This window comes from Dyella sp. SG609 (assembly GCF_012275375.1).
In the GTDB taxonomy this organism is placed as follows: Bacteria; Pseudomonadota; Gammaproteobacteria; order Xanthomonadales; family Rhodanobacteraceae; genus Dyella_D; species Dyella_D marensis.
The window spans coordinates 115,072-171,816 of record NZ_JAAZQJ010000008.1; the positions used below are offsets into that span (position 1 = coordinate 115,072).

The following is a 56,745-nucleotide window of genomic DNA, read 5'->3' on the forward strand; positions in this document are numbered from 1 at the left end:
GTGCCCGGCGGCAGGAACAGCATGTCGCCCTGGCCGAGCAGGCTTTCGGCGCCCATCTGATCGAGGATCGTGCGCGAGTCGATCTTCGAGGACACCTGGAAGGCCACGCGGGTGGGGATGTTCGCCTTGATCAGGCCGGTGATCACATCCACCGACGGACGTTGCGTGGCCAGGATCAGATGGATGCCGGCGGCGCGCGCCTTCTGCGCCAGGCGCGCGATCAGTTCCTCGATCTTCTTGCCGGCCACCATCATCAGGTCGGCCAGCTCGTCGATCACCACCACGATCATCGGCAGCGTATCCAGCGTCTCGGGAATTTCCGGATGCGCGGGGAAGGGGTTGAGCAGCGGCTGGCCGGCGGCGCGCGCTTCGCGCACCTTGTGGTTGTAGCCGGCGAGGTTGCGCACGCGCAGGTCGGACATCACGCGGTAGCGGTTTTCCATCTCGGCCACGCACCAGGCCAGCGCATTGGCGGCGAGCTTCATGTCGGTGACCACCGGCGCGAGCAGATGCGGGATGCCTTCGTAGACCGACAGCTCCAGCATCTTCGGGTCGATCATGATCAGGCGCACCTCGTCCGGCGTGGCCTTGTACAGCATCGACAGGATCATGGCGTTGACCGCCACCGACTTGCCGGAACCGGTCGTGCCGGCCACCAGCATGTGCGGCGCGCGCGCCAGGTCCGCCACCACCGGCTCGCCGGTGATGCCCTTGCCCATGGCCAGGGTGAGCAGCGAATCGGAGCCGCGGTATTCGCGCGAATCGAGGATCTCCGACAGCGCGATCATCTGGCGCTGCTCGTTCGGCAGCTCCAGGCCCATGCAGGTTTTTCCGGGGATCGTCTCGACCACGCGGATCGAGGTACGCCCCAGGCCGCGCGCCAAGTCCTTCATCAGCGCGACGATCTGGTTGCCGCGCACGCCGACGGCGGGTTCGACTTCGAAGCGCGTGATGACGGGGCCGGCGGAGGCGCCGACCACGCTGACCGGCACCTTGAACTCGCGCAGGCGCTGTTCGATCAGTTCGCCGGTTTCGGCGAGCTGGGTTTCGCTGACAGAAGCGGAACCCGGCGGCGGCGGGGCGAGCAGGGACAGCGGCGGGACCAGCACGCTCGTGCGCGGCCGCGACGGGGTCGGCGCCGGCACAGGAGCCGCGGGGGCCGGCTCGTCGTCGTTGGCGGCGAGGCGGCGGGATGATGCCGGAGCCGTGCGGGAGACCAGCGGCGCCGGGATGAAGTCGGGCGCGTCTTCCGCGGTGTCCGCCGCTGTGGATTCGATCGGCGCGGATTCGATCGGCGCGGATTCGATCGGCGTGAATTCGACTGGCACGGATTCGATCGGCGCGGATTCGATCGGCGCGGATTCGACGATGGCGCGTTGCGCGATCGCGGGCTCAATCGTCCGCATCGCCGCGACGGCCGGGCTTTCGATTCCGAGGGGAGCGTGCGTGCGCACGCGAGCATCGATGTCCGTCCTCGCGGCTTGAACCTGCGCACGCGCAGGCGGCTCGTCCGCCGAAGCACGTTCGGCCGCGGCCGCCATCGCCGCGGCGATACGTCCGGTCGATACCCGCGGCGCCGAAACCGGCGCGACGCGAGGCTGCTTCCAGGGCTCGCGGATCACCGCTTCGGGCGTGGGCGTTTTCGTGCGCTGCGTATCCGCGCCGGAGAAAGGTGCCGCGCGCTCCATGACCGGCGAGGGTGGGCTGGCCGGCGCAACAGGCGGACGCCGCGCCGCATGCTGCGCCTGCCGCCGCGCCGCCGTTGCCGCACCGGCGCGGCGTACGGCGCCGCGCTGTCGACGCGCAGGAAAGCGGACGCCGCGCGCTGCGAGCAGCCGCTCGATCGCGCTAGCGAAGCCATCGACCTTCGAGGAAGTCCCCGCGAACAGCGCGCGCCACGACAACCCGGGATACCAGCGCAGAGCGACTGCCAGGATCGCCAGCATCAGCAGCGAAGTGACCGTCGCGCCGAAAACAGAGGCGAGGCCGCCGGCCAAGGCACGGCATACCACGCCACCAGCCGCCGGATCGTCCGTGTAATGCGCGACGACCAGGCCTTCGAGCGTGGCGCTCGACAGCAAGACCAGCAGCCCGCCCAACGCATGGCGAATCGTGCCCTCACCACCCACCGGCCGCTTGCGGCCTTTGGCAACGAGGGCGCGCAAGCCGCGCCAGAGCAGTGGAATCAACCAGAGAGTGGACAGCCCGAAGGCGCCGAACAAGAAAGTGAGCATGCCTGCGTTTCGACCGGAACAGCGCCCCGCAAACTCGGCATGTTAGCGCCAAGGCGTCATCCGCTGTACTAGAAGATGCGATAAGCGTTTGTTGTGTCGAACACCACGCCATAGGGAGAGGTCCTACTGTGGCGCCTTCCGCGGGTTGCTGGCGCGGGTCATTGATGACTGTCCGGCCAGACGGGCGCAACGGGAGCGGGCCAAGCGTCTAAAGAAGAAGGGCGACCAGCGTTCGCCCGCCGTTCGCTTTCACTTGCCGATGCAGAACGAACTGAAGATCGCCCCCAGCAGGTCGTCGCTGCTGTAGGTGCCGGTGATTTCGCCCAGTGCGTGCTGCGCGTGGCGCAGTTCTTCCGCGGCCAGCTCGCCCGCATGCACGTCGAGCAGCACGGAGGCGGTGCGGTCGAGATGTTCGGCAACCCGTTCCAGCGCGAGCACATGGCGGCGGCGGGCGCTGAAGGCGCCTTCGCCGCTGCCGGCGCCGGCGAGGCGCTTGAGGTGGTCGCGCAGCACGTCGAGGCCTTCGCCGGATTTGGCTGAAGCCCATAGCCACCAGACGCCGGCGCGTGTTTCGCTGTGCGAGGGACGGCGGTCCAGGTCGATCTTGTTCACCAGCACGATGCGTTCGACGTCGGCCTGCACGTCGGCGAACAGCTGCTGGTCCGCGTCGGCGCCGGCGGCGTCGGTGACGAGCAGGGCGACGTCGGCGCGGGTGAGCTCGTGGCGCGCGCGGCGGACGCCTTCGCGTTCCACCGGATCGTCCGTTTCGCGCAGGCCGGCGGTGTCGGCCAGTTCCAGCGCGACGCCGTCGAGGTCGAGGTTTTCGCGCAGCACGTCGCGCGTGGTGCCGGCGATGTCGGTGACGATGGCGCGGTCGCTGCCGGCCAGTGCGTTGAGCAGGCTGGATTTGCCGGCGTTGGGGCGGCCGATGATGGCCACGCGCAAGCCATCGGTGAGGCGCACGCCGCGCTGGGTTTCGCGCAGCAGCCTGCTGAGTTGCTCGCGCAGCGCGTGCAGCTGGCGGGCGATCGCGGGGTCGGCGAGGAAGTCGATTTCCTCTTCCGGGAAATCGATCGCGGCTTCGATATGCACGCGCAGCAGGATCAGCGCCTGCAGCAGCTCGTCGACGCGGCGCGAGAACACGCCTTCCATCGAACGCAGCGCCGCGCGCGCGCCGGCCTGTGAACCGGCGGCGATCAGGTCCGCGACGGCCTCGGCCTGCGCGAGATCCAGCTTGCCGTTGAGGAAAGCGCGCTCGGTGAACTCGCCGGGACGCGCCAGGCGTGCGCCGAGTTCGCAGACGCGGCGCAGCAGCGCGTCGAGCAGTACCGCGTTGCCGTGGCCCTGCAGCTCCAGCACGTGTTCGCCGGTGTAGGAGGCGGGGGCGGGGAAGTACAGCAGCAGGCCACGGTCGATCAGCTCACCGTTCGCATCGCGGAAGGCGGCAAAGTGCGCGTGGCGCGGTGCGGCGGCGCGACCCAGCAGCGTCTGTGCGATCGCCGGCACCGCCGGACCCGATATGCGCAACACACCGACGCCTGCGGCTCCGGGTGCGCTGGCGACGGCAGCGATGGTGTCGGCGGTGTGGCTCATACCCGGGAGATTATCGCCGCCGCCTAAGAAAAAGGCCGCTTGCGCGGCCTTTTCTTCATCAGGCGGTCTTGGCCTTGTGATCGGCCCGGTCCACCTGGCGGGTGATGAACCACTGCTGGGCCAGGCTGGTCGCGCCGTTGATCACCCAGTACAGCACCAGGCCGGACGGGAAGAAGGCGAACAGCACCGCGAACAGGATCGGCATCACCTTCATCATCTTGGCCTGGGCCGGATCCATGCCGGTGGTGGGCGTAAGCCACTGCGTGGCCAGCATCACCAGCACGTAGATCGCCGGCAACACGAACAGCGGATCGGGCGCGGACAGGTCGTGGATCCAGCCGAAGAACGGCGCCTGGCGCAGCTCCACGCTTTCCATCAGCACGCGGTACAGGCCCAGGAACACCGGGAAGGTGACCAGGATCGGCAGGCAGCCGGCCATGGGGTTCACCTTCTCCTTCTTGTACAGCTCCATCATGGCCTGCTGCATCTTCATCTTGTCGTCGCCATAGCGCTCCTTGAGCGCGGTGACGCGAGGCTGCAGCTTGCGCATGCGCGCACCGGAGCGGAACTGCGCGGCGGTGAGCTTCCACAGCGCGGCCTTCAGCAGCAGCACCAGCAGGATGATCGCCACGCCCCAGTTGCCGCTGATCGCGTGCAGCTGCGACAGCAACCAGTGCAGCGGCTGCGAGATGACGGTGAGCCAGCCGTAGTTGGTGGACAGCTCCAGGCCCGGCGCGATCGCGTCGAGCGTGCCCTGCAGCTTCGGACCCAGGTACAGGCGCGAAACGGCGGTGGCGCTCTGGCCCGGCGCCACGTTGAGCGACGGGCCGACGGTGCGGATCAGGTAGTACGGCTGCGCCGTATCCGGATTGACGACGCTGGTGGAGTAGCCGTTCGCTTCCTGCGCCGGCGGAATCCACGCGACCACGAAGTAGTGCTGCAGCATCGCGGCCCAGCCGCCGGTGATGGAGCGCGCGAGCGGCTTCTTCTGGAAGTCGGTGAAGGGCAGGGTTTCGAACTTGTCCTGCGGGCTGTACCAGCCGGCGCCGAAGAAGCTGTGCGCGGCAGGGTCGGTGTAGTTCTGCAGCCAGGTGCGGTTGTTGACCTGGCCCGCGCGCTGTAGCTGCTCGTAGGCGTTGCCCTGCCAGGCCACCGACGCGCCGTTGTCGATCTTCTGCTGCATCGAGACGTCGTAGCTGCCGCGCTTGAGCGTATAGCTCTTGGTGACCTTGAGGCCGGCGGCGTCCTGCCAGGTAAGGTCCACCTTCAGTTCGTTCTGGCCTTCGGCGAGCTGGTAGGCGGTCTGCGCGCTGTCGAACACCGACAGATGCGTCGGCGCGACCGGCGCGCCATTGCCCTGCGCGCTGGCCAGGCCGCTCTGCGCCACGAAGAAATGCTCGGGCTGCTCGTCGAGCAGGCGCACCGGCGCAGGGCTCGGGTCTTTCTTGGTGATCGGCACCGACGGGTAGTGCAGCAGTTCGGACCGCACCACGCTGCCGCCGCGGGTGTCGACCGTCAGGCGCAGCACGTCGGTGGTGATGGTGATCAGCTGGGCCTTGGCTTCGGTCGCGCTGCCGCCGTTGGCGGGTACTGCAGCGGCGCCGGTGCTGGAGCTGGAGCTGGCGGCGGGCACGTTGCCGCCGTTGTCGGCGGAAGGCACCGCGGCGCTGCTGGCGCTCGCCACCGGCGCGGGGACCGGCTTGGGGCTGTAGTCCTTGTCCCAGGCCATCCACAGCAGGTACGCCACGGCGAGCAGGGCAAAGGTGAGGAACGTGCGCGTTTGATTCATCGCGTGACAGATCCGGTGAGCGCCGCGGCTCCGAGCCGCGGAGAGGAAGGCGGGAAAAGGGTCAACGCGCGATTGTGCCGGCCGCGTGGCCCGGCATCAATGCGAGCCGGCCTTGGATATGGGCACGGATCGCTGCGACACCAGCTTCTTCCACAGCTGGTCGATCTCGGCCAGCAGTTCGGGGCCGGGCAGGCCGCTGGCCTGGTCGCGCGCCATCACCAGCAGGTCGACGGCCGGAAGCTGGGTGCGGATGCGCCGGAAGGATTCGCGCACTAGGCGCTTGATGCGATTGCGCTCGACGGCGCGCTTGGATACGCGCTTGGAAATGGCCAGCCCGAGGCGGGGCTCGCCGAGTCCGTTGTCCCTGTAGCGCACAGAAAAACAGCGGCCGCCGAGGCGGCCGCTGGCATGGCGCATCGCTGCAAAGTCACCGGCGCGACGGATCCGCGACTCGCGCGGCAGTCCGGCACGCATCGGTGCTGTGCCTGTGACCGCGGCGCTTACGGGATCAGGCGCTTGCGGCCCTTGGCGCGACGGGCGTTCAGGATCTTGCGACCGTCGGCCGTGGCCATGCGGGCACGAAAGCCGTGCGTGCGGGCGCGCTTGAGCTTGCTGGGCTGGAAGGTCCGCTTCGACATGGCTTCCTCCTCGTTGGTATGTGGATAAAAAGGTTGGAAATTATGCCGCGCGCTTGCGGGCCCTGTCAAACCCCCGCTGCAACGGGGGTTTGCGTATCCTGTGGATAATTGTGTGGATAGGCCCTGGCCGAGAACCGGCAAGCTGCTGTTAGACTTTCCGGTCCACCCCGCGCGCAAGCGCCCCTGCTGTGGTTGAAGAATACCCATGAGTGATCTGTGGCGGCGCTGTCTCGAGCGTCTCGAAGGCGAATTGAGCGCCGAGGACGTGCACACCTGGCTGATGCCGCTGCAGGCTCGCGACGACACCATGGGTCTGCAGCTGTTCGCGCCCAATCCCTACACCCTGGACACCGTGCGCGAGCGCTATCTGCCGCGCATCGAAGCCATGCTCGCCCAGCTGACCGGGCACGAACTTTCCGTGCGCCTGGAAGTGGGTTCGAGCGCCGCGCGCGTGCCGCAGCGTCCGGCTTCGTCCATGGCACGCCCCGCGCCGGCGCCGGCCGTGGCCGAACCCGCGCCGACGCAGCCACCCGCGCCCTTCAGCCATAACCTGGACCCGCACTACACCTTCGAAACCTTCGTCGAAGGCAAATCCAACCAGCTGGGCAAGGCCGCCGCGATGCAGGTGGCGATGAATCCGGGCCGCGCGTACAACCCGCTGCTGCTGTACGGCGGCACCGGCCTGGGTAAGACCCACTTGATGCATGCCGCCGGCAACCTGATGCGCGAGCGCAATCCGGACTTCAAGGTGCTGTACCTGCGTTCGGAGCAGTTCGTGGGCGCCATGATCGAAGCGCTGCGCACCAAGAGCATGGACGAGTTCAAGCGCCGCTTCCGCTCGGTCGACGCGCTGCTGATCGACGACATCCAGTTCTTCGCCGGCAAGGACACCACGCAGGAAGAGTTCTTCCATACCTTCAACGCGCTGTTCGAATCCAAGCAGCAGATCATCCTGACCTGCGACCGGTACCCGAAGGAAGTGGACAAGCTGGAGCCGCGCCTGAAGTCGCGCCTGGGCTGGGGCCTGTCGGTGGCGATCGAGCCGCCGGATTTCGAGACGCGCGCGGCGATTCTGCTGGCCAAGGCGCACGAGAAGGGCGTGGCGGTGACGGAGAACGTGGCGATGCTGCTGGCCAAGCGCATCCGCTCCAACGTGCGCGACCTCGAAGGCGCGCTCAACACGCTGGCCGCGCGCGCCAATTTCTACGGCAAGCCGATCACCACCGAATTCGCCGAGGAAACGCTGCGCGACCTGCTGGCCACGCACGCCCAGGCGGTGACGGTGCCCAACATCCAGAAGCAGGTGGCCGACTACTACCAGGTGCGCCTGCAGGATCTGCTGTCCAAGCGCCGCGTGCGTTCGCTGGCCAGGCCGCGGCAGTTCGCGATGGCGCTGTCCAAGGAACTGACCGAGCACAGCCTGCCGGAGATCGGCGAGGCGTTCGGCGGGCGCGATCACACCACCGTGCTGCACGCCTGCCGCACCATCAAGAAGCTGTGCGAGACCGATACGCGCATGCGCCAGGACTGGGAACAGCTGATCCGCATCCTTACCGGTTGAGGTGATGAAGCGGAGAAATCGGCACCGGTGGGGATAAGCGCTTGAAAAGGGATGGTAGAAGCTGTGGATAATAGGTGGACGTTCGAGGGCTCCCCAGTTATCCACAAGCGACCCACACGCTGCGGGCCTGTTAAAGCACACCGTCTTTTTGTTTCAAGTTTTTGATTCTTAAGTGGAAAACGCGGTTTTCAAGTTATCCACGGCACCTACAACCACCACAGAACTTCTTTTAAAAACAGAACAGCAGGTTTAGGGGAAGCGCCTACATGCAATTCAGCATCCAACGAGAAGCTCTGCTCAAGCCGCTGCAACAGGTGGTGGGCGTCGTCGAACGTCGCCAGACCCTGCCCGTGCTCGCGAACCTGCTGGTCAAGGTCGGCGACGGCAAGCTTTCGCTGACCGGCACCGATCTCGAAGTCGAGATGGTTGCCACCACGCCGGCCGACAAGCTGGTCGACGGCGAGATCACCATCCCGGCGCGCAAGCTGTTCGATATCGTGCGTGCACTGCCCGATGGCGCGCAGATCGAGTTGAAGCTCAACGGCGATCGCATCGCGCTCAACGCCGGACGCAGCCGCTTTACGCTGGCCACGCTGCCTGCCACGGAATTTCCCACCATTGACGAGATCGAGCTGGTGGAGCGGGTGAGCTTGCCGGAAGAAGTACTGCGGGATCTGATGGAGCGCACCGCGTTCGCCATGGCGAACCAGGACGTGCGCTATTACTTGAACGGCATGCTGCTGGATCTGCAGGAACACACCCTGCGCTGCGTAGCCACCGACGGCCACCGTCTGGCATTGAAGGAAACCAAGCTGGACAGCAAGGTTTCCACCCGCCGCCAGATCATCATTCCGCGCAAGGGCGTGAACGAGCTGATCGGCTTGTTCGAAACCGGCGACGGCCAGGTGGAACTGGAGTTCGGCCGCAATCATCTGCGCGTGCGCCGCGGCGACGTGGTGTTTACCTCGAAGCTGATCGACGGCCGTTTCCCGGACTACGAGGCGGTGATCCCGCTCGGTGCGGACAAGTCGGCCACGCTGGATCGCGAAGTGCTGCGCAGCGCGCTGCAGCGTGCTGCGATTCTGTCGAACGAGAAGTACCGCGGCGTAAAGCTGGAGCTTTCGTCCGGGAAGCTGCGCATCGTGGCGCACAACCCGGAGCAGGAAGAGGCTGTGGAAGAGCTGGAAGCCGAAACCGTGGTTTCGGATCTGGCCGTGGGCTTCAACGTCGGGTATCTGCTGGATGCGCTGTCGGCACTGCGCGGCGAGCGGGCACGCCTGAATCTGCGCGATGCGCAGTCCAGCTGCCTGGTGCAGGAAGACGACAGCGAAGAGGCACGGCACGTGATCATGCCGTTGCGCCTCTGATGGCAGCAGGGATGCGGGCCGGATCGGTCAGCATGCCAGCCAACAACGCCGGAGCCGTCGAAAGACGCTCCGGCGTTCTTGCTTCTGGGCTTGCGTCATGAGGTTGGAGCGTCTGCGGATTCGCGGGCTGCGTTGCCTTGCCGAAGCGGATATCGAGCTGGGCGAGGGGATTCATGTCTTTGTCGGGGCGAACGGGGCAGGCAAGACGAGCGTGCTGGAGGCGGCGTTTCTGCTTTCCCATGGCCGTTCGTTCCGTAGTGGCGGGGCAAAGGAGGTCTTGCTGCAGCGGGGCGCGTCATCGCTTTCCGTGTTTGGTGAGATTCGCCATCAGGATGGTCGGATCGGACGGGTTGGCCTTGGGCGTGAGGGCGCGCGCTGGGATGCGCGCCTGGATGGACGGAGCGCAAGCCTCGGCGAGGTCGTCAGTGAATGCGCCGTGGTGTGCTTTGAGCCTGGCTCTCATGCACTGATCGCCGGCGGTGCCGAAGAGCGTCGTCGTTATCTGGATTGGGGCGTGTTCCACGTGGAACATGAGTTTCTGTTGGCTTGGCGGCGCTATCAGCGCGCGTTGAAGCAGCGAAACAGCTTGCTGAGGTCGAACAGCCCGGTCGCGCCGGAACTCTTCCTTTCCTGGGAGGCGGAGCTTTCCCAAACCGGCGAGCGAATCCACTTTATGCGGGTTCGTTATCTGGACCAGCTACTGCCGCACCTGGAACAGACCATCGGCGGCCTGCTTCCCGAATTGGGAGCGATCGAGCTCCGCTATCGCCGTGGCTGGCCTGAAGAGCGGGACCTGGCCGAGGTCTTGGCGGATCAGCGCGATAGGGACCTCTCCCGCGGCCACACCACGCAGGGCGTACACCGCGCCGAGTGGTCTATCAGCTTTGAGCATGCCCCTATGCGGGAGCATCTCTCGCGCGGACAGGAGAAGTTGACTGCCCTAGGGTGCCTGCTTGCTCAGGCCGCCTTATTTGCCAGCCAGAAGGGCGAGTGGCCGGTCGTTTGCCTGGATGATCTTGCTTCCGAACTCGATCTCGCGCACCAGACGGCCGTGGTGGGGCAGTTGGCTGGGGTCGGTGCCCAGGTGCTGGTCACGGGAACTGAGCTTCCTGCGCCCTTACAGAGCCTCTCAGCGCATGTGTTCCACGTGGAACAAGGGAAAGTCGCCGCGCCTGCTATAATTACTTCTTAGTGTCCCTGTTCCGGTTTCCATGGCGCCGTACCGGGCAGGGCAGATGGCGCCAGGAAACGATCAAGGCATGAACTCATCCTACGATTCGAGCAACATCAAGGTACTCAAAGGTCTTGAAGCGGTGCGCAAGCGCCCCGGCATGTACATCGGCGACACCGATGACGGCACGGGCCTGCACCACATGGTGTTCGAAGTCGTCGACAACTCCATCGACGAAGCCCTGGCCGGCTACTGCGACCACGTCATCGTGACCATCCATGAGGATGGCTCGGTCAGCGTCAGCGACAACGGCCGCGGCATCCCGGTCGGCATCCATCCGGAAGAAGGGCGTTCCACCGCGGAAGTGGTGATGACCGTGCTGCACGCCGGCGGCAAGTTCGACGACAACTCGTACAAGGTGTCGGGCGGCCTGCATGGCGTGGGCGTGTCGGTGGTGAACGCGCTGAGCTCGCACCTGTGGCTGACCATCTACCGCGAAGGCCAGGAGCATCAGCAGGAATACGCCATGGGCGAGCCGCTGTATCCGGTCAAGGTAGTGGCGCCCTCGGCCAAGCACGGCACCACGGTGCGCTTCCTGCCCAGCAGGGAAACCTTCTCCGACGTCGAGTTCCATTACGAGATTCTGGCCAAGCGCCTGCGCGAACTGGCCTTCCTCAACTCCGGTGTCACCATCGACCTGAAGGACGAGCGCGGCGAAGGCCGCCACGACACCTTCGCCTACGAGGGCGGCATCCGCTCCTTCGTGCATCATCTGTCCCAGCTGAAGACCGCGCTGCATCCCAACGTGATCAGCCTGAATGCCCAGCAGGACGGCATCTCGGTGGATCTGGCGATGCAGTGGACCGACTCCTACCAGGAGACGATGTTCTGCTTCACCAACAACATTCCGCAGCGTGACGGCGGCACCCATCTCACCGGCTTCCGCGCGGCGCTGACCCGTTCGCTGCAGGGCTATATCGAGAAGGAAGGCCTGGCCAAGAACGCCAAGGTCGCGCTCTCCGGCGACGATATGCGCGAAGGCCTGATCGCCGTGCTGTCGGTGAAGGTGCCGGATCCTAAGTTCTCCTCGCAGACCAAGGACAAGCTGGTTTCCTCCGAGGTGAAGACCGCGGTGGAGCAGGCCGTCAACGAGAAGCTCGGCGAGTTCCTGCTGGAGCATCCGAACGAAGCCAAGGCCATCGCCTCCAAGGTGGTCGACGCCGCCCGTGCCCGTGAGGCCGCGCGCAAGGCTCGCGAGATGACCCGCCGCAAGGGTGCGCTGGATATCGCCGGCTTGCCGGGCAAGCTGGCCGACTGCCAGGAGAAGGATCCGGCGCTGTGCGAACTGTTCCTGGTCGAGGGTGACTCCGCAGGCGGTTCGGCCAAGCAGGGCCGCAACCGCAAGACCCAGGCCGTGCTGCCGCTGAAGGGCAAGATCCTCAACGTCGAGAAGGCGCGCTTCGACAAGATGCTGTCCTCGGCCGAGGTCGGCACCCTGATCACCGCGCTGGGCACCGGCATCGGCAAGGAGGAGTACAACCCGGACAAGCTGCGCTACCACCGCATCGTCATCATGACCGACGCGGACGTGGACGGCTCGCACATCCGCACCCTGCTGCTGACCTTCTTCTACCGCCAGATGCCCGAGCTGATCGAGCGCGGCCACGTCTATATCGGCCTTCCGCCGCTGTACAAGGTGAAGCAGGGCAAGCAGGAGCAGTACCTGAAGGACGACGCGGCCCTCAACACGTACCTGATCGCCAGCGCCGTCGACAACGCCGAGCTGACCTACAGCCCGGATGCGCCCCCCGTCACCGGCGAAGCGCTGGAAAAGCTGCTGCGCGACTATCAGGCGGCGCTGGATCAGATCGAACGCCTGGGCCATCGCTTCGACGCGAATGTGCTGACCGCCTTCCTCGAGCATGCGCCGGTGGAACCGTCGTTGTGGACGGATCCGGCGGCGATGCAGACCTGGCTCGACGGCGTGGCCAAGCGCCTGGCTTCCAGCGGCCTGGGCAAGCCGCGCTACCGCCTGGCGCTGCGTCCGGCAGTGGACGAGCAGCCGGCGGCGATCGAGGTGGTGCGCGACCAGCACGGCCTGAGCCACACCTGGCTGCTGCCGCAGCCGTTCTTCGCCGGCTCCGAGTTCCGCCCGATCCTGCACGCCAGCCAGCAGGTCGCCGGCCTGGTGCAGCAGGACGCCGTGGTCCGCCGCGGCAATGCTTCGCGCGGCGTGCTCAGCTTTGCCGACGTGCGCAGCTGGCTGCTGGACGAGGCGAAGAAGGGCCGTACCATCCAGCGCTTCAAGGGCCTGGGCGAAATGAATCCGGAGCAGCTGTGGGAAACCACGGTGAACCCGGAGACGCGCCGCATGCTGCAGGTCGGCATCGAGGACGCCTTCGTCGCCGACCAGATGTTCTCGATGCTGATGGGCGAGGCGGTGGAGCCGCGCCGTGAATTCATCGAAGCGAACGCGCTGAAGGTGGCGAACCTCGATATCTAAATTCGAGCGCTCGCCAGAGGGCCTGTCTTGCCCGTCTCCGGACGATGCATGCAGGCCCTTTTCTTTGCCCGCGTGCACTAATGCATTAGCACGCGATTACGGGCTGCGAGGCCGGATTCAAGCTCTATCGACTTTGGTCGATAACGACATGATTTGCCGCGCACGAGACAATCGGACGATTCTCTAGGGTTTGTACGCGAACGCCTACGTGACCTCTGGCGGGGTCATCTCGAATAGATTCGCGAGGGAATGTTGCAACTTATTGATTTTTAACAAACTTTGTTGCGGCGCTGCGACTTGTTTCCTAGCGCCTGCTCGGGTTACGCTCAACGATCCCCCGCGCACTCTTGTGCGTGAAACCTTACACGAGGACTGCCATGAAGCACGTTCCCCTGATCAAGATGCTCGCCGGAGCGGCGCTTGCGCTGACCCTGGCCAGCAGCCCGGTGATCGCGAAAGACAGCAATTCCAAGGACAAGAAGGAAGCGCTGTATCCGAACGCGACCCGTGCCGAGCCGAAGCTGGACCTCACCAGCGAGAAAGATCAGAAGGCACTGAACGACGGCCTCGACGCAGTCAATTCGCAGGACAAGGCGAAGGCGGAGCAGATCCTCCAGCCGATCATCGACAGCAGCAAGAGCAAGTACGCCCAGGCGCTGGCCCTGCAGGGCCTGGCCAACCTGCACTACAACGAGCAGGACGTGAAGGGTGCGATCGACCTGCTGAAGCGCGCGCTCGACATCGGCGTCATGCCGAACGACACCTACTTCCAGCTGCAGTACATGCTCGCCCAGTTCTACCTGGCCGACGAGCAGTATCAGCCGGCCATCGACACCATCGAGAAGTGGCGCGCCGACGGCAAGAAGGAAACCGCCGAGTCGTACGCGCTCGAAGGCAATGCCTACTACCGTCTTGAGAAGTACCCGCAGGCGATCGCCGCGGTGAAGAAGGCGCAGTCGCTCACCGACAAGCCGAACGACAGCTGGAACCAGATCCTGATGGCCAGCTACGCCGAGTCCGGCCAGGGCGACCAGGCCGCGCAGCTCGCGCAGCAGCAGCTCGCCGCCAACCCGAACGATTCGGCCGCGCTGAACAACGCCGTCGCCGTGCTTATGCAGTCGCAGAAGTATCCGGAAGCGATCCAGCTGATGGAGAAGTCGAAGGCCGCCGGCGCGTTCAAGAGCGAGAAGGACTACGTCAATCTCGCCAAGCTCTACCTGGTCACCGGCCAGGACAGCTCCGATCCCAAGCCGAACGCCGCCAAGGCCGTTGCCGCCCTCAACGAGGGCATGAGCAAGGGCGTGGTGACGGACAGCTACGACAACCTCAAGCTGCTCGGCGATGCCTCGTATGTCGCCGACAAGCCGGCCGATGCCATCAGCGCCTACAAGAAGGCGATGGGCAAGGCGAGCGACGGCGAAGCGGCGGTCCGCGCGGGCCAGCTGCTGATCAGCGAAGGCAAGAATGCCGAAGCGAAGACGCTGATCCAGCAGGGCATCGACAAGGGCGTGCAGCACAAGGGCACGGCCTACATGCTGCTGGCGGAAGCCTGCCGTGGACTCAAGGACAAGCAGGGAGCGATCGCAGCCATGCAGAAGGCTGCACAGGACCCCGCCACGGCCGACAAAGCGAAGGCCTGGTTGAAGACGGCAGGAGCCGGCAAGTAAGGCCAGCCACGGCGTTTTCAAGTGCAATCTGAAGGGGCGGATGGACGTCCATTTATCTGCCCCTCAGATGCTATACAAACGCCATGTGCTGGTGTACCGTTGAAACCTTCCCGTGTTCGTGTCCAGTGGCAAATGTCATCCTTCGTGGAGGCAACTTGCCGCCAAGTGTCGTGACCACGTCTCACCGATTATCCAGCTTCAGATTAGTGACAGATGGCCTCAAGTAACGAAGCAACCGGCCAAGGGCCGTTCAATTGGAGGCGTACCTGGGCGCTGGCTGTTGCCATCGCGCTGCACGCGTTCGCGTTCCTCTTGCTGGTGGCGCCGATGGCTCCGCCGAAGACGGATCAGGCGAAGAAGGAACGCATCGTCCAGGTGAACTTCATCGAGCCGCCGCCGCCGCCGCCCCCTCCGCCGCCGCCGCCGCCGGAACCGCCGAAGCAGCCGCCGCCGAAGATCATCCAGCAGGTGCAGCCGCCGCCGACCCCGCCGCCGCCGGCTCCGCCGCCGGCCGTCGAGGAAGCGTCGTCGAATCCGATCCCGGCTCCGCCGCCGGCTCCGCCTGCTCCCCCGGCTCCGCCTGCGGACATCACCGCCAGCCAGGACATCAGCTACAACAGCCGCATTCAGCCCAAGTATCCGCCGCAGGCCATTCGCCAGCGTCACGAGGGCACGGTTACCCTGATGATCCTTGTCGGTGTTGATGGTTCGCCCAAGGACATCAAGGTGGAAACGTCCAGCGGTTACCGTGAGCTGGATCAGGCTGCGATTGAAACGGCGCGCAAGTGGCGCTTCAATCCGAATATCAGGAACGGACAGAAGACCGAGGGTTACGTCCGCGTTCCGGTCAATTTCAACCTCAATCAGCTGTAACCAAAAGTTACGGTCAACCAGTTCACGCTTGACTTTCCAAGGGTAGCGTTATGTTCCAACAGACTCCTTCTCCGAACCCGGCCGCGGGCGGTACCTCCAACGCCGAAGCCATGAAGTCGATGGGCTTCGACCACCTGATCCACAACTTCGATCCGCTTGGCTGGATCGTGTTCGTGGTGCTGGTGGTGATGTCCTTCTCCTCCTGGTACTTCATCATCGCCAACGCCATCCGCAACGCCATGGTCCGTGGCCGCGCTGACAAGGTGATCAACGGTTTCTGGACCAACGGCTCGACGCAGGACGCCATCCGCGAGCTGGAAGCCCAGCCCAAGGGCGAACCCTTCTCGAAGATCGCGCTGGACGCCGCTTCCGCGGTGGCCCACCACCAGCAGGCTTCGTCGGGCGGTGGTCGCCTGGCCGAGTCGCTGAGCCGCTCCGAGTTCATCGACCGCGCCCTGCGCCAGGCCGTGGCTCGCGAGAGCCTGCGCCTCGAAGGCGGCCTGACCCTGCTCGCCACGGTCGGTTCGTCGGCGCCGTTCATCGGTCTGCTCGGTACCGTGTGGGGCATCTACCACGCGCTGATCAAGATCTCGGCTTCGGGCAACGCGTCGATGGAAGCGGTGGCCGGTCCGGTGGGTGAGGCGCTGATCATGACCGCGTTCGGTCTGTTCACCGCGATCCCGGCGGTGCTCGCCTACAACTTCTTCAACCGCTCCAACCGCCTGACCTACGCTCAGTTCGACGAGTTCGCGCACGACCTGCACGACTTCTTCGCGACCGGCGCCCGCGTCGAAGGCAAGTGAGGGATTGACCCATGGCGATGAGCTCTGGAGATAGTTCCGGCGGTCCGATGTCGGAAATCAACGTTACGCCGCTCGTCGACGTGATGTTGGTACTGCTGATCATCTTCATGATCACCGCGCCGCTGATGTCCCACCGAATCACCGTTGAATTGCCGACCGCGAATCCGAAGGTTGTCGATACGGAACCGGTCGAGCCGATGGATCTGGCCATCAAGCCCGACGGCACCATGTACCTCAACGACATCGAGGTCACGGAAGCCGAGCTGAAGGCCCAGTTTGCGGTTGCGGCGGCGAAGTCGCCGCAGCCGGAGCTGCAGATCCGTGCGGACAAGACGACGGAGTACAAGATCGTGCGTAAGGTTCTTGGCAGCGCCAAGGAGCAGGGCATGGTCCATGTCGGTTTCATCACGACCGGCAAGGAGTAAGAGTCATGGCATTCAGTAGTGGAAGCGGCAAGGGGCCGATGGCGGACATCAACGTCACGCCGCTTGTCGACGTGATGCTGGTGCTCCTGATCATCTTCATGATCACGGCTCCCATCCTGACGCACAAAGTAAAGATCGACCTTCCGCAGCCGAACCCGAACGTGGTCCAGCCGGATAATCCGCCGGATCCGATCCGCTTGAAGATCGATCAGTCGGGCGCGCTGTACTGGAACGATACGCCGGTCGACGAGCTGGGCCTGCGGGCACAGATCGCGGTGGTCGCCAGCCAGTCCAACCAGCCCGAACTGCAGATCAATGCGGACGACGGCGTGGCTTACGAGCATGTGGCCCGCGTGCTGGCCGCTGCCAAGAGCTACGGCCTCACCAAGATCGGCTTTACGGAAGGGCAGTAAATCCGGCAACGGATCGAAACAAAACTACCCTTGAAACCCCCGCTTCGGCGGGGGTTTTTTTATGCGTGGAAGATAACGAACCCACGGACGTCTGGACGTCCATCTGAAAACGAGGCGAATACGGCGCGGCGTCGGCAAGGTCGCCGCGCCGGCAACGTCAACGCAGAATCTGCAGGTAATTCCGCACCGTCGTCGACAGCCCTTCGTACAGGGCCTCGCCGATCAAGGCGTGCCCGATCGATACCTCGGCCAGGCCGGGAATGGCTGCATGGAACGCGCCCAGGTTCGCCTGGCTCAGATCGTGCCCCGCGTTCACCGCCAGTCCCGACTGCTGCGCACGCCGCGCCGTCTCCGCGCACAAGGCCAGCGATTCACGCGCATCGCCCTCGGCAAACGCATGCGCATAAGGCCCGGTATAGATCTCCACGCGCTGCATGCCGATCGCCGCGAAGCGCTCGAAGCCACTGGCGCCCGCATCGACGAACACGCTCACGCGGCAACCGATATCGCGCAGCGCCTTCACCAATGGCTGCAGCTTGTCGACGTCGGCCTGCTGCAGCGGATCGAAGCCATGGTCGGAAGTGATCTGGCTGTCGCTGTCCGGCACCAGGGTTACCTGCGTCGGCCGCACTTCGCGCGCCAGTTCGATCAGGCCCGGATACGTGCCGCGCGCCGGCGCAAACGGATTGCCCTCGATGTTGTACTCCACGCGGCCGCGCAGCATGGCGGCGAGCGCGCGCACGTCCTGCGGCTTCACATGGCGCTGGTCGGGCCGGGGATGGACGGTGATGCCGCCGCAACCGGCTTCGATGCAGGTTTGTGCGGCGCGGAGAATGTCGGGCTCGTCGCCGCCGCGCGAATTGCGCAGCACCGCGATCTTGTTGAGGTTGACGCTAAGCAGGGTCATGGACGCATCGGCTCGCAGGCAAGAACCTCCCGCGGGACCCAAGCACTCCAGCATCCCGCGCGGAGCAGGACCGGCAACACTGCGCCTATCCGGCGGCGGTGGCAAGTGTCCGCAAGACGAGCGTCCTGGGGCCGCCCCGCCACGCGATGCTGCCCACGTGTCCGCCGTCCAGCGCGAGGCGATGCAGCTGCCAATGCGCCGGCAGTTCGCCATCGAGGAAGCGCAGCGCCAGGCGCTCCTCTTCGTCGGCGATCCCTAGACGATGCAGCCCAAAGGCCAGGCCCCGCCCGGTCGCCTTGAGCACGGCTTCCTTCGCCGTCCACAGCTGCAGGAAGGCGGCGTCGCGACGGCCTGGCGCCAACGCCGCCAACGCCGCGGTTTCTTCGTGGCTGAAGTAGCGCTGGGCGATTTCCAGGGCGCGCGGCCGCGGCCGCAGGCGTTCCAGATCGACACCCGGTTCAACCCCTCGCGCCACCGCGCACAAAGCCTGATCGCCGCTATGCGACCAGTTGAAATGCAGCGCCTCGGCGTCGGCGCCGGCCAGCCGCGGCCGACCGAATTCCCCCGCCTCCAGCCGTACCTCATCCGCGGCGCGCCCGAGATAAGCGGCCAGCACCGCCTGGAACGGCGCACGCTCCTGATGATGGTCGTAAGCCATCCGCCATACGTGTATCTCGTCATCGCGCAGGTGCTCTGCTACTTTCGCTGGCACCTGGCTGTACTTCGTGTTCATCCGCACATGGTGCCGGCCGGGCACGGATCGAACAAGCGGCCACCGGCTCCTGGCCGCCCGCTTGCAGGCGCAGCGAACGCGCGTAAAGGCCTTTGACGGGAGAACTGTCCTTGATCGCCGGCTGGCTGCTGCTGCTTGCGTCGCTGCTCTATGTGGGCCTGCTGTTCGTGGTGGCTTATGCCGGCGATCGCCGGCCGCTGTATCCGCGCCAGCCGAAGCTGCGCCCGATCGTCTACAGCCTGGCCCTCGCGGTCTACTGCTCGTCGTGGACGTTCTATGGCGCCGTCGGTACGGCGGCGCGCGAAGGGCTGGGCTATCTGCCCATTTACCTGGGCCCGGCGCTGCTGTTCGTGTGCGGCTTCGGCCTGATGCGCCGGCTTGCGCTCATCGCGCGCCAGCGCAACATCACTTCGATCGCCGACTTCATCGGCGCGCGTTTCGGCAAGTCGCACGCGCTGGCCGCGACGGTAGCGTTGATCGCGGTGATCGCCATCGTTCCCTACCTGGCCCTGCAGTTCAAAGCGGTGTCGATGTCGTACGCCGCGCTCGGCGGCGGCGCCTCGCAGTTCGGGGACAGTGCCCTATGGTGCGCGATCCTGCTGGCCACCTTCGCCATCCTGTTCGGCACGCGCACCATCGACGCCACCGAACACCATCACGGCATGATGCTGGCCATCGCGCTGGAATCGCTGATCAAACTAGCCGCCTTCGCCGCGCTGGCGGTCTACGCGCTGTGGCGCGGACCGGGACTCGAAGCCACCGTCGCGCTTCCGGTACAGCAGTTCGCCGACGGCATCTCGCCCGGCTTTCTCGCGCAGACCTTGCTGGCCTTCTGCGCCATGTTCTGCCTGCCGCGCCAGTTCCAGATCGGCGTGGTGGAGTGCGAAGACCCGAACGATCTCTATCGGGCACGCTGGATGTTCCCGCTCTACATGCTGATCGTCAGCGTGGCGGTGATCCCCATCGTCGCCGCCGGCCTGCGCCTGCCGATGGTGAGCCACGGCATCGCCGACGCCTGGGTGCTGAACCTGCCGCTGGCCCACGGCGACCGCGGCATGGCGCTGCTCGCCTTTATCGGCGGCTTCTCCGCGGCCACCGGCATGGTGATCGTCTCGTCGGTCGCGCTGTCGACCATGATCAGCAACGACCTGGTGATGCCGGCGCTGCTGCGTATCCGCCGGTTGCAGCTGGAGCAGCGCAGCGACCTGTCCCAGCTCGTGCTGCTGGTGCGGCGCATCGCCATCGTCGGACTCGCCTGCATGGCGTACCTGTATTACCGCGTGGCGGCGGATGCCGCGAATCTGGCGGCGACCGGCCTGCTGGCCTTCGCCGCGGTCGCGCAGTTCGCGCCGGCGATCGTGTCGGCGCTGTATTGGCGCGGCGCCAGCCGCCGCGGCGTGGCGACCGGTCTGCTCGCCGGCTTCGGCGTGTGGATCTACACCTTGCTGATTCCGGCCACCAATCCCAATGCAAGCTGGCTGCAGCAAGGCCCGCTGGGCCTCAGCTGGCTGCAGCCGCAGGCGCTGTTTCATCTCAACGGCTGGGACCCGGTGATGCACGGCACGTTCTGGTCGCTGCTGGCCAACGTAGGCTGCCTGGTGTTTATCTCGCTGCGCTTCCGCCCCAGCCTGGAGGAGCGCCTGCACGCGGCGATGTTTATCGAACCCTATGCGGTGGACCGCGGCAGCGTCGGCGACTGGCGCGGCCGTGTAGCGGTGGCGGACCTGCGCACCATCGCCGAACGTATCGTCGGCGAACGCAGCAGCCAGCGCGCGTTCGAGGAATACGGCGAACGCCGCGGCCGTCCGCTGGCGCCGAGCGAATCGGCCGATCGCGCGCTGATCCAGTACACCGAGCGTCTGCTCGCGGCGGCGGTCGGCGCGGCCAGCGCGCGTCGCATCCTGATGGGCGCGCTGTCCGGCTCCGGCCTGGACATCGCCGAAGCCATGGCCTTGATGGACGAAGCCTCGCAGGAACTGCGCTTCAACCGCGAGCTGCTCTCCACCACCTTGGAAAACGTATCGCAGGGCATCAGCGTGGTCGACGCGGGCATGCGGCTGGTGGCATGGAACCGGCGCTACCTGGAGCTGTTCGACTATCCCGACGGCATGGTCTACGTCGGCGTGCCGGTGGCGGACCTGATCCGCTGGAACGCCGAGCACGGCGAGCTGGGCCCGGGCGAAGTCGAGGAACACGTGACCAAGCGCATCGCTTACATGCGCGCCGGCATACCGCATCTGTTCCAGCGCGTGCGCTCCGACGGCACCGTGATCGAGATGCGCGGCCGAGCGTTGCCAGGCGGCGGCTACGTCACCACCTATACGGACGTCACCGCCTACAAGCAGGCCGAGCAGGCGTTGATCGACGTCAACGAAACGCTGGAGCAGCGCGTCGGCCAGCGCACCGCGGAACTGAGCGAAGCGCTGGCCGCTACCGCGCTCGCGCGCCGCGAGGCGGAAGCGGCCAACGCTTCCAAGACCCGTTTCCTCGCCGCCGCCAGCCACGACCTGCTGCAGCCGCTGAACGCCGCGCGGCTGTTCACCTCGGCGCTGCGCCAGCATCCGGGCCTCGATCAGGATGCCGCGCAGCTCGCCGAGCGCATCGACGCCTCGTTCCGCTCCGCCGAAGATCTGCTCGATGCTTTGCTCGACACGTCGCGCCTGGATGCCGGCAGCTATCGCCCCGACGTCGGCAGCTTCGCCCTGGCCGATCTGTTCGATTCGCTGAAGGCGCAGTTCGCGGTGATCGCGGAACAGCGCGGCCTGCAGCTGCGCATCGTGCCGACGCGGCTGGCCGTGCGCAGCGATCCCCAGCTGCTGCGCCGCATCCTGCAGAACTTCATTTCCAATGCGCTGCGCTACACCCGCAGCGGCGGCGTGCTGCTCGGCGCGCGGCGCACCGGCGGCGAAGTTCGCATCGAGGTGTGGGATACGGGCCCTGGCATCGCCGAGGAACAGCGTGCGCGCATCTTCGACGAGTTCCAGCGGCTGGACCGTCCCTCGCCGTGGGGCGAGAAAGGCCTGGGACTGGGCCTGTCGATCTGCGACCGCATCGCCCACATCCTCGACCATCGCCTGGAGCTCTCCTCCCGCGTTGACCACGGCAGCCGCTTCGCCGTCGCCGTGCCGCGCGTGCATACGCTGCCGCCGCGCCGCCGCACCGTCACGCAGCCGGCCATGGCGGTCGAGCGCCTGCCGCTGACGGTACTGTGCCTGGACAACGACTCGTCCATTCTCGACGGCATGCGCGCCCTGCTCACGCGCTGGGGCGTGGACTGCCGCGTCGCGCTCGACGTGCAGCAGGCCGAACAGCAGCTGCGCGGCGGCGGCATCGACATGATTCTCGCCGACTACCATCTGGCCGAAGACATGAACGGCCTGCAGGCCCTGCAGTACCTGCGCGGCACGCTGGGCGACCTGCCGCCGGTGGCGATGATTACCGCCGACGGCAGCAGTGAACTGAAACAGCGTGCGCGACTGCTCGGCTATCCCTTGCTGCACAAGCCGGTGCGTCCGGCGGCCTTGCGCGCCTTGCTCAGCGCGCGCGTGCGCAAGGTCAGCGCGTAAAGACTAGACCTCGTCGCCGGGCAGCGCCTGCTGCATCGAACCCGGCTCCACCGCGAGCTGGCTCGCCGCCAATGCCACCTGGGTGCGGTTGTTGACCCCGAGCTTGCGCATGATCGCCGTCATATGCGCCTTCACCGTCGCTTCGGACACGCCCAGGTCGTAGGCGATCTGCTTGTTGAGCAGCCCCTCGGCGATCATGGTCAGCACGCGGAACTGCTGCGGCGTCAGCGACGCCACGCGCGTGGCGATCTCGGCTTCGTCGTCTTTCAGCGCGCTGCTGGCGTCGCCGAGCAGGGAATGCGGCAGCCACACGTCGCCGTCGAGTACGGTGCGGATGGCCTGCACGATCTGCTCGCCCGAGCTGGATTTCGGAATGTAGGCGGAAGCCCCATGCGCCAGCGCGCGCCGCGCCACCTGGGCCTCTTCATGGCCGGACACCACGATGGTCGGCAGGCCGGGAAACTGTCCGCGGATATGCGCCAGCGCGGAATAGCCGCGTGCGCCGGGCATATGCAGGTCCAGCAGCAGCAATTCCGCTTCCGGGTACTGCTCCACCAGGGCCAGCAGGCTGTGCACGCTGTCGGCGCAGTGCACGCTGGCCTCGGGCAGGGCGCCGAGCACCGCGCGCTGCAGGGCGTCGCGGAACAGCGGGTGATCGTCGGCGATCAGGACATCGGACATGGTATGGGAACAGGGAATGGAGAATAGGGAATAGGGGTAGGGTCTCGAAGGGTCTTGGCCAATTCTCTATTCCCTGTTTTCTATTCCCTTATTTGATCAGGCGTTCTTCCACCAGGCTCTTCACCACGCTGGGGTCGGCCAGGGTGGAGATGTCGCCGAGCTGGTCGGGCTGGTTCTCACCGATCTTGCGCAGGATGCGGCGCATGATCTTGCCCGAGCGCGTCTTGGGCAGGCCCGGCGCCCACTGCAGGTAGTCCGGCGTGGCGATCGGGCCGATCTCCTTGCGCACCCAGGCCACCAGCTCCTTGCGCAGCTCGTCGCTGCCCTGCTCGCCGGCCACCAGGGTGACGTAGGCGTAGATGCCCTGGCCCTTGATCTCGTGCGGGCAGCCGACCACGGCCGCCTCGGCCACCTTCGGGTGGGCCACCAGCGCGCTTTCCACTTCGGCGGTGCCGATGCGGTGGCCGCTGACGTTGATCACGTCGTCGACGCGGCCGGTGATCCAGTAGTAGCCGTCCTCGTCGCGGCGCACGCCGTCGCCGGTGAAGTAGTTGCCGGGGTAGGCGGTGAAATAGGTTTCCACGAAGCGCTGGTGGTCGCCGTACACGGTGCGCATCTGGCCCGGCCAGGAATCGGTGATCACCAGGTTGCCTTCGGTGGCGCCTTCCAGCACCGCACCGCCGGCGTCGACGATGGCCGGCTTGATGCCGAAGAACGGCTTGGTGGCGGAACCGGGCTTGGCGTCGATGGCGCCGGCCAGCGGAGTGATCAGGATGCCGCCGGTCTCGGTCTGCCACCAGGTGTCGACGATGGGGCAGCGCTCGTCGCCGACCACGCGGTAATACCACTCCCAGGCTTCCGGATTGATCGGCTCGCCGACCGAGCCGAGCAGGCGCAGCGAGGCGCGCGAAGCCTTCTTCACCGGCGCCTCGCCCTCGCGCATCAGCGCGCGGATCGCGGTGGGCGCGGTGTAGAACAGGGTGACCTTGTGCTTGTCCACCACGTTCCAGAAGCGGCTGGTGTCCGGATAGTTCGGCACGCCGTCGAACATCACGGTGGTGGCGCCGTTGGCCAGCGGCCCGTACACCACGTAGCTGTGGCCGGTGACCCAGCCCACGTCGGCGGTGCACCAGTAGACGTCGTCCTCGCGCAGGTCGAACACCAGTTCGTGCGTATAGCTGGCGAACACCAGGTAGCCGCCGGAGGTATGCAGCACGCCCTTGGGCTTGCCGGTGGAACCGGAGGTGTACAGGATGAACAGCGGGTGTTCCGCTTCCACCGGCGTCGGCGGGCAGTCGGTGGACTGGCCGTCCATCAGCACGTGGTAGTAGCGGTCGCGCGGCGACTGCATCGGCACGGCGCTGCCGGTACGGCGCACCACGATCACGGTCTCCACGCTGTTGGTGCCGGGGCGCTCCAGCGCCGCGTCGACATTCGCTTTCAGTGGAATCTTCTTACCGCCGCGCACGCCTTCGTCGGCGGTCACCACCACCTTGGCGGTGGAGTCGGCGATGCGGCCGGCCAGCGAGTCGGGCGAGAAGCCGCCGAACACCACCGAATGCACCGCGCCGATGCGCGCGCAGGCCAGCATAGCCACCGCGGCCTCGGGGATCATCGGCATGTAGATGGCGACGCGGTCGCCCTTGCTCACGCCCAGGTTCTTCAGCGTGTTGGCGAACTTGCACACTTCGGCGTGCAGCTCGCGGTAGGTGATGTGGCGCGATTCGTTCGGGTCGTCGCCCTCGAAGATGATCGCGGTCTTGTCCCCGCGCGTGGCCAGATGGCGGTCCAGGCAGTTGGCCGAGACATTGAGCTCGCCGTCCTCGTACCAGCGGATGTGCAGGTTCTTCGGATCGTAGGAGACGTTCTTGATCTTGCTGGGCTGGCGGTTCCACTCCAGGCGCCCGCCGATGCGGCCCCAGAAGCCCTCCGGATCGCGTACCGATTCTTCGTAGAGGCGCTGGTAATCCTCCTGGCTGACGCGGGCCTTGGCGGCGAACTCGGGCTTGACGGGGTACACCTTGCTCATGGAGGGCTCCTGCTGGCCGGGCGCGCGCGCCCGCGGGGATGTGGAAGGCCGCGGCAGACCCTTTGCCGCCGGCGAGTCCAGCGAGTGTAGCGAAAGGCCGGCAACGCGCACGTGACGGGCTCGGTTCGACTTTGGTCGAGGTTCGACCAATGGGGAATAGGCGGCCGCATTGCAGCATCCCCAAGCTCGCTCGAGCCATAGCCTGGGGAGGCACGACCATGGTGTTTACACGTCTAGGCGGCCATCGGGCCGCCGTTGCGCTGGCCATCGCCGCCGCGCTGGCCCTGCCGGCCGCCGCGCAGGCCGAGCCGCAAGCCAAGAGCAAGCCGAAGACCGCCACGCGCGAGCAGCAGCTGGAATCGCGCGTGTCCCAGCTCGAACAGGAGCTGGCGGAACTGAAGGACATGCTGCGCCAGCAACAGACCCAGCAGCAGCAACAGCAGCAGCAGGTGGTCCAGGCGCAGCAGCAGGCCGCCGAGGCCACCGCGGTGGCGCAGAAAGTGGCCGCCGCGCCGCCGCCGAAGGAAACCTTCAGCAGCGCGCCGGGTGTATCCGTGGCGTTGCACGGCTTCATCAGCGCCAGCGCCTTCAACCAGAGCAAGAACTTCTCGTTCGGCAACGGCCAGAACGCCGAATACCCGATTCCCAAGACCGCCGCCGCGCCCTCATCCGGTTCGCTCAGCGGCGTGGACATCCGCAACACGCGCTTCTGGCTCGACTTCAAGGGCGCCAAGTTCACCGACAACTGGACCGGCGGCGGCCGCATCGAAATGGACTTCTTCGGCGGCTTCAACGGCACCGGCCCCTACAGCGAGCAGCAGCCCGTGCCGCGCCTGCGCCAGGCCTATATGGACCTGACCAATCCGGAAACCGGCAGCACCGTGCGCATCGGCCAGCAGTGGGAGCTGCTGTTCCCGGTGGACATGGTTTCCACCTCGCTGTCGCACATCGCGTTTCCGCTGGGTTTCGGCACCGGCCTGATCGGCTGGCGCTTCCCGGGCGTGGTGTGGATGCAGGAGTTGAACCACAGCTCCACCTCCGGTCCGAAATGGCGCCTGGACCTGGGCGCGTTCGAGGGCAACTGGAACGGACCCGGCGACAACCTCAACTACCTCACCGCGGGCAATGCCGGTTTCCGTCCGCAGGTGGAGGCGCGCCTGCACGTGCAGGACAAGGACTGGCTGGCCTTCTTCGTGGCGCACTACAGCCAGGTCAACCTCAAGGGCGTGGGCGACACCGTGCTTACGCCGATCAAGGACAAGATCGACAGCCTGGTGTGGGAGCTCGGCGGCAACTGGAAACCCGGCCCGTGGAACCTCAAGGCCCTGGTGTATGCCGGCAAGGGCATCGGCCAGGTGTTCGGCGACCTCTCGCAGTTCGGCGATATCAAGGACAAGGGCGGCTATCTGCAGGTCGGCTACAACTTCACCAAGAACTGGAGCGTCAACGCGTTCTACGCGCAGAGCAATCCGGACGACAAGGACGTGATCCGCTGGGCCGGCAAGGCGCCGTTCGCCAATGCGCGCCTGCGCAACCGGCAGACCGCGCTGAGCCTGCAGTACGCCGCCGGCGCCTACGAACTGGGCGCGGAGTGGATCTACGACAAGCTCGACTACACCACCAACGGCACCGACCGCAAAAAGCTCAACGGCAACCAGGTCAGCCTGAACGCGCTCTACAAGTTCTGATCCGCACGGGCGGCGCACGGGGGTGCGCCGCCCGCCCGGCAACTACATCCGCATGGGGAGCAACATGGCTACGACCGCAACAGGCGCCGCGATGAAGGACACCGGTCACCGCAGGGTGATCCTGGCCTCCAGCCTCGGCACCGTCTTCGAGTGGTACGACTTCTATCTGTACGGCTCGCTGGCCGTGCTGATCGGCAAGCACTTCTTCTCCGGCCTCAACGAAACCAGCGCCTTCATCTTCGCGCTGCTGGCCTTCGCCGCGGGCTTCGCGGTGCGTCCGTTCGGCGCCATCGTGTTCGGGCGGCTGGGCGATCTGGTGGGGCGCAAGTACACCTTCCTGATCACCATCATCATCATGGGCCTGTCCACCTTCCTGGTCGGCGTGCTGCCCAGCTACGGCACGGTGGGCATCATCGCGCCGGTGCTGCTGATCGCGCTGCGCCTGCTGCAGGGCCTGGCGCTGGGCGGCGAGTACGGCGGCGCGGCCACCTATGTGGCCGAGCATGCGCCGAACGGCAAGCGCGGCCTGTACACCAGCTTCATCCAGATCACCGCCACGTTCGGCCTGTTCCTGTCGCTGCTGGTGATCCTGGGCACGCGCATGAGCCTGGGCGACAAGGTGTTCGAGGACTGGGGCTGGCGCATTCCGTTCCTGATCTCCTCGGTGCTGGTGGCGGTGTCGGTGTACATCCGCATGCAGCTGCAGGAATCGCCGGTGTTCCAGCAGATGAAGGCCGAGGGCAAGCATTCGAAGGCGCCGCTGACCGAAGCCTTCGGCCAGTGGAAGAACCTCAAAGTGGTGATCCTCGCCCTGCTCGGCGCCACCGCCGGCCAGGCGGTGGTGTGGTACACCGGCCAGTTCTACGCGCTGTACTTCCTCACCCAGAGCCTGAAGATCGACGGCGCCACGGCGAACCTGCTGATCGCCTGCGCGCTGATCATCGGCACGCCGTTCTTCGTGTTCTTCGGCTGGCTGTCGGACCGCATCGGCCGCAAGAGCATCGTGCTGGCGGGCTGCCTGATCGCCGCGCTCACCTACTTCCCGATCTTCAAAGGCCTCACCCACTACGGCAATCCCGCGATCGAGACCGCCGCCGCCAGTGCACCGGTCACCGTGGTGGCGGACCCGAATGCGTGCAGCTTCCAGTTCGATCCGGTCGGCAAGAGCAAATTCACCAGCTCCTGCGACGTGGCCAAGACCTCGCTGGCGAAGAAGGGCATTCCCTACCGCAACGAAGCGGCGCCCGCCGGCGCGGTCGCGCAGGTAAAGATCGGCGACCGCACCATCGACTCGTTCGAGGGCGGCAGCCTCGACGGCGCCGCGTTCGCCGCGCAGAGCAAGGCCTTCGTCGGCACCGTCGGCGAGGCGCTGAAGACGGCCGGCTATCCGGACAAGGCCGACCCCGCCAAGACCAACAACGCCATGCTGGTGATCCTGCTGGCGATCCTGGTGATCTACGTGACCATGGTCTACGGCCCGATCGCCGCCTGGCTGGTGGAGATGTTCCCCACGCGCATCCGCTACACCTCGATGAGCCTGCCGTATCACATCGGCAACGGCTGGTTCGGCGGCTTCGTGCCCACCATCGGCTTCATGCTGGTGGCGTGGAAGGGCGATATCTACTACGGGCTGTGGTACCCGATCATCGTGGCGATCGGCACGTTCTTTATCGGCCTGCTGTTCCTGAAGGAAACCAAGGACGTGGACATCGCCTGAGTCCATCCGCGGGCACCCACGAAAACGGCGGCCATCGCGGCCGCCGTTTTTTCTTGCGTCGGCGTTTTTCAGTGATTGAACGGCGACTTGCCGTCGCGCAGCCGCTGCAGGTCGTATTCGGACAGGGTGTCGCCGCGCGAATGCGCGTCGATGCGCGCCTGGGCGAAGGCCAGCGCGGTGGCGAACGCGCCCACCACGCCGAGCAGCAGCCACAGCCCCATGGCGCCGCCGCTGTGGCGGGTGAAGCTCAGGGCCAGGGAGAGCAGGGTGCCGATCAGCAGGAGCCAGCGCATGGGAACCTCGGTTCTTGCCAGAAAATGATCGCCGAAAAGATCGCCGAAAAGATCGGCGCGACGCTTGCGACGCTACGCCGACCCCGGCGCGGATCATAGTCGGCCGAAGGTCCGGGGTTTTGCCGCGCCGCGCACAATCCCCGTGCGCACGCGTCGTAAGATCGCCCCGATCCCACCACGGTGACGGCCCATGGAAGCGAAGTCCACCGATGTGCGGCGCGCAGGGTGGCTGCAGCGCCTGTTCGACGGCGCCGGCGGCAAGGTCGCCTTGCTGCTCGATCACCTCAAGCCCTTGCGGGTGTCGCTGTGCATCCTCGCCTTCGCAGTGGTGGTGGCGACCAGCGTGGACCAGGCGGCGGAGCTGTTCCTGATCGCGGTGTGGATCGACCCCAGCATCGGCCGCTACCTGGCCCTGCTGGCCAGCAGCGCGCTGGCCGGCCTGGCCGTGTGGTACGGCGCGCGCAACGCCTACCGGCTCATCTATCTGCGCTGGCCCGCGCTGCAGGACCGCCGCGGCGCCGGCATCCGCAACTGGCTGCCGCGCATCATGGGCGCGTCGATCCCGCTGCTGGTGCTGCTGGGCTACGTGCTGGCTCTGGTGCGGGTGCCGCATGGGCCCTGCGGCATGACCCAGGACTGCGAAGGACGCATGTGGCGCGCGGCCGGCCTGCTGCTGGTTTCGCTGGGACTGATCGTGTTCTTCATGACGCGCCGCCGCCTGCTCAATGCGCTGCCGAAGCTGGCGAAGGTCTGCGCGCTGCCCTCGCAGGAAGAACGCGTCGAGCGCGTCGGCATGCTGGGCCGCGCCGCGCGCCGCGTGTATGTGCTGTCGATCCTGGCCAATATCGCCGCCACCGTGCTGATCGCGTTCCGGCCCGAGCTGCTGGACGGCATCGGCCCGCTGGCGATCCTGCTGATCGCCGCGGCCTTCCTCGCCTTGAACGGCGGCTGGGCCTGCATGCTGGCCGACCGCCGCGGCTTCCCGCTGCTCACCGGACTGCTGGCGCTCAGCGCGCTGCTGCACGTGCTGCATCTGAACGACAACCACCGCGTGCGCCAATACCCCGGCATGAGCACGCATAGCCATCCCGAAACCGCACCGGCGGACCACCGCCCGAGCTTCGACGACTACGCCAACGCCTGGCTCGACCAGCGCTGCGCCAACCGCAAGTCCTGTCCGGTGGTGGTGGCCGCCGCCGAGGGCGGCGGCATCCGCGGCGCGGCGTGGACGGCGCTGGTGCTGGCGCGCCTCACCGCGATGGTGGATGCGCGGCATCCGCAGCAGGGCGAGCCGCTGCTGGCGCGCTACCTGTTCGCCGGCAGCGGCGTCTCCGGCGGCAGCCTGGGCCTGGCCACCTACACGGCCTTGCTGCGCCAGCCCGCCGGCGTCCGCCCGGACACCATGGAAACCCGTGCGCGCAGCTTGCTCGACCACGATTTCCTCGCCCCGACCCTGGCCAACATGCTGTTCGTCGATTTCACCCAGCGCTGGCTGCCGGGCGCCTGGTTCGACGACCGCTCCCGCGCGCTCACCCGCGCCTGGGAGCACGCCGGCCGCAAGCAGGGCGTGGAGGCGTTCGCCCAGCCGTTCGCCGCGCTCTACAGCACCGCCGACGGCCGTCCGGACATCGGCACGCCGGCGCTGTTCCTCAACAGCACCACCGTGGCCGAGGGGCGGCGCTTTATCCAGCATCCGTTCCGGCCGATGGCGACGCCGCAGGTGCAGCCGTGGACCGCCGCCTTCGACGGCTCCGCCTGGCTGGATCCGCGCGTGCCGCTGAGCGAAGCCGTGCTCGACAGCGCGCGCTTCACCTACGTCAGCCCGGCCGGCACGCTGGAAACCGCGCCGCCTGCCGGCGTGACCCCGCCGGTGCCGTCGCGCCTGCAGCTGGTCGATGGCGGCTATTTCGAAAACTCCGGCGCGGTGACGCTGAGCGAAGTGATGCACCGCCTGCACGAGCTGGCCAGGGCGCGCGGGCAGGAGCTGCGCTTCATCGTGCTGCACATCAGCAACGATCCGCAGATGGACGATTTCGTCGACCGCCACGACCCGGCGCATCCGCTGCCGCTGTACACCACCGCCTGCTCGGGCGTCCAGGTAGCCGGCGGCAAGGGCAGCGCACCCAGCGGCGAAGCCACGGCGCCATTGCTGGCCCTGCTCGACACGCGCACCGCCCGCGGCGAGTACGCGCGGGCGCGGCTGCTGGAAAGCCTGCATCCGAACCCGGCCGACCCGGCGCAGGGCGACATGCTGTGGCATTTCCGGCTGTGCCCCGGCGAGTATCCGATCCCGCTGGGCTGGACCATCTCCACCCCGGTCTTCGACGAAATGCAGCGCCAGCTCGAGCACAACTATCCGCTGGCGACCATGGCCGAGGCGCTCGATACCCAGCTTTCCGGCGCGCCATGAACCATGCGTCCGGCGGCTGAATCTCAGCCGCTGCGACGACTCCGGCGTAGCCTGTGCGGCATGTCCGAGCTCGCCAAACCCGCCCGCATCATCAAGGGCCGGGGTTCGTCGTCCCGCACGGTCAGCCGCTTCGACAAGCGCATCTACACCGCGGAAGACGACGGCTGGTACCAGGAGCAGGACGAAGCGCCCCGCCTGCCTACCGAAGTGCGCGAGGACATCGCGCGCAGCATCATCAGCCGCAACGATTCGCCGGACGTGGGCTTCTCGCAGTCGGTCAATCCGTACAAGGGCTGCGAGCATGGCTGCGTGTACTGCTTCGCGCGGCCCACCCACGCCTATCTGGATCTCTCGCCCGGCCTGGACTTCGAAACCAAGCTGTTCGCCAAGACCAACGCCGCCGAACTGCTGCGCAAGGAACTGGCCAAGCCCGGCTACCGCTGTTCGTCCATCGCGCTGGGCATCAATACCGACGCCTACCAGCCGATCGAACGCAAGTACCGCATCACGCGGCAGTGCCTGGAGATCTTCGCGGAGACGAGGCATCCCGTCGGCTTCATCACCAAGAACGCGCTGATCGAACGCGACATCGACCTGCTCGCCGCGATGGCGCGCGAGCGCCTGGTGAACGTGTACTTCTCGGTCACCACCCTGGACAACCGCCTGGCCTCGCGCATGGAACCGCGCGCCAGCGCGCCGCATGCCCGGCTGCGCGCGATGAAGGCCCTGCATGAGGCCGGTGTGCCGGTGGGCGTGATGGTGGCGCCGGTGATCCCGATGATCACCGACCGCGAAATGGAAGCGATCCTGGAAGCCGCCAGGGAGCATGGCGCGCAGGCCGCCGGCTTCGTGCTGCTGCGCCTGCCGCACGAGCTGAAGACGATCTGGCGCGAATGGCTGGAACTGCATTACCCGGAGCGCGCCGCGCACGTGATGAGCCTGATGCGCCAGATGCATGGCGGCAAGGATTACGACAGCGCCTTCGGCCGGCGCATGCGCGGCGAGGGGCCGTTCGCCCAGCTCATCCAGCAGCGTTTTGCCAAGGCTTATGCCCGGCTGGGCTTCGGCCGGCTGCCGCCAACGGATGCCAGCCGCTTCGTCCCGCCCCGGCCGCCGTCGCCGCAGGGCGAGCTGTTCGGCGAGCTGTTCTAGCGGGGCATGTGTCGCGCCGGGCGAGACGCGCGCGGCGCACACTGTGCGGATGGCCGCGCCTTCCGATCCCGTCCCCTCCGACCCCGTGCCCTCCGACCCCGTGCCCTCCGACCCCGTGCCGACCGATCCTTGGCTGCGCGCGCTCAAGGGCCGTGGCGCCGCGTCCAATCCGCAGGGGCGCTTCGAAACCATCCGGCGCCACGCCGAGGACGACGGCTGGCAGCACGCCCTGCTGGTCGAGGATCAGCCGCGCCCGCAGACCGTGGTGACGGAAGAACACGCGCGCAGCGTGATTACCCGCAACGATTCGCCGGACATCGGTTTCGACCGGGCGATGAATCCCTACCGTGGCTGCGAGCACGGCTGCGTGTACTGCTTCGCGCGGCCGTCGCACAGCTATCTGAATCTGTCGCCGGGGCTGGATTTCGAAACCAGGCTGCGCGCCAAGAGCAACTTCGCCGAGGTGCTGCGCGCGGAACTGGCCAAGCCCGGTTACGTGCCCAGGCCGATCAATATCGGCAGCAACACCGACGTCTATCAACCGATCGAGAAGCACCGGCGGCTGACGCGTGCCGCACTCGAGGTGCTGGCCGAATGCCGGCATCCGTTCACCATCGTCACCAAGAACGCGATGATCGAGCGCGACCTGGATCTGCTCGCCCCCATGGCGCGCGATGGGCTGGTGCAGATCTTCATCTCGATCAATTCGCTGGATAACCAGCTCGCTTCCAGACTGGAACCGCGGGCCAGCGCTCCGCACCGGCGGATCAAGGCGGTGCGCACGCTGGCCGAGGCGGGTGTTCCGGTCGGCGTGCTGGTGGCGCCGATCATTCCCGCGCTCAACGACCGCGACATGGAAGCGGTGCTGGAACAAGCCGCCGACGCAGGCGCGAACAGCGCCGGCTACACCGTGCTGCGCCTGCCGCATGAGTTGAAGACGCTGTTCCGCGAATGGCTGGCCCTGCACGCACCGCAGCGCGCCGAACACGTGATGAGCCTGGTGCAGCAGATGAACGGCGGCCGCGACTACGACAGCGACTTCGCCACGCGGATGCGCGGGCAGGGCGTGTTCGCCGATCTGTTGCGCAGGCGCTTCGAGGTGGCTTGCCGGAAACATCGTTTCGGGCGGGCGTGGGAACTGCAGCTCGATGTTTCGCGTTTCGTGCCACCACGCGCGCCATCGCGTCAGGGGCAATTGTTCTAGATCCCCGATCGAGCGATCAGGCCAGCAGGTAGCTGGCGATGTGCCCGGTTTCCTTCGGCGGCACATCCGCCTGGCGAGCGAAGTCAGTCCACTGAGCCACCGCTTGCTGTACGTCCTTCATGATGGCGCTTGCATCAGCAATCTGGAACACGTCAGCGACCTTCATGAAATCGGCGCGGTCGGCGCCGTCGAATTTCCCCGCGACGGACATGAGGTGGTGCCTGGTCCAATAGCCGTCCGGGTTATGGGCGAACGTGATGTCATAAGCGGGCGACAGCTCCCACGCGCCTTCCTCACGCAGCAGGAAGGAGTGGTTCTTGCTGTGATCGTCGCAGTTCCAGGCGAGCCAGTTGAAGACCATTCGTCGGAACGCCTGCTGCCTTGCCTCGAGGTCCAGGCCTAGGCGATTCATGGCCAGGAACAGCTGCTCGTAACTGTTTGTGTCGCGCATCTTGTAGTCGATGTGGTCGAGTCCACACAGCGTCTGCATGTGATGCTTGGAATTGCCGTCCCGATCGAAACGTTTGGTCATGAAGTGGCGGCGGCCGTTTTCATGCAGCAGGCGGCATTCGGACATGGTGATGCCGGCGGCGGTTGCCATCAGGTAGTACGCATACTCGATGCGGCCATGCGCCTGCGATTGGCCAAGCTCGGTGTCTTCACCCAGGCCGTCGAATTTGATGAGCCAGTGTTCGAAGCCGGTAGCGGTATGGAACTGGCCGCTGCGGAGTTCCCTGGTCTCGGGATTGAATGCCACCACGGCCTTGGCGCGTGCGCCGCCGGCGGAGGTGCCGACGCGAATGATGCTGGCCAGCGCTTCTTTGGAGTGGGTGTCGTCAGTCAGATCGCCGTGGAGGACATCGCGGGCTACGCGCACCAGCTCCGCCATCTGCAGCGGGCCCGAGCGGTCGCGGGTGATCCCTCGGGCTGGATGGAACTCGAGGGCGCCCATGCCGCGCCTGCCCATGTAGGCCAGGCGATCGAGGGAAGTGATCTGGTTCCTGTCGACGCCGCGCGTGGCCATATAGGCATCGATGAGGGCTGAGCCGAAGTCGTCCGGCAGGGCGTCCGCCAGCAGGCCTGGCAGGCGCTTGTAAGTGTCCTCGCGAAGATGCGGAAAGAGAAACGGCTGGCGTGCCTCCGCGAGCGGCATGGTGAGCGGCGCCAGTTCCACGCCGCGCTTTATCCATGCTGGCGCGTACTCAAAAGCGTAGGCGCCATGGCGGTGATCAGGGCTTACGGCGCCGACGAGCTTGTTCCAGATGCGTACTTCGATGGCGTCCACATGGTTGAACATGGCCATGGCTCGGGCGTCCTATTTCTTCTTGCGAGGGACACTCACGCGCTGGGCGCGCCTGCCCTGGCGCAAGGCAGCCATGGGGCTGACGGAAGGAAGCGGGGCGATGGCTTTCAGGTCGTCGGTGATGCCCATGGCCCTGAGCACTTTCACCAGCGTCGCCGTGGTCGACGATCCGCCGGTTTCCAGATGATGGATGGAGCGTGTCGAGACATTCGCCATCCTGGCGAGGTCCTCCTGGCTGTATCCCAAGCGGATGCGTTGATCGCGGAGGCGTTGACCGAGTTCGGCCAGAACCGTCTCCGTTGGTGCTTCGATGTTCGTCGACATCGTGCAGTACTCTGCTTATTAAAGGCCTCTATGCCGTTAATCAGCAGTCTAGCGCAGATTTAAGGGTATCGGCTAAGAAATTATATGCATAATAGTGCATATGAGTGCCAGAAACGCCTTTAAAACTACTTAAGATGCAAATTAAGACAAATCCTAGCTTCGGAAGGGGTTCACTCCGCACCACTGAATAGATCGCTGAATAGATTCTTCGTTCGATATATCTTTTATATCAATGGCTTGTGTGCGCGATTGCATAGATTGGTGAATAGATTCCCACACCCATCCCCACCCTCACGGCGCCGCCGGCAGATACTTCTGGAACCACAGCAAGGCCCGCTGCAGCACATCGCGCTGATGCTCCGGATCCACGAAGTGATGCCCTTCATTCGGATAGATCACCAATGAAGTGGCCACACCCTGCGCACGCAAGGCGTGCCAGAACTCCAGCGACTGCGCGGCGGGGCATTCGGCGTCGCGGTCGCCGACCACCACCAGGGTGGGGGCGGTGATCTTCTTGATGTAGTTGACCGCCGAGCTCTTCGCGTACACCGCCGGGTCGTCGTACACGGTGGCGCCGAAGTACGGCGGCATCCACTGGTCGATCAGATTCTGGCCGTAATAGCTCTGCCAGTTGCCGATGCCGGCGCCGGCCACCACCGCCTTGAAGCGCTGGGTCTGAGTGGGGGCGAACATGCTCATGAAGCCGCCGTAGCTCCAGCCGGTCAGGCCCAGGCGCCGGTCGTCCACCGGAAGGCGCTTTTCGATGGCGTCGATGCCGGCCAGGGTGTCGCTGAGGTCGCCATAGCCGAAGTCCTTGCGGTTGGCCTGCACGAAGGCCTCGCCCTGACCGTAGCTGCCGCGCGGATTGGGCAGGAACACGAAATAGCCCAGCGCGCCGAACGGGATGCCGCCGTAGCCGACGCGCGGCCAGTGCGAGATCAGCGCGCTGGCCGGACCGCCGTGGACGTTCACCACCATGGGATAGGTCCTGGCCGGGTCGTAGCCGGCCGGATAGATCAGCCAGCCCTGCATGCGGCGGCCGTCGTGCTCCCATTCCACCGACTCGGCCTTGCCCCAGGTCGGCTTGTTGTCGGCATTGATGTGCGTGACGGCAGGCGGCGGCGTCTGCCCGAGCGGGCCGGCGTGGACTTCCGGCGCGGCGTCGAACGAATGCTGCACGAAGGCGAGGCGGGCCTGGTCTTTGGACAGCGAGAGCGCCATCGCCGCGCTGCCATCGGTAATCGTGGCGGGCAGGGTGAACAGCACGCGCTCCTGCGTCGCGGCGGTAGCGGTCACCGTGTAGTCCGCCACCTGGCTCTGTCCGCCGGCGACCTGGCTGACCAGCATGTGCGCCGCGTCCTTCCACGCCAGCCACACCGGCGTGACGTGAATGCCGGGCGTGAGATTGACGGGTTCGCCGCCGCCGGCCGCCACGCTGTAGATGTCGCCGCCGGTGGCGCCCTGGTCGCTCATCAGGCCGCCGATAAAGGCGATGCGCTGGCCATCCGGCGACCAGGTGGGCAGGGCCAGCTGCAGGCCGTGCAGGCTGCCGCGCGTGGCGGCCGGGTCCACCGCCGCGCGGGCGGCGGCGCCGGGCTGCGCGTCCTGCACCAGCAGCTTGGCGATCCACCAGTTGTTGTCGCCCGGCGGCGGCGCGGCGACGAAGGCGATGCGCTGCGCATCCGGCGACCAGGAGAATTCGTACACATGGCTGCCGGCGGGCGTGAGCAGGCGCGGCGTGCCGCCTTCGGCGGCCACCATGGCGACGCGCTGCACCTCGACGCCGTCCACGCCGATCTCGCCCTCGGCCGGCTTGGCCGCTTCCAGCGCGCTGGCGCGGCGCGTGCCGTTTTCCACGTAGAGAAAGCCCAGCGCCTTGCCGTCCGGCGCCCAGCTCAGATCCTGCGCCGGGCCCTTGAGCACCGACAGTTTCTTCAGGCCCTTCGGGTCGCCGGCGTCGGCGACAAACAGATCCTTGTGCTTGTCGCTGTTGCCGCAATCGGCCAGGAACGCCAGGTGCCGCGAATCCGGCGCCCAGGCGATATCGGTCTGGCTGCAGCTGCCCGGCTGGATCGACGTGACCGCATGCGCATCGCTGCCGTCGGCCTTGGCCACTTCCACCATCGGCTTGCCCTTGCTGCGCACCACCCAGGCCAGGCGCTGGCCGTCGGGCGAGAGCTGCACCATCTGGATCGGCCGCGTCCTGCCCAGCTCGGCCAGCACGTGCTCGATGCGCGGATCGACGCCCGCCTGATCGGCGAACGCCAGCGGCGAGACCGCCAGGGCGAGGGCGGTGGGAAGCCAACGGAGCGCGTGGCGCATGGGATTCTCGGCGGGGCGGGGGGAAGCCACGCAAGCTAGCAGCCCAACCCGGCCCGGACTACCCAGCTACCGGCTCTGCCGGCGTCCCGGCGTGCTGGTTACAATCCGTGGCCCTCTCTCCGCGAACGGCACCGGCTCAGTGCGTCGCCACCACCGGCGCGGCGGGCGCCTTGCGTGCCGCTTCGAGCGTGGCGAGCTTCGCCTTGATCGCCGGCATGGCCGCCATCGCGGCGCGTTCGCCTTCCAGGATGGCCTGGTTCTTCTGCTCGAAATCGGTGGCGCCGATCTGATTGACCTTGGGCCGGATCACCACGTCGGCGCGCGCCAGCTCCTGCTCGCCGAGCTTCTGGCCCATGATGCTGATCGACTGGCCGACCACGCCGAGCATGCCCTGCGGATTGGAACCGTCGGCCTTGCTGGAGATATCCACCGCGATCACCACGTCCGCGCCGAGCTGGCGCGTGGCGTCCACCGGCACCGGGCTGACCACGCCGCCGTCCACGTAATGCTTGCCGCTGATCTCCACCGGCTCGAACACGCCGGGGATGCTGCTGGACGCGCGCACCGCCTGCCCCGTATTGCCGCGCACGAACACGGTGCGGCGGCCTTCCTCCAGCTGGGTGGAGACGGCGGCGAACGGCAGCTTGAGCTTCTCGATCGGACGGTTGCCGACCAGCTGGTTGACGTAGTCCTGCAGCTTCTGGCCCTGCACCAGGCCGCGCGAGAAGAACTGCATGTCGCGGATCTTGGCCTCGTCCAGGTTGAAGGCCTGCTCCTGCAGCTGGAACGGATCCATGCCGCTGGCGTACAGCGCACCGACCACGCTGCCGGCGCTGGTGCCGGCCACCACGTCCGGATGGATGCCATTGGCTTCCAGCATCTTGATCACGCCGATATGCGCAAAACCCTTGGCCGCACCGCCGCCCAAGGCCAGGCCGATGCGCAGCTTGGGCAGCACCACCGCGGGCGGCGGGGCTGGCGTGGGCTTGGGTTTGCCACCGATGCAGGCGGTGAGGGCGAGAGCGGACAGCAGCAGGGCGAAGCGGGCGGGGCGGCGCATGGAATCGGCAGCGAGTGGTCGGATGGCGGGCGAGTGTAAGGCCGGATCGGGGCGGCGCGCGGCGCGGCTGCGGCGCCGCCCGGGACGGCTCAGCCGCCGTATAGCTTTTCGGCGCGCTGGAACAGCACCCAGCTGGTGGCGATGTACTTGTCGCCGCCGCGCGGCCGGTTGCCGCGATGGGTATGGGTGAACGCGGCCGGCGCCAGCAGCAGGCTGCCGGTGCGCGGCGCCACCTTGCGCTGCTGGTGCAGGAACTCGGTCTCGCCTTCGGCGAAGCCGTCGTTGAGGTAGATCGTCCACAGCAGGTGGCGGTGCAGGGTCTGCGCGGTGGCATCGCGCGGAAACAGCTCGCAATGCCAGTACGGATAGCCGCCGCTGCCGGCGCGGTAGCGCTGCAGGTTGATCGAGCCGGGCACGAACACCTGCCGCGCCAAGGCGCCGAGCGCGGCGTCGTCCATGGCTGCCACGTCCGCTTCGCCCAGGCGGCGGCGCTCACCGGTGGCGGGGTCCGGCACCTGCAGCATCAGCGGCGCGATCAGCGTGTACGGATAACGCCGCAGATAGGCCACCAGGCCTTCGAGCATGGCCAGGTTCAAGGCCGTTTCCGCATCGCGCCACTGCGGCTGGCCGCTGATGGTGATGTCGTGGCTCAGCTTGAGCTCCGGATACACGCCGCCGCCGACCTGGCCCGGCACCGCGTCGCCGCTGTGCTCGAAGCGCTCGATCAGCGCGGCGCAGTGTTCCGGCGCCAGCGCGCCGTGGAAGACCTCGATGAAATCGCCCGGCATATCCCCTTCCTTGCGAGGCGGGCCGTCGCGCGACGGCCCGCTGACGTGACGCCTCAGCCTTGCGCGCCGTCGGCTTCGCGATGGTAGTGCGTGGCCAGCTCGATCTCTTTCTTCGAGCCGAGGAACACCGGCACGCGCTGGTGCAGGCCGGTGGGCTGCAGCTCCATGATGCGCTCGCGCCCGGTGGTGGCCGCGCCGCCGGCCTGCTCGACGATGAAGGCCATCGGGTTGGCCTCGTACATCAGGCGCAGCTTGCCGCCCTTGGCCTTGTTCCTGGCGTCCAGCGGATAGAAGAACACGCCGCCGCGGGTCACGATGCGGTGCACGTCGGCCACCATCGAGGCCACCCAGCGCATGTTGAAGTCCTTCGCGCGCGGGCCTTCCTTGCCGGCCAGCAGCTCGCCGACGTAGCGCTGCATCGGCGCTTCCCAATGGCGCTGGTTGGACATGTTGACGGCGAACTCCGCGGTCTCTTCCGGGATGCGGATGTCGCGGCGGCTCAGGGTAAAGCTGCCCACCTCGCGGTCCAGGGTGAACTCGTGGGTGCCGTGGCCGAAGGTCAGCACCATCAGCGTGGCCGGGCCGTAGACCACGTAGCCGGCGGCCAGCTGCTCGGTGCCGGGCTGCTGGAAGTGCTCGGCGGCGGGTTCGCTGATGCCGTCGGGGCAGCGCAGGATCGAGAAGATCGTGCCGACCGACACGTTGATGTCGATGTTCGACGAACCATCCAGCGGATCGAACAGCAGCAGGTGGTTGCCCTTGGGGTACATGTCGGGGATCGGCTGCGGGTCTTCCATCTCTTCCGAGGCGCAGGCGGCGAGCTGGCCGCCCCAGGCGTTGGCTTCGAGCAGGATCTCGTTGGAGATCACGTCCAGCTTCTTCTGCGCCTCGCCCTGCACGTTGTCGCTGCCGGCATTGCCCAGCACGCCGCCCAGGGCGCCCTTGCCGGTGGCCACCGAGATGCGCTTGCAGGCGCGGGCGACCACTTCGATCAGCAGGGACAGTTCGGCGTTGATGCGGCCGGCGCGGCGTTCCTCGATCAGGAACTGGATGAGCGAAACGGGCTTCATGGCGGGTCCGTAACGAAAGGGAACGCGCATTGTCCGGGCAGTTGCTGAACCGCGCCAGCCGGAAAACGACCCGGTGCTTTCACCGTTCCATCACCGCCGGCCGCAGCGGCCTGCTGACAACACGTTGGCAGCAGGGGGTCCCCAGACTTCGCTCCACGCATCGAGACCCCACAAGGAACAAGGCCATGCTCAACCCCGTCGTCACCAACTGGTTCGAAATCCCGGTCCGCCAGATGGACCGCGCCATCCGCTTCTACGACGCCTCGCTGGGCACCGCGCTGCGCAGCGAACTGTTCGGCGGCATGGAGCTGGCGGTGTTCCCCTACGACGCCGACCAGCACGTCACCGGCGCGCTGATGCGCCTGGACGAATGCGAGCCGTCCATGCACGGCAGCACGGTGTACCTGAGCGTGGCCGACGTGGCGCAGACCCTGGCCAAGGTGGAAGCGGCCGGCGGCGCGGTGATCGTGCCGCGCACGGAACTGCCGGAAGGCAAGGGCGCATTCGCGCAATTCCGGGACAGCGAGGGCAACCGGGTGGGCCTATGGTCCCGGCAGTGACCTGAAACCCGCTCCCCCGCCGCCGGCATGGGCCGGGCGGCGGGCGGGTGAGGCGGCGCGATGTCGTGGCGCGCCGCCTTCATTCGTCATGACCAGGAAGGTCCTCGTTATCCGCAGCCCGCCATCCCCGCGCGGCGCTCCGGCCAGGCATCGATCAGGAGGGAACTGAAATGCGTGACACCGTGTATTTCCTGGCTTTCGACGGCTATGCCGACTGGGAAGCCGCGCTCGCCCTGTGCGAGATCCGCCGTCCCGGCGACTGGCGCATCGTGACGGTGGGCTTCTCGGCCCGGCCGGTCACTTCGATGGGCGGACTGTGCGTCACGCCCGAGCTGACCCTGGACCGGATCGACCTGTCCCGCGCGGCGTTGCTGATTCTTCCCGGCGGCCACCTGTGGCAGCGCGGCGAAGGGCAGGAAGCCGTGGAGGCGGCCGAACGCGTGCACGCCGCCGGCGGCACCGTCGCGGCGATCAGCAGCGCGGTGCTGGCGCTGGCGCGGCACGGCCTGATGGCGCGCAGCCGCCACACCGGCAATCTCACCGGCTTCGTCGGCGGCTACGGGGCTGTCTATGACGGTTCCGGGAAGTACGACCCCGATGCGCTGGCCGTCAGCGACGGCGGCTTCATCACCGCCAGCAGCCTGGGCAGCGTGGAGCTGGCGCGCGAGGTGATCCGCACGCTGGATCTCTACAGCGGCAGCGACCGCGAACACTGGTACCGCCTGTTCAAGCACGCCACGCCGCCGCCCTGGTATGCGGGCGAGCGCGCGGTCACCGTCTGAGGCTTATCGCCATGCATTCTCCCGATCCGATCAACCGCGCACTGATGGCTTACCGGCCGCTGTTCCTCAGCGGCCTGTCGCTGGACGGGCAATACCGTCCGTCGCCCAAGCCGGCCAGGCGCAAACCGCAACCGGCCAGCGGCCTTGCCGCGACCTTGGCCATCGCCGCCGCCGCGTGGCATGCCATTCGAGGAAACGCCCGATGACCAGGACCTATCACGGCAGCTGCCACTGTGGCCGCGTGCGCTACGAAGCCGACATCGACTTGTCGACCGGCACCGGCAAGTGCAATTGCTCGATCTGCTGGAAACAGCGCTTCTGGGGCGTGACGGTGAAGCCGGAGGCATTCCGCCTGACGGCAGGCGAGGACGAACTGGCCAGCTACCAGTTCAACACCCACAGCTGCCAGCACCTGTTCTGCAGGCATTGCGGCGTGAAGCCGTTCGGCCGCGGCTATGTCGAGGAAATCGGCGGCGCGTTCGTCTCGGTCAATCTTGCCAGCCTCGACGACGTCGAGCCGGCTGAGCTGGCCGAAGCGCCGGTGCGCTACTTCGACGGCCGCCACAACAACTGGATGGAAACGCCGGCGGAGACCCGGCACCTGTGAGCGCAGCGGCGGCCCCCGCTGCTATGGACGCACCTGTCATGGACGCGCCGCGCCGTGACATCCGGCGCTGGCCGCCGCCGCGCGGCTCGGCGATCATGCACGGATGCGCCGCGCCGACCGCCTGTTCCTCATCATCCACGCCCTGCGCGGGCGCCGCACCGCGCTGCCGGCGCGGCATCTGGCCGACACGCTCGGCGTCTCGCTGCGCACCGTCTACCGCGACGTGGCCGACCTGCAATTGTCGGGCGTACCGATCGAAGGCGAGGCCGGCGTCGGCTACGTGCTGCGCAAGGGCTCGGACATCCCGCCGCTGATGTTCACCGCCGAAGAACTCGAATCGCTGGTGGTCGGCACGCGCTTCGTGCGCGCCTTCGCGGGCGAGAAGCTGGCCGCCGGGGCACAGGCGGCGCTGCTGAAGATCGAAGCGGTGCTGCCGCCGGAGCTGCGCGAGCGGGCGGCGCGCACGCGCATCTATGCGCCGATCTGGCGCGACGCGGGGCGTGTCGCCTTCGCCGCCATGATCGACCGCCTCAACAGCGCCATCAGCGACAGCCAGGTGCTGTGCCTGGACTACGCCGACGAAGCCGGCCGCACCAGCACGCGCGAAGTCGAGCCGCTGTGCCTGGCTTTCTGGGGCGGCAAGTGGACCCTGGGCACCTGGTGCCGCCTGCGCGAGGGCTTCCGCAACTTCCGCCCCGACCGCATCGCCGACTGCCGCACCACCGGCGAGCGCTTCGCGCCCCAGCCGGGGCGCGATCTGGATGCGTACCTCGAAGCCATGCGCGGCTATTACGAAGGCATGGGCTGATCGTAGGTTGGGGTTCGCCTGCGGCTCACCCCAACCTACGGGTCAGGGCGACTGGCGCAGCGCCTTGAGAATGCGCTGCCCCGGGCGCCCGTCGTCCACCGGCAGTCCGCGTTTGCGCTGCTCTTCCTGGATCGCCTGCCGCGTCTTGTCGCCGACCATGCCGTCGACGGTGCCGATGTCGTAGCCGCGGTTGATCAGCAGCTGCTGGATCTCGCGCCGTTCCGCGCGCGAGGTGCCGGGATCGTCGGTGGGCCAGGACGCCACCATGCCGGGCTTGCCGCGCAGGCGGTCCGACAGCAGGGCAATGGCCAGGGTGTAGTTGATCGACGCGTTGTATGCGTAGATCGCATCGAAGTTGCGCAAGGTCAGGAACGCGGGACCCTGCGCACCCGCCGGCAGCACCAGGCCCGCCGGCTCGTCGCCGCCGGGCAGGGACGAGCCATCGACCAGGCGCACGCCCTGCGCGCTCCAGTAGCCGAGCGGCCGCTTGGCCGTGCGCCCGTTGATCTTGCTGTCGAAGTTCGCCGGCAGCTTAACCTCGTAGCCCCACGGCTGGCCGGCCTGCCAGTGCGACATCTGCAGGTAATGCGCGGTGGAACCCAGCGCATCCGGCACGCTGGCGATCAGGTCGCGATGGCCGTCGCCGTCGAAATCCACCGCCACGCGCTCGAAGGTGGACGGCATGAACTGCGTATGCCCGAATGCGCCGGCCCAGGAACCCTTGAACTCGTCCGAGCCGATATCGCCGCTCTGCACGATGCGCAGCGCCGCGAAGAACTCGCCGCGGAAATACTCCTGCCGCCGACCCATGCACGACAGCGTGGCCAGCGACTGCAGCAGCGGCTTCTGGCCGAACTGCTGGCCGTAGTTGCTCTCCACGCCCCATACGGCCACCACGGTGGCGGGATCTACGCCGTAGGTCTGCTGCGCACGCGCGAGCACTTCCGACCATTGCTGCAGGCGCGCTTTGCCGTCGTCCACGCGCTCCTGGTCGACCAGGGCCGAGAGGTAATCCCACACCGGAATGACGAACTCCGGCTGGCGGTTGAGCGAGTCGATCACCGTGGTGTCGGCCACCAGGTCGCGCGTGTAGCGCTGGTAGGTGTCGGCCTGCACGCGCGCCTGCAGCGCCTTGGGCGCCAGCCCGGCGAGGCAGCGCGCGAAGTCGTCCTGGGCCTGGGCGAAGGAGATGGCGGGCAGCGCCAGCGCGAGCACCAGCGGAGCGAGGCGAATGGCGGAGCGGGATACGGGCATGGCGTGGCCGTCGGGCTGCATGGGGGACACCCAGCCTAACCCAGCCGCCGGCGCAGGAAGCTGTGGCCGGCTTGGGCTACTCTCGGCGCGCCGCGGTATGCCCCCGTCCGCCAGCCCTTGAGGAACTGTCCATGTCCGAGCCGCATGTACGCCATCCCTTGCTGAGCGTCGCGCCTGACAAGCTGCGGCCGACCCAGGTCACCGTCGGCAAGGCCGAAGTGGCGGAAAAGCGCGGCGTCTGGCGCGGCCTGGGCAAGAAGAAGCGCAAGGAGCTGATCGACGCGCACTGGTTTCCCGGCGTGCTGGGGCCGAAGAACAAGGTCTATATCGTCGACCACCATCATCTGGGCCTGGCCTTGCTCGAAGAAGGCGTGAAAAGCGTGCCGGTGATGGTGCAGCGGGATTTCTCCTGGCTGGAGCCGGACGTGTTCTGGCGCACCATGGAATTCAACCGCTGGGCGCATCCCTACGACGCGCTGGGGCAGCGCATCGCCTACGACGCGATTCCGGCCAGCCTGGACAAACTCGTCGACGATCCCTACCGCACGCTCGCGGCCCGCCTGCGCCAGGCCGGCGGCTACTCGAAGGACGCCACGCCCTACGCCGAATTCCTGTGGGCGGATTTCTACCGCCGCCGCGTGAAGCTGGCCGGCGGCAAGATCAGCAAGCGCGTGCTCGACGAAGCGCTGCTGCACGCGCATACGCATGACGCGGCCTACCTGCCCGGCTGGACGGGCGTGATCGGGTGAACACCGGCGCGGCCGCCGCCACGGCGGCGCCAGGCTTCACCGTCGACCTGCTCGCCGGGCTGGCGATCGCCGGCCTGCTGCTGCCTGAAGCCGTCGCCTATGCGGGCATCGCAGGCCTGCCGCCGCAAGCGGGCGTGATGGCGCTGTTCGCCGGCCTGGTCTGCTATGGCCTGCTGGGGAGCAGCCGCTACGCCATCGTCTCGGCCACGTCTTCGTCGGCGGCGGTGCTCGCCGCCGGCACGCTGGCGCTGGAAGGCGGCGATCCGTCGTCGCGCGCGGCCATCGTGGCGGGGCTGGTGGTGCTTACGGGCCTGTGTTTCCTGCTGGCCGGCGCGCTGCGGCTGGGCGGTCTGTCGCATCTGATCGCGCGGCCGGTGCTGCGCGGCTACACCTTCGGCCTGGCCTGCGTGATCGCGCTCAAGCAGCTGCCGGCCTTGCTCGGCGTGCCGGCGCTGCATGGCGATTTCGTGCCGGTGCTGCTGGTCGATCTGTTCGGTGACTTCGCCGGCATCAAGCCCGCGGCGCTCGGCATGGGCGCTGCCGCGCTGCTGCTGCTGTTCCTGTGCGAGCGCCTGCGCCGCGTGCCGGGCAGCCTGCTGGCGATCGCGCTGGGCATCGCCGCGTCGGGCTGGCTGGCGCGGCATGGCGTGGCCCTGGTCGGCGCGATGCAGCTGGCGCCGCAGTGGGCCTGGCCGCGCTGGCCGGCGAGCGGGCAATGGCTGCCCAGCGTGGAGCTGGCGGCGGCGCTGCTGCTGATCCTGTATGCCGAGTCGTACGGCTCGATCCGCAACTTCGCGCTGAAGCACGGCGATGCGGTGAATCTCAACCGCGACCTGGCCGTGCTCGGCGCGGCCAACGTGGTGGCGGGCCTGCTGCACGGCATGCCGGTGGGCGCGGGTTATTCGGCCACCTCGGCGAACGAAGCCGCCGGCGCGCGTTCGCGCCTGGCCGGCCTGGTCGCGGCGTGCTGCGTGCTGCTGATGGTGCTGTTCCTGCTGCCGTGGATCGAACGCATTCCGATGCCGGTGCTGGCGGCGATCGTGATCCATGCGGTAAGCAAGTCGCTGCGCCTGTCCGCGTTCAGTCCCTATCTGCGCTGGCATCGCGACCGCCTGGTGGCGCTGGCGGCGGTGCTGGCGGTGCTGTCGCTGGGCATTCTCAACGGTTTGCTGTTCGCCATCGCCTTCAGCCTGATCATGCTGCTGCGCCGCCTGGCCACGCCGCGGCTGAGCGTGCTGGGGCGGCTGGACGGCGGCCACGATTTCGTCGACGTGGCGGCGCACGCGCAGGCGCGCGAAATGCCGGGCGTGCTGATCGTGCGGCCGGAAGAGCCGCTGTTCTTCGCCAACGCCGAGGCCGTGCTCGCGCAGGTGCGCCAGCGCGTCACCGAGCGCACGCCGCTGCGCGAAGTGGTGCTGAGCCTGGAGGAATCGCCCGACCTGGACGGCACCGTGCTGGAATCGCTGGGCGATTTCGTCGCCTGGCTGGATGCGCGCGGCATCGCGCTGCGCGTGGCCCGCTTGAAGGATCATGCGCGCAGCGCGCTGCAACGCATGGCGCTGCCCCAGCTTCCTTCACAGGCGCTGGATTACTGGAGCGTGGAGGATGCCGTGCTGGCTGCCGCGCCGGAAGCAAAGGAAATCAGAGAGTGAACAATCCCCATCGCATCACCTGGCTGGCGCTGGCCGCGCTCATGCTTGCCGCGCCCGCCTGGGCGGATGACGCCGCCGCGCGTTTCCACCGCATCTATGAGCAGGAATGGGCCTGGCGCAACGGCCAGGCCGGCATCAACAACGCCGGCGAGGCGCAGCCGAGCAATGCACGGCTGGACGACGTCGACGCCGCCAGCCAGCAGCGCCGGCTCGAGGTCTGGAAGAAGACGCTGGCCGACCTCGACGCGATCGACCCGAAGCAGCTCGGCGCCGAGGACAAGGTCAACTACGCCGTGTACCGCACGCAGATCCAGAACATGCTCGCGGGCCAGCAGTACAAGCAGTGGCAGATGCCGTTCAACAGCGACTCGGCGTTCTGGAGCGACCTGGGCTACGTGCTCAACGCCGACGAATTGCGCACGCCGCAGGACTACCGCCGCTATCTGGATCGCCTGGGCCAGGTGCCGGCCTACTTCGCGCAGCAGATCGCCAACATGCGCGATGGGCTCGACCGCGGCTTCACCGTGCCGCGCGCGGTGCTGGACGGGCGCGATGCCTCGATCGTGGCGGTGTCGGACCTGAAAGACCCCACGCGCAGCAGCTTCTACCAGCCGTTCGAGCAGATGCCGGCCAGCGTCTCCGCCGAGGAGGCCGCGCGCATGCGCGAGGAAGCGAAGCAGGTGATCGCGCAGAAGGTGATCCCCGCCTACGCCACGCTGCTGAAGTTCTTCCGCGAGGAATACGTGCCGCGCGCGCGCACCACGCTCGCCGCCGAAGCCATGCCGGACGGCAAGGCCTGGTACCGCCAGCAGATCATCGAATACACCACGCTGGACCTGGACCCCGGCGCCATCCACCAGGTGGGCCTGGAGCAGGTGGCGAAGATCCATGCGCAGATGGTCAAGACCATGCAGGAGAGCGGCTTCAAGGGCAGCTTCCCGGAGTTCCTGAAGTTCCTGCGCACGGATCCGCAGTTCCACGCCAAGACGCCCGAGGAACTGCTGATGCGCAGCGCCTGGGTGGCCAAGCAGGTGGACGGCCAGCTGGGCAAGCTGTTCGGCCGGCTGCCGCGCCAGCGCTTCGCCATCGTGCCGGTGGCGCCGGATATCGCGCCGTACTACACCTCCGGCCGCGGCGGCGCGAGCACTTATCTGGTGAACACCTACGACCTGCCGTCGCGCCCGCTGTATAACGTGGCCGCGCTGACCCTGCACGAATCGGCGCCCGGCCATTCGCTGCAGCTGGCGCTGGCCTCCGAGCAGAAAGGCCAGCCGGCGTTCCGCCGCCAGGGCTATATCTCGGCCTACGGCGAGGGCTGGGGCCTGTACTCGGAATACCTCGGCAACGAGATGGGCATCTACAAGACGCCTTACGACCGCTTCGGCTATCTCACCTACCAGATGTGGCGCGCCTGCCGCCTGGTGGTGGACACCGGCATCCACCACCTGGGCTGGACCCGCCAGCAGGCGATCGACTACCTCACCGACAACACCGCGCTGTCGGCACGCGAGATCGCCAACGAAGTGGACCGCTACATCAGCTGGCCGGGGCAGGCGCTGTCCTACGAGCTGGGCTATCTGAAGATCCTGGAGCTGCGCCGCAAGGCCGAGCAGGCCTTGGGCACCCGCTTCGACATCCGCCATTTCCACGACACGGTGCTGGAGATCGGCTCGGTGCCGTTGCCGGTTTTGGAACAGCGCATCGACCGCTTTATCGACGAGGGCGGGCCGGAGCCGGCCTTCGGCTGCGATTGCGCGAAGGATGGCGGCAAGTCCTGAGCCGCGCCGCCGGACCGGCCCCTGGGCCGCCAGTGGCGTGAACTCCACATATGTAGTAGACTGCACGTCAACTTCACATGGAGAGTAGACAATGGCGGCCCACCTCCAACCCGAATTCGTCGCGGCTACCGAGCTTGGCGGCCCGGCCTTGCGCGCTTTCTTCAAGCTGGCCGAGCAGTGGGAGCTGCGCATCAGCGACCAGCGCCGGCTGCTCGGCGATCCGCCGGAATCGACTTTCTACAAATGGAAACGCCAGCAGGAAGGCAGCCTGGGCCGCGACGTGCTCGAGCGCATCAGTTATCTGCTGGGCATCTACAAGGACCTGCAGATTCTCTTTCCCGACACCAAGCAGGCCGACGCCTGGGTGCGCAAGCCGAACGCGGCGCCCTTGTTCGGCGGCGGCTCGGCGCTGGACCGCATGCTTTCCGGCAACGTGGCCGACCTCTACGTGGTGCGCCAGTACCTGGATGCGCAGCGCGGCTGGTGACCGGCGCGGCACGCGTCGCAGTCGGCGATATCCCGGGACCGCATACTGGCGAGTCCTGGGCACAGTGAAGAACTTTCCGTCATGGCAGACACCCCGCCCCTGAAACGCATCCGCTGGAGCCAGGCCTTCCGCATCGTGCCGAGCCGGTTTCCGCCGGTCAGCGTGTACGACCGCATTGCCGACGCGGCCGACCTCGAAGCGCTGTTCTCCATCGAGGCGCTGACCAATCCGCGCATCCGCGACGAACTCGGCGTGCTGCCGCTGGTGCCGCAGGACCGGCGCGTCAGCGGCCCCGGCACCACGCCGGTGATGGCGGCGTTCACTCATCTCAATCCCGATGGCAGCCGTTTTTCCGATGGCAGCTGGGGGGTGTTCTACGCCGGGCGGAGCCTGATCACCGCGGTGGAGGAAACGGTCTATCACCGCGAGCGCTTCCTCGCCGCCACCGCGGAGCCCGCCTGCGACGTGGAGATGCGCTGCTACCGCACCAGCCTGCAGGCCAAGCTGCACGACCTGCGTGGCGGCTGGCCGGCCGAGCACGACCCGGACAGCTACGTGGCCAGCGTGAAGCTGGCGCGCCGGCTGCGCGCGGACGGTTCCGACGGCATCGTGTACGACAGCGTGCGCCATGCCGGCGGCGAGTGCATCGCGGTGTTCTATCCGGACTGCGTGGCGCCGTGCGTGCAGGCGGAGCATCTGCGCTATTGCTGGGATGGAACGCGCATCGCCAAGGTGCTGGCGGTGAGTGAGCTCAAGCGCGGCAAGAAATCGGTGCAATAAAAAAGGCCCGCGGATGCGGGCCTTTTCATGGGCGGCGCCGGCGCGGACTCAGGTGTCGGCGTCGGTCGCAAAGCCTTCGCGCGTGCCCCGGTTGAACACGCGGTCGCTGTCCAGCACGTCGGCGGCGGCGTGCGGCGGGTGCGTCTTCAGGTCGGCGTAGATCGGCGTGAAGTCCGGGCGCGTCGCATCGAACAGCTGCTCGAAGCTGTCGATCACGAAGTAGGTCTGCTGGTAGGTGTCGATGCGGTAGCGCGTATTCATCACGCGCTCCAGGCCGAAGCCGATGCGGTTGGGCGCGGCGGCATCCAGGCAGTAGATCGACTCGCCCTTGGAGCTGACGATGCCGGCGCCGTAGATGCGCATGCCTTCGCTGGTGTTGATCAGGCCGAACTCCACCGTGTACCAGTACAGGCGGGTCAGGTTCATCAGCGCCTCCGGGCCGATGCCGAAAGCCTTCATGCCGCCGCGGCCGTAGGCCTGCATGTAGTCGGCGAACACCGGGTTGAGCAGCAGCGGCACGTGGCCGAACAGATCGTGGAACAGGTCCGGCTCGCTCAGGTAGTCGAGCTGGTCGGGGCGGCGGATCCACCAGCTCACCGGGAAGCGGCGGTTGGCCAGGTGGTCGAAGAACACTTCGTCCGGCAGCAGGCCTTCCACGGCCACCAGTTCCCAGCCGGTGGTTTCGCCCAGCACCTTGTTGAGGTCGGCGAACTTCGGAATGCCGTTCTCGCCCATACGGAAGCGTTCGATGCCGTCGAGGAATTCCTGGCAGGCGCGGCCCTTCAGCAGCTCGCGCTGGCGGCGGTACAGGGTGTTCCAGACCTCGTGGTCGGTCTGGCTGTAGTTGGCCCAGGGCTGTTCGACCACGCCGGTGGCATACACCGGCACATAACCGCGGTCGGTCTGCTGGTGTTCGACTTTGCGTGGCGTGCTGTGGTCCATGGCGGGCCTCCGTCAGAAGGACAACAGGATACGGCGGAGGACGCGCATGAAGGTTGTTTTGTTGCAGTATGTAGCGCTGATAGCGCAATAATCATGCGTAACGACGCCATCTAGCCGGAGCATCTTGCATGGCCACCCTGGACCGCACCGACCTGCGCATGCTCGCCGTCCTGCAGAGCGAAGGCCGCATCACCAACGCCGAGCTGGCCGAGCGGGTGAACCTGTCGCCCTCCGCCTGCCTGCGCCGCCTGCAGCGGCTGGAGGCCGAGGGCGTGCTCACCGGCTACAGCGCCCAGGTCGACCCGGAGGCGGTGGGCCTGGGGCTGCAGGCTTTCGTACGCGTGCAGCTGGCCAAGCACGAGGGCGAGGCGATCGAGCGCTTCGTGCGCAACGTCAACGAGTGGGACGAGATCGTGGCCTGCTACGCGCTGACCGGCGACATGGACTACCTGATGCACGTCTATGTCGCCGACCTGCAGCACTTCTCGCGCTTCCTGCTCGACCGCCTGCTCAATGCCTCCGGCGTGGCCGACGTGAACTCCAGCTTCGTGCTGCGCACGGTGAAGCGCTCCGCGGCGCTGCCCTTGTCGCAGCTCGAATCGTAGGTTGGGGTGAGCGCCGCGAACCCCAACGTCGTGAGGCGCCTGAAGGTCTGTTGGGGTTCGCCTTCGGCTCACCCCAACCTGCGCCTTTACGCCGCCTCGCCGGCCAGCGCCGGCAGCTCGCCGCGGTCGCGGCGGCGGCCGATGCGCAGGGCCAGGAAGGCCGCCACCACGCCGGCGGCGCCAGCGATCACGAACGGCGTCATATAGCTGCCCAGCTGCACGCGCAGCACGCCGGCCATGAAGGCGGCCGCGGCGGCGCCCACCTGGTGGCCGGCCACCACCCAACCGAACACGATCGGCGCATCGCGCTCGCCGAAGGCGTCGGTGGTCAGGCGCAGGGTGGGCGGCACGGTGGCGATCCAGTCCAGGCCGTAGAACACGCCGAACAGCGACAGGCTGTAGAACGAGAAATCGGAATACGGCAGATACATCAGCGACAGCCCGCGCAGCCCGTAATAGACGAACAGCAGCTTGCGCGGATCGAAGCGGTCGGTCAGCCAGCCCGAGGCGGTGGTGCCGACCAGGTCGAAGATGCCCATCATCGCCAGCAGGCCGGCGGCGCGTACTTCCGGAATGCCGTGGTCGCCGCACAGCGCGATGAAGTGCGTACCGATCAGGCCGTTGGTGGTGAAGCCGCACACGAAGAAGGTGGCGAACAGCAGCCAGAACGTGCCGTTGCGGGTAGCGTTGCGCAGCACGCCCAGGGTCAGCGCGAACAGATTGCCGCCCGCGGCGCCGGCATCGGCCGGCTCGTCCGCCGTGGCGCCGTAGCGGCGCAGGCCGATATCGGAGGGACGCTCCGGCAGCAGCCACCAGGCCAGCGGGATCAGCACCGCGGAAACGGCGGCAATGGTCAGCACGACCGCCTGCCAGCCGAAGTACTCGGCGATCGCCGCCAGCCCGGGCAGGAAGATCAGGGTGCCCGTGGCCGTGCTGGCGGTAAGCAGGCCCATCATCAGCCCGCGATGGCTGCTGAACCAGCGGCCGACCACGGTGGCGCCCATCACCACCGCGACGCAGCCGGTGCCGGCGCCGGACAGCACGCCCCAGGTCGCCACCAGCTGCCAGGGCTGGCTCATCAGCGCGCTGGAGGCGGCGGCCAGGGTCATCACCGACAGTGCCACCAGTAGCACGCGGCGGATGCCGAAGCGCTGCATCAGCGCCGCGGCGAACGGTCCCATCAGGCCGTACAGCAGGATGCCGACCGCCGCGGCCGAGGAAATGCTGTCCCGGCTCCAGCCGAACGCGCGGCCCAGCGGCAGCATCAGCACGCCCGGCGTGGCGCGCATGCCGGCCGAGGCGAGCAGGGCCAGGAAGACCACGGCGACTACGACGAAGGCGTAGTTTTGGCCGAAGGGTCGGTGGCGTTGTATAGTCATGTTACCGATCGGTACGGGACGGAAGCGCAGAGTACGTACCGATCGGTAACATTGTCAACAGGTCGAACCATGTCCAACCGCACGAAATCCACCCCGCAAGCCCGGGAACCCTCCGAAACGCCGCGCCGCGCGGCGGACCGCATCCGCGACACCGCCTTCGACCTGTTCTACCGCGAAGGCATCCGCGCGATCGGCGTGGAGGAGATCGTCAACCGCGCCGGGGTGACCAAGCCCAGCCTGTACCGCGCCTTCGAGTCCAAGGACGAGCTGATCGCGCAATACCTGCGCGACTACGACCGCCGCTTCCGCGACAACTTCGCCGCCCAGGGCGCCGGCCATCCGGACGACCCCAAGGCGCAGCTGCTCGCCTATGTCGACTACCTGGCCGCGCGCGCCAGCACCGACGGCTACCGCGGCTGCGGCCTCACCAATGCGGTGATCGAATACCCCGACCCCGCCCATCCGGCGCACCAGGTCGGCGTGGAAAGCAAGGAAGCCCTGCGCGAGCGCCTGCGCGAGCTGTGCCGCGGCATGGGCGCGCCCGACGCGGAGGAGCTGGCCGACGGCCTGCTGCTGCTGATCGAAGGCAGCTACGTCTCCGGCCAGGCCTTCGGCGCACGCAGCCCCGCGCGCGTGCTCGGGGCCATGGCGCGGCGGCTGATCGAGGCCAGCCTGGCCACGCGGTGATTCATCCGGGGCCGGCAGTTTGAAACGTCAGGGGTGCCGTCTGCACCATGCGCAGGCGCACAGCCGACGTAGAGTCCCACTAACGCTAAACTAACCCGCTGATGAGCACCGACACCGTCTCCGCCCAGGACCGAGATTTCCTGCGACCGCTGCGCTACTTCTGGCGCATCCCCCTGCTGCTCCTGCATATCGTGCTGGGCGTGTTCCTGTGCGCCGGCATCCTCAGCTGGAACCGCCACGTGGTGATGAAGGACGGCCGCGAGCCGTTCGCGCACCGCATGATCCGCTGGTGGTCGCGCGCGCTGCTGCGCATCTTCGGCCTGCGCTCGGTGCGCCTGGGCCAGCCGCTGCGCGATCCGGTGCTGTTCGTGGCCAATCACACCTCGTGGATCGACATCGAGCTGCTGCACAGCCAGCGCGCCGCCTGCTTCGTGGCCAAGGCGGAGATCGCCAGCTGGCCGCTGGTCGGCTGGCTGGCCGCCAGCGGCGGCACCATCTTCCATCGCCGCGGCAGCAACCATTCGCTGGCCACGGTGATGCAGGTGATGGTCGACCGCCTGCGCGGCGGCCGCTCGGTGGCGGTGTTCCCGGAAGGCGGCACCGGCCACAACGGCGTGCTGCGCGTATTCCATGCGCGCATCTTCCAGGCCGCGCTGGACGCGGAAGTGCCGGTGCAGCCGGTAGCGCTGCGCTTCGCGCGCGACGGCCGCCGCGTGGTCGACGCGGGCTTCCGCGAGCACGAGAACTTCATGCAGAACTTCCTGCGCCTGCTCGGCGAGGCGCCGCTGGACGCCGAAGTGCATTTCCTGGAACCGGTGCCCGCCACGCCGGACGCGCGCCGCCGCATGGCCGAGCTGTCGCGCGAGCGCATCGCCGCGGCGCTGGAAGACCGCAGCGCATGACCCTTCCCCGAGGCACCGATTTCCGCCCGCCATGGCCGCTGACCAGCGGCCATATCCAGACCATGCTGTCCTCCAGCGGCGTGCGCCGCCAGCTGCTGCCGCGCGCGGCGCAGACCGTGCGCGAAGGCGCGCAGGAGACCATGGTGGACGGCGGCGACGGCGTGCGCCTCACCGGCGCCTACACCGCGCAGAAAAAACTCCCGCAGGCGCGCGGGCTGGCCGTGCTGTTCCACGGCTGGGAAGGCAGCGTCGATTCCACCTATGTGCTGCAGACCGGCAGCCGCCTGCTGGCCGAAGGCTGGGACGTCTTCCGCCTGAACTTCCGCGACCACGGCGACAGCCATCCGCTCAACGAAGCGCTGTTCCATTCCTGCCGCATCGACGAAGTGGTGCACGCACTGGGCGACATCGCCCGGCGTTGGCCCTCGCGCAAGCTGGCCCTGGCCGGCTTCTCGCTGGGCGGCAACTTCGCCCTGCGCGCCGCGCTGCGCGCGCCGGAAGCCGGCGTGCCGCTGGATTACGCGCTGGCCGTGTGCCCGATCGTCGATCCGGGCGAAGGCCTGTTCTCGCTGGAAGAAACCGCGCCGTGGTTCTACCGGGCCTACTTCCTGCGCAAGTGGCGCCGCTCGCTGCGCGCCAAGCAGGCGGCGTTTCCGCACCGCCAGTATTTCGAGCTGGATGAGCTCAAGCAGAACCTGCGCGGCCTGACCGAATCGCTGGTGCTGCGCCACACCGACTTCGGCTCGCTGCAGGCCTACCTGGACGGCTATTCGGTGGCCGGCGCCGCGCTCCAGCGCATGCAGATTCCGGCCACCATCCTTACCGCGCGGGACGATCCGGTCATCCCCGTCGATGCGTTCGAAAAGCTGGAACTGCCGCCCTGCGTGGAGCTGGACATCGCGCCGCACGGCGGCCATTGCGGCTTTATCCGCGGCATGGACATGACCAGCTTCACCGACGAGTACATCGCCGCGCGCTTCAACGCGGTGGCCGGCTGATCCGGCTTTACCGGATCAAATCAGCGAGCCGGGCTCGCGCCGCCGCATCCAGCAGGCGATGCTCATGCGCTCGCGCGTGGCCGGCAGCACTTCGTGTTCGAAGCGCGAGGACAGGAACAGCACCATGCGCCCCGCCTGCGGCAGCACGTCGTGGTGGCTGCCATCGTCCAGATACAGGCGCAGCGCGCCGCCGTCTTCGGCGCGCCAATCCGCGTTGAGGTAATACACCGCCGACACCACGCGCGCTTCGAGCTGGCGTGGCTGGTCCAGGTGCCGCGCATAGCGCGCGCCGGGCGGATACACGGCGTAATGCGCTTCGCTTTCCACCAGGCCCAGCATCAGGCTGCGATTGAAGGCCAGGCGCAGCGCTTCGAGCGCTTCGACGTATGGCTGCTGCGCCGCGGTGGGTGCGTCCATCTCGAACCAGCGCGTGTGGTCGCCACGCAGGGTGGATGCCACTTTTTCCCGCCCGATCCGCGCCGCCGTCAGCTCGCCCGACGCATGCAGCGCCGCGCATTCGCCCGCCAGCGCCGCCGTCGCCGCGCCAGGCAGCAGATCTTCGAACACGCACCAGCCTTCGCCGGCAAGCGCGTCGATCACGGCATCGATGCGTGCGGGATCCATCGGAAGCTCAGTCCGCCGGCACGCAGCGCCCGCGCGCCCAGATGCGCAGCGCTTCGACCTGCTCGCGCATCAGCACCGACAAGGGCCGCGTCGCGCCCAGTGCCGCCAGCATCATCGGCTGGTCCGGCGGCGTGGCGGCGCTGCTGGCGTCGTACAGCGCGCTGACCACGGCCTGCTCGATTTCCGCGCCGGAGAAACCTTCGCTCGCGGCCGACAAGGCCGGCAGGTCGAACTGCTCCACCGGCAGTTTCCGCCGGCGCAGATGCATGGCGAAAATGTCGGTGCGCACCGACGGCTTGGGCAGGTCGACGAAGAAGATCTCGTCGAAGCGCCCCTTGCGCAGCAGCTCGGCCGGCAGTTCGTCCACCGCATTGGCGGTGGCCACCACGAAGACCTTTGCCTTGCGCTCCGCCATCCAGGTCAGCAGATAGCCGAGCACGCGGCGCGATACGCCGCCATCCTCGCCGCCGCTGGCCAGGCCCTTCTCGATCTCGTCGATCCACAGCACGCACGGCGCCAGCAGCTCGGTGCTGTGCAGCGCCTCGCGCAGGTTCTTCTCGGTCTCGCCCTGGTACTTGTTGTAGAGCGCGCCGAAATCCATGCGCACCAGCGGCACGCCGAAGCCGCCGGCGATCGCCTTGGCCGCCAGGCTCTTGCCGCAGCCCTGCACGCCCAGCAGCAGCACGCCCTTGGGCGGGTCGAGCGTGGGATCGGGCTCGGCGGCGAGGAAGATCGCGCGCCGCCGCGCCACCCAGTCGCGCACGCGGCTGACGCCGGCGATGTCGGCGAAGCTGGCGGTGGCGTATTCGTAATGCAGCAGGCCGGAGCGGTTGAGCAGCTCGAACTTGGTGCGCATCAGTTCGGGCA

General features: G+C 67.3%; 50 protein-coding genes (2 of these 50 cut by a window edge). 29 read left to right on the top strand and 21 right to left on the bottom strand.

Annotated features, from left to right (window positions below; all coding sequences use genetic code 11):
* From FHW85_RS15215 to rpmH, 5 genes are all read right to left on the bottom strand, one after another.
* Positions 1-2,234 carry the 5' portion of a DNA translocase FtsK 4TM domain-containing protein gene (locus tag FHW85_RS15215; RefSeq protein ID WP_168648825.1) on the bottom strand. The gene continues 370 nt to the left of window position 1, outside the view, so 2,234 of the gene's 2,604 nt are visible here — the first part of the coding sequence; the start codon lies at positions 2,232-2,234; its stop codon lies beyond the left edge, outside the window.
* Positions 2,235-2,483: 249 nt separating this feature from the next.
* Entirely contained in the window at positions 2,484-3,827 is a 1,344-nt protein-coding gene (gene mnmE / locus FHW85_RS15220) for a tRNA uridine-5-carboxymethylaminomethyl(34) synthesis GTPase MnmE (RefSeq protein WP_168648826.1), read from the bottom strand.
* Between the two features lie 58 nt (positions 3,828-3,885).
* The gene (yidC, locus tag FHW85_RS15225; RefSeq protein ID WP_168648827.1) at positions 3,886-5,616 is read right to left on the bottom strand and encodes a membrane protein insertase YidC; all 1,731 of its coding nucleotides are present in this window, start codon (positions 5,614-5,616) and stop codon (positions 3,886-3,888) included.
* Positions 5,617-5,712: 96 nt separating this feature from the next.
* On the bottom strand, positions 5,713-6,090 hold the full coding sequence (gene rnpA / locus FHW85_RS15230; protein ID WP_167252870.1) for a ribonuclease P protein component: 378 nt from the start codon (positions 6,088-6,090) through the stop codon (positions 5,713-5,715).
* Positions 6,091-6,116: 26 nt separating this feature from the next.
* Entirely contained in the window at positions 6,117-6,254 is a 138-nt protein-coding gene (gene rpmH, locus FHW85_RS15235; protein WP_019464789.1) for a 50S ribosomal protein L34, read from the bottom strand.
* Between the two features lie 205 nt (positions 6,255-6,459).
* Here rpmH and dnaA point away from each other — a divergent pair, with 205 nt between their 5' ends.
* The 9 genes from dnaA to FHW85_RS15280 all read left to right on the top strand — a co-directional run bounded on the left by dnaA (position 6,460) and on the right by FHW85_RS15280 (position 17,037).
* A complete protein-coding gene (gene dnaA, locus FHW85_RS15240; RefSeq protein WP_167252869.1) occupies positions 6,460-7,815 on the top strand; it encodes a chromosomal replication initiator protein DnaA in 1,356 nt (451 codons plus the stop codon).
* 266 nt (positions 7,816-8,081) lie between these two features.
* Positions 8,082-9,182: a DNA polymerase III subunit beta gene (gene dnaN, locus FHW85_RS15245; RefSeq protein ID WP_167252868.1), complete on the top strand. Its 1,101-nt coding sequence runs from the start codon at positions 8,082-8,084 to the stop codon at positions 9,180-9,182.
* A gap of 97 nt (positions 9,183-9,279) precedes the next feature.
* Positions 9,280-10,374, top strand: a complete 1,095-nt coding sequence (gene recF / locus FHW85_RS15250) for a DNA replication/repair protein RecF (RefSeq protein ID WP_168648828.1) — start codon at positions 9,280-9,282, stop codon at positions 10,372-10,374.
* A 67-nt stretch (positions 10,375-10,441) separates the two neighbouring features.
* Complete coding sequence (gene gyrB / locus FHW85_RS15255; RefSeq protein ID WP_168648829.1) at positions 10,442-12,856, top strand: DNA topoisomerase (ATP-hydrolyzing) subunit B; 2,415 nt, start codon at positions 10,442-10,444, stop codon at positions 12,854-12,856.
* 377 nt (positions 12,857-13,233) lie between these two features.
* The gene (locus tag FHW85_RS15260; RefSeq protein ID WP_208399626.1) at positions 13,234-14,523 is read left to right on the top strand and encodes a tetratricopeptide repeat protein; all 1,290 of its coding nucleotides are present in this window, start codon (positions 13,234-13,236) and stop codon (positions 14,521-14,523) included.
* A 213-nt stretch (positions 14,524-14,736) separates the two neighbouring features.
* Positions 14,737-15,396, top strand: a complete 660-nt coding sequence (locus FHW85_RS15265) for an energy transducer TonB (protein WP_167252865.1) — start codon at positions 14,737-14,739, stop codon at positions 15,394-15,396.
* A 50-nt stretch (positions 15,397-15,446) separates the two neighbouring features.
* Positions 15,447-16,199: a MotA/TolQ/ExbB proton channel family protein gene (locus FHW85_RS15270; RefSeq protein WP_167252864.1), complete on the top strand. Its 753-nt coding sequence runs from the start codon at positions 15,447-15,449 to the stop codon at positions 16,197-16,199.
* Between the two features lie 11 nt (positions 16,200-16,210).
* Positions 16,211-16,624 carry a biopolymer transporter ExbD gene (locus FHW85_RS15275; protein ID WP_167252863.1) on the top strand — a complete coding sequence of 138 codons (414 nt, stop codon included), beginning with the start codon at positions 16,211-16,213 and terminating at the stop codon, positions 16,622-16,624.
* Between the two features lie 5 nt (positions 16,625-16,629).
* Positions 16,630-17,037, top strand: a complete 408-nt coding sequence (locus FHW85_RS15280; RefSeq protein ID WP_168648830.1) for a biopolymer transporter ExbD — start codon at positions 16,630-16,632, stop codon at positions 17,035-17,037.
* Between the two features lie 157 nt (positions 17,038-17,194).
* Here FHW85_RS15280 and FHW85_RS15285 read toward each other — a convergent pair whose 3' ends face one another.
* Positions 17,195-17,944 carry a pyridoxine 5'-phosphate synthase gene (locus tag FHW85_RS15285; protein ID WP_168648831.1) on the bottom strand — a complete coding sequence of 250 codons (750 nt, stop codon included), beginning with the start codon at positions 17,942-17,944 and terminating at the stop codon, positions 17,195-17,197.
* 85 nt (positions 17,945-18,029) lie between these two features.
* Positions 18,030-18,677 carry a 4'-phosphopantetheinyl transferase superfamily protein gene (locus tag FHW85_RS15290; protein ID WP_168648832.1) on the bottom strand — a complete coding sequence of 216 codons (648 nt, stop codon included), beginning with the start codon at positions 18,675-18,677 and terminating at the stop codon, positions 18,030-18,032.
* A gap of 110 nt (positions 18,678-18,787) precedes the next feature.
* Here FHW85_RS15290 and FHW85_RS15295 point away from each other — a divergent pair, with 110 nt between their 5' ends.
* Complete coding sequence (locus FHW85_RS15295; RefSeq protein ID WP_210427817.1) at positions 18,788-22,243, top strand: PAS domain-containing hybrid sensor histidine kinase/response regulator; 3,456 nt, start codon at positions 18,788-18,790, stop codon at positions 22,241-22,243.
* Between the two features lie 3 nt (positions 22,244-22,246).
* Here the strand turns inward: FHW85_RS15295 and FHW85_RS15300 are convergent, their stop codons facing one another.
* Positions 22,247-22,924, bottom strand: a complete 678-nt coding sequence (locus FHW85_RS15300) for a response regulator transcription factor (RefSeq protein ID WP_167252859.1) — start codon at positions 22,922-22,924, stop codon at positions 22,247-22,249.
* A gap of 88 nt (positions 22,925-23,012) precedes the next feature.
* Positions 23,013-24,953, bottom strand: coding sequence for an acetate--CoA ligase (acs, locus tag FHW85_RS15305; protein WP_167252858.1), 1,941 nt, complete (start codon positions 24,951-24,953; stop codon positions 23,013-23,015).
* Positions 24,954-25,171: 218 nt separating this feature from the next.
* On the opposite strand from acs, the gene FHW85_RS15310 reads away from it, so the two are divergent.
* Positions 25,172-26,641 (top strand): porin, encoded by a 1,470-nt coding sequence (locus FHW85_RS15310; protein ID WP_167252857.1) that lies wholly within the window; start codon positions 25,172-25,174, stop codon positions 26,639-26,641.
* Positions 26,642-26,705: 64 nt separating this feature from the next.
* A complete protein-coding gene (locus tag FHW85_RS15315) occupies positions 26,706-28,358 on the top strand; it encodes an MFS transporter (protein ID WP_168648833.1) in 1,653 nt (550 codons plus the stop codon).
* Between the two features lie 68 nt (positions 28,359-28,426).
* On the opposite strand, the gene FHW85_RS15320 is transcribed toward FHW85_RS15315, so the two are convergent.
* On the bottom strand, positions 28,427-28,651 hold the full coding sequence (locus FHW85_RS15320) for a hypothetical protein (protein WP_167252855.1): 225 nt from the start codon (positions 28,649-28,651) through the stop codon (positions 28,427-28,429).
* Positions 28,652-28,841: 190 nt separating this feature from the next.
* On the opposite strand from FHW85_RS15320, the gene FHW85_RS15325 reads away from it, so the two are divergent.
* From FHW85_RS15325 to FHW85_RS15335, 3 genes are all read left to right on the top strand, one after another.
* Entirely contained in the window at positions 28,842-31,061 is a 2,220-nt protein-coding gene (locus FHW85_RS15325) for a hypothetical protein (RefSeq protein ID WP_168648834.1), read from the top strand.
* Between the two features lie 60 nt (positions 31,062-31,121).
* The gene (locus tag FHW85_RS15330) at positions 31,122-32,213 is read left to right on the top strand and encodes a PA0069 family radical SAM protein (RefSeq protein WP_168648835.1); all 1,092 of its coding nucleotides are present in this window, start codon (positions 31,122-31,124) and stop codon (positions 32,211-32,213) included.
* A 115-nt stretch (positions 32,214-32,328) separates the two neighbouring features.
* Positions 32,329-33,417 (top strand): PA0069 family radical SAM protein, encoded by a 1,089-nt coding sequence (locus tag FHW85_RS15335; RefSeq protein ID WP_343203708.1) that lies wholly within the window; start codon positions 32,329-32,331, stop codon positions 33,415-33,417.
* A 16-nt stretch (positions 33,418-33,433) separates the two neighbouring features.
* Here the strand turns inward: FHW85_RS15335 and FHW85_RS15340 are convergent, their stop codons facing one another.
* From FHW85_RS15340 to FHW85_RS15365, 6 genes are all read right to left on the bottom strand, one after another.
* Positions 33,434-34,720, bottom strand: coding sequence for a type II toxin-antitoxin system HipA family toxin (locus FHW85_RS15340; protein ID WP_208399624.1), 1,287 nt, complete (start codon positions 34,718-34,720; stop codon positions 33,434-33,436).
* A 12-nt stretch (positions 34,721-34,732) separates the two neighbouring features.
* The gene (locus FHW85_RS15345) at positions 34,733-35,044 is read right to left on the bottom strand and encodes a helix-turn-helix transcriptional regulator (protein WP_168648837.1); all 312 of its coding nucleotides are present in this window, start codon (positions 35,042-35,044) and stop codon (positions 34,733-34,735) included.
* Between the two features lie 291 nt (positions 35,045-35,335).
* A complete protein-coding gene (locus FHW85_RS15350; protein WP_168648838.1) occupies positions 35,336-37,366 on the bottom strand; it encodes a S9 family peptidase in 2,031 nt (676 codons plus the stop codon).
* 136 nt (positions 37,367-37,502) lie between these two features.
* Positions 37,503-38,426 (bottom strand): patatin-like phospholipase family protein, encoded by a 924-nt coding sequence (locus FHW85_RS15355; protein ID WP_167252849.1) that lies wholly within the window; start codon positions 38,424-38,426, stop codon positions 37,503-37,505.
* Between the two features lie 89 nt (positions 38,427-38,515).
* Positions 38,516-39,214 (bottom strand): 2OG-Fe(II) oxygenase, encoded by a 699-nt coding sequence (locus FHW85_RS15360; protein ID WP_168648839.1) that lies wholly within the window; start codon positions 39,212-39,214, stop codon positions 38,516-38,518.
* Between the two features lie 53 nt (positions 39,215-39,267).
* A complete protein-coding gene (locus FHW85_RS15365; RefSeq protein WP_167252847.1) occupies positions 39,268-40,284 on the bottom strand; it encodes a class 1 fructose-bisphosphatase in 1,017 nt (338 codons plus the stop codon).
* Positions 40,285-40,469: 185 nt separating this feature from the next.
* On the opposite strand from FHW85_RS15365, the gene FHW85_RS15370 reads away from it, so the two are divergent.
* From FHW85_RS15370 to FHW85_RS15390, 5 genes are all read left to right on the top strand, one after another.
* Entirely contained in the window at positions 40,470-40,844 is a 375-nt protein-coding gene (locus tag FHW85_RS15370) for a VOC family protein (RefSeq protein ID WP_167252846.1), read from the top strand.
* A 170-nt stretch (positions 40,845-41,014) separates the two neighbouring features.
* Positions 41,015-41,626: a DJ-1/PfpI family protein gene (locus FHW85_RS15375; RefSeq protein WP_167252845.1), complete on the top strand. Its 612-nt coding sequence runs from the start codon at positions 41,015-41,017 to the stop codon at positions 41,624-41,626.
* Between the two features lie 11 nt (positions 41,627-41,637).
* Complete coding sequence (locus FHW85_RS15380) at positions 41,638-41,832, top strand: hypothetical protein (RefSeq protein ID WP_167252844.1); 195 nt, start codon at positions 41,638-41,640, stop codon at positions 41,830-41,832.
* The gene (locus tag FHW85_RS15385) at positions 41,829-42,233 is read left to right on the top strand and encodes a GFA family protein (RefSeq protein WP_168648840.1); all 405 of its coding nucleotides are present in this window, start codon (positions 41,829-41,831) and stop codon (positions 42,231-42,233) included. The genes FHW85_RS15380 and FHW85_RS15385 overlap by 4 nt, the downstream gene beginning before the upstream one ends.
* 103 nt (positions 42,234-42,336) lie before the next feature.
* Complete coding sequence (locus FHW85_RS15390; RefSeq protein ID WP_167252842.1) at positions 42,337-43,041, top strand: YafY family protein; 705 nt, start codon at positions 42,337-42,339, stop codon at positions 43,039-43,041.
* Between the two features lie 42 nt (positions 43,042-43,083).
* On the opposite strand, the gene FHW85_RS15395 is transcribed toward FHW85_RS15390, so the two are convergent.
* Complete coding sequence (locus FHW85_RS15395; protein WP_168648841.1) at positions 43,084-44,295, bottom strand: lytic murein transglycosylase; 1,212 nt, start codon at positions 44,293-44,295, stop codon at positions 43,084-43,086.
* Between the two features lie 131 nt (positions 44,296-44,426).
* Here FHW85_RS15395 and FHW85_RS15400 point away from each other — a divergent pair, with 131 nt between their 5' ends.
* The 5 genes from FHW85_RS15400 to FHW85_RS15420 all read left to right on the top strand — a co-directional run bounded on the left by FHW85_RS15400 (position 44,427) and on the right by FHW85_RS15420 (position 49,741).
* A complete protein-coding gene (locus tag FHW85_RS15400) occupies positions 44,427-45,044 on the top strand; it encodes a ParB/Srx family N-terminal domain-containing protein (RefSeq protein ID WP_167252841.1) in 618 nt (205 codons plus the stop codon).
* A complete protein-coding gene (locus FHW85_RS15405) occupies positions 45,041-46,696 on the top strand; it encodes a SulP family inorganic anion transporter (protein ID WP_168648842.1) in 1,656 nt (551 codons plus the stop codon). Before FHW85_RS15400 ends, FHW85_RS15405 begins: the two co-directional genes overlap by 4 nt.
* A gap of 41 nt (positions 46,697-46,737) precedes the next feature.
* Entirely contained in the window at positions 46,738-48,474 is a 1,737-nt protein-coding gene (locus tag FHW85_RS15410) for a DUF885 family protein (protein WP_168648885.1), read from the top strand.
* A 91-nt stretch (positions 48,475-48,565) separates the two neighbouring features.
* The gene (locus FHW85_RS15415; protein ID WP_167252839.1) at positions 48,566-48,961 is read left to right on the top strand and encodes an MbcA/ParS/Xre antitoxin family protein; all 396 of its coding nucleotides are present in this window, start codon (positions 48,566-48,568) and stop codon (positions 48,959-48,961) included.
* Positions 48,962-49,042: 81 nt separating this feature from the next.
* Complete coding sequence (locus FHW85_RS15420; protein ID WP_168648843.1) at positions 49,043-49,741, top strand: RES family NAD+ phosphorylase; 699 nt, start codon at positions 49,043-49,045, stop codon at positions 49,739-49,741.
* A gap of 48 nt (positions 49,742-49,789) precedes the next feature.
* On the opposite strand, the gene phhA is transcribed toward FHW85_RS15420, so the two are convergent.
* A complete protein-coding gene (gene phhA / locus FHW85_RS15425; RefSeq protein ID WP_168648844.1) occupies positions 49,790-50,683 on the bottom strand; it encodes a phenylalanine 4-monooxygenase in 894 nt (297 codons plus the stop codon).
* A 128-nt stretch (positions 50,684-50,811) separates the two neighbouring features.
* Here phhA and FHW85_RS15430 point away from each other — a divergent pair, with 128 nt between their 5' ends.
* Positions 50,812-51,288, top strand: a complete 477-nt coding sequence (locus FHW85_RS15430; RefSeq protein ID WP_167252836.1) for an Lrp/AsnC family transcriptional regulator — start codon at positions 50,812-50,814, stop codon at positions 51,286-51,288.
* Positions 51,289-51,374: 86 nt separating this feature from the next.
* Here the strand turns inward: FHW85_RS15430 and FHW85_RS15435 are convergent, their stop codons facing one another.
* A complete protein-coding gene (locus tag FHW85_RS15435) occupies positions 51,375-52,667 on the bottom strand; it encodes an MFS transporter (protein ID WP_167252835.1) in 1,293 nt (430 codons plus the stop codon).
* A 69-nt stretch (positions 52,668-52,736) separates the two neighbouring features.
* On the opposite strand from FHW85_RS15435, the gene FHW85_RS15440 reads away from it, so the two are divergent.
* The 3 genes from FHW85_RS15440 to FHW85_RS15450 all read left to right on the top strand — a co-directional run bounded on the left by FHW85_RS15440 (position 52,737) and on the right by FHW85_RS15450 (position 55,254).
* Positions 52,737-53,354 (top strand): TetR/AcrR family transcriptional regulator, encoded by a 618-nt coding sequence (locus FHW85_RS15440; protein ID WP_168648845.1) that lies wholly within the window; start codon positions 52,737-52,739, stop codon positions 53,352-53,354.
* 101 nt (positions 53,355-53,455) lie between these two features.
* Positions 53,456-54,256 carry a lysophospholipid acyltransferase family protein gene (locus tag FHW85_RS15445; protein WP_167252833.1) on the top strand — a complete coding sequence of 267 codons (801 nt, stop codon included), beginning with the start codon at positions 53,456-53,458 and terminating at the stop codon, positions 54,254-54,256.
* Positions 54,253-55,254 carry an alpha/beta fold hydrolase gene (locus FHW85_RS15450; RefSeq protein WP_168648846.1) on the top strand — a complete coding sequence of 334 codons (1,002 nt, stop codon included), beginning with the start codon at positions 54,253-54,255 and terminating at the stop codon, positions 55,252-55,254. The genes FHW85_RS15445 and FHW85_RS15450 overlap by 4 nt, the downstream gene beginning before the upstream one ends.
* Positions 55,255-55,269: 15 nt before the next feature.
* On the opposite strand, the gene FHW85_RS15455 is transcribed toward FHW85_RS15450, so the two are convergent.
* Positions 55,270-55,878: a 2OG-Fe(II) oxygenase gene (locus FHW85_RS15455; protein ID WP_168648847.1), complete on the bottom strand. Its 609-nt coding sequence runs from the start codon at positions 55,876-55,878 to the stop codon at positions 55,270-55,272.
* Positions 55,879-55,885: 7 nt separating this feature from the next.
* Positions 55,886-56,745, bottom strand: partial view of an AAA family ATPase gene (locus FHW85_RS15460; RefSeq protein WP_167252830.1) — the 3' portion only. 616 nt of this gene lie beyond the right edge of the window; 860 of the gene's 1,476 nt are visible here — the last part of the coding sequence; its start codon lies off the right edge, out of view; it ends in the stop codon at positions 55,886-55,888.

Bases quoted from the DNA above. Each gene is read 5' to 3' on its own strand.
- FHW85_RS15360 (WP_168648839.1), bottom strand. From the start codon at position 39,214: ATGCCGGGCGATTTCATCGAGGTCTTCCACGGCGCGCTGGCGCCGGAA.
- dnaA (WP_167252869.1), top strand. From the start codon at position 6,460: ATGAGTGATCTGTGGCGGCGCTGTCTCGAGCGTCTCGAAGGCGAATTG.
- phhA (WP_168648844.1), bottom strand. From the start codon at position 50,683: ATGGACCACAGCACGCCACGCAAAGTCGAACACCAGCAGACCGACCGC.
- FHW85_RS15350 (WP_168648838.1), bottom strand. From the start codon at position 37,366: ATGCGCCACGCGCTCCGTTGGCTTCCCACCGCCCTCGCCCTGGCGGTC.
- FHW85_RS15315 (WP_168648833.1), top strand. From the start codon at position 26,706: ATGGCTACGACCGCAACAGGCGCCGCGATGAAGGACACCGGTCACCGC.
- FHW85_RS15430 (WP_167252836.1), top strand. From the start codon at position 50,812: ATGGCCACCCTGGACCGCACCGACCTGCGCATGCTCGCCGTCCTGCAG.
- FHW85_RS15325 (WP_168648834.1), top strand. From the start codon at position 28,842: ATGGAAGCGAAGTCCACCGATGTGCGGCGCGCAGGGTGGCTGCAGCGC.
- rnpA (WP_167252870.1), bottom strand. From the start codon at position 6,090: ATGCGTGCCGGACTGCCGCGCGAGTCGCGGATCCGTCGCGCCGGTGAC.
- FHW85_RS15355 (WP_167252849.1), bottom strand. From the start codon at position 38,426: ATGCGCCGCCCCGCCCGCTTCGCCCTGCTGCTGTCCGCTCTCGCCCTC.
- FHW85_RS15455 (WP_168648847.1), bottom strand. From the start codon at position 55,878: ATGGATCCCGCACGCATCGATGCCGTGATCGACGCGCTTGCCGGCGAA.
- FHW85_RS15340 (WP_208399624.1), bottom strand. From the start codon at position 34,720: ATGGCCATGTTCAACCATGTGGACGCCATCGAAGTACGCATCTGGAAC.
- recF (WP_168648828.1), top strand. From the start codon at position 9,280: ATGAGGTTGGAGCGTCTGCGGATTCGCGGGCTGCGTTGCCTTGCCGAA.
- FHW85_RS15400 (WP_167252841.1), top strand. From the start codon at position 44,427: ATGTCCGAGCCGCATGTACGCCATCCCTTGCTGAGCGTCGCGCCTGAC.
- FHW85_RS15285 (WP_168648831.1), bottom strand. From the start codon at position 17,944: ATGACCCTGCTTAGCGTCAACCTCAACAAGATCGCGGTGCTGCGCAAT.
- FHW85_RS15385 (WP_168648840.1), top strand. From the start codon at position 41,829: ATGACCAGGACCTATCACGGCAGCTGCCACTGTGGCCGCGTGCGCTAC.
- FHW85_RS15365 (WP_167252847.1), bottom strand. From the start codon at position 40,284: ATGAAGCCCGTTTCGCTCATCCAGTTCCTGATCGAGGAACGCCGCGCC.
- FHW85_RS15380 (WP_167252844.1), top strand. From the start codon at position 41,638: ATGCATTCTCCCGATCCGATCAACCGCGCACTGATGGCTTACCGGCCG.
- FHW85_RS15330 (WP_168648835.1), top strand. From the start codon at position 31,122: ATGTCCGAGCTCGCCAAACCCGCCCGCATCATCAAGGGCCGGGGTTCG.
- FHW85_RS15290 (WP_168648832.1), bottom strand. From the start codon at position 18,677: ATGAACACGAAGTACAGCCAGGTGCCAGCGAAAGTAGCAGAGCACCTG.
- FHW85_RS15265 (WP_167252865.1), top strand. From the start codon at position 14,737: ATGGCCTCAAGTAACGAAGCAACCGGCCAAGGGCCGTTCAATTGGAGG.
- FHW85_RS15280 (WP_168648830.1), top strand. From the start codon at position 16,630: ATGGCATTCAGTAGTGGAAGCGGCAAGGGGCCGATGGCGGACATCAAC.
- FHW85_RS15300 (WP_167252859.1), bottom strand. From the start codon at position 22,924: ATGTCCGATGTCCTGATCGCCGACGATCACCCGCTGTTCCGCGACGCC.
- FHW85_RS15450 (WP_168648846.1), top strand. From the start codon at position 54,253: ATGACCCTTCCCCGAGGCACCGATTTCCGCCCGCCATGGCCGCTGACC.
- FHW85_RS15310 (WP_167252857.1), top strand. From the start codon at position 25,172: ATGGTGTTTACACGTCTAGGCGGCCATCGGGCCGCCGTTGCGCTGGCC.
- mnmE (WP_168648826.1), bottom strand. From the start codon at position 3,827: ATGAGCCACACCGCCGACACCATCGCTGCCGTCGCCAGCGCACCCGGA.
- FHW85_RS15375 (WP_167252845.1), top strand. From the start codon at position 41,015: ATGCGTGACACCGTGTATTTCCTGGCTTTCGACGGCTATGCCGACTGG.
- FHW85_RS15445 (WP_167252833.1), top strand. From the start codon at position 53,456: ATGAGCACCGACACCGTCTCCGCCCAGGACCGAGATTTCCTGCGACCG.
- FHW85_RS15420 (WP_168648843.1), top strand. From the start codon at position 49,043: ATGGCAGACACCCCGCCCCTGAAACGCATCCGCTGGAGCCAGGCCTTC.
- FHW85_RS15435 (WP_167252835.1), bottom strand. From the start codon at position 52,667: ATGACTATACAACGCCACCGACCCTTCGGCCAAAACTACGCCTTCGTC.
- FHW85_RS15260 (WP_208399626.1), top strand. From the start codon at position 13,234: ATGAAGCACGTTCCCCTGATCAAGATGCTCGCCGGAGCGGCGCTTGCG.
- acs (WP_167252858.1), bottom strand. From the start codon at position 24,953: ATGAGCAAGGTGTACCCCGTCAAGCCCGAGTTCGCCGCCAAGGCCCGC.
- rpmH (WP_019464789.1), bottom strand. From the start codon at position 6,254: ATGTCGAAGCGGACCTTCCAGCCCAGCAAGCTCAAGCGCGCCCGCACG.
- FHW85_RS15345 (WP_168648837.1), bottom strand. From the start codon at position 35,044: ATGTCGACGAACATCGAAGCACCAACGGAGACGGTTCTGGCCGAACTC.
- dnaN (WP_167252868.1), top strand. From the start codon at position 8,082: ATGCAATTCAGCATCCAACGAGAAGCTCTGCTCAAGCCGCTGCAACAG.
- yidC (WP_168648827.1), bottom strand. From the start codon at position 5,616: ATGAATCAAACGCGCACGTTCCTCACCTTTGCCCTGCTCGCCGTGGCG.
- FHW85_RS15390 (WP_167252842.1), top strand. From the start codon at position 42,337: ATGCGCCGCGCCGACCGCCTGTTCCTCATCATCCACGCCCTGCGCGGG.
- FHW85_RS15410 (WP_168648885.1), top strand. From the start codon at position 46,738: ATGCTTGCCGCGCCCGCCTGGGCGGATGACGCCGCCGCGCGTTTCCAC.
- FHW85_RS15440 (WP_168648845.1), top strand. From the start codon at position 52,737: ATGTCCAACCGCACGAAATCCACCCCGCAAGCCCGGGAACCCTCCGAA.
- FHW85_RS15275 (WP_167252863.1), top strand. From the start codon at position 16,211: ATGGCGATGAGCTCTGGAGATAGTTCCGGCGGTCCGATGTCGGAAATC.
- FHW85_RS15320 (WP_167252855.1), bottom strand. From the start codon at position 28,651: ATGCGCTGGCTCCTGCTGATCGGCACCCTGCTCTCCCTGGCCCTGAGC.
- FHW85_RS15415 (WP_167252839.1), top strand. From the start codon at position 48,566: ATGGCGGCCCACCTCCAACCCGAATTCGTCGCGGCTACCGAGCTTGGC.
- FHW85_RS15270 (WP_167252864.1), top strand. From the start codon at position 15,447: ATGTTCCAACAGACTCCTTCTCCGAACCCGGCCGCGGGCGGTACCTCC.
- FHW85_RS15395 (WP_168648841.1), bottom strand. From the start codon at position 44,295: ATGCCCGTATCCCGCTCCGCCATTCGCCTCGCTCCGCTGGTGCTCGCG.
- gyrB (WP_168648829.1), top strand. From the start codon at position 10,442: ATGAACTCATCCTACGATTCGAGCAACATCAAGGTACTCAAAGGTCTT.
- FHW85_RS15370 (WP_167252846.1), top strand. From the start codon at position 40,470: ATGCTCAACCCCGTCGTCACCAACTGGTTCGAAATCCCGGTCCGCCAG.